Source organism: Streptomyces sp. NPDC050121 (genome assembly GCF_044460385.1).
Lineage (GTDB): Bacteria > Actinomycetota > Actinomycetes > Streptomycetales > Streptomycetaceae > Streptomyces > Streptomyces soliscabiei.
Window position 1 is genome coordinate 113986 of record NZ_JBITJV010000022.1, and the last position, 53745, is coordinate 167730.

The following is a 53745-nucleotide window of genomic DNA, read 5'->3' on the forward strand; positions in this document are numbered from 1 at the left end:
GCATGGTGGAGCGCGGCCGCACCGTCGTGTACGACGTCCTCGAAGAGGTCATCGCCGAGCACCCGGTGCTGCTGAACCGTGCGCCCACCCTGCACCGCCTCGGCATCCAGGCCTTCGAGCCGCAGCTGGTCGAGGGCAAGGCCATCCAGATCCACCCGCTCGTCTGCACCGCGTTCAACGCGGACTTCGACGGTGACCAGATGGCCGTCCACCTGCCGCTCTCCGCGGAGGCGCAGGCCGAGGCCCGCATCCTGATGCTGTCCTCGAACAACATCCTCAAGCCCGCCGACGGCCGTCCGGTGACGATGCCGACCCAGGACATGGTCCTCGGTCTGTTCTTCCTCACCACCGACGGCGAGCTGCGTGACACCAAGGGCGAGGGCCGGTCCTTCGGCTCCTCGGCCGAGGCGATCATGGCGTTCGACGCCGGTGAGCTCGCGCTGCAGTCGCCGGTCGACATCCGCTTCCCGGTGGGCACCATCCCGCCGCGTGGCTGGACGCCGCCGGTGCGTGAGGAGGGCGAGCCCGAGTGGCAGCAGGGGGACACCTTCCGCCTGCGCACCACCCTGGGCCGCGCGCTCTTCAACGAGCTGCTGCCCGAGGACTACCCGTTCGTCGACTACTCGGTGGGCAAGAAGCAGCTCTCCGAGATCGTCAACGACCTGGCCGAGCGCTACCCCAAGGTCATCGTGGCGGCGACGCTCGACAACCTGAAGGCGGCCGGCTTCTACTGGGCGACCCGTTCCGGTGTCACCGTGGCCATCTCCGACGTCGTCGTTCCCGAGGCGAAGAAGGAGATCGTCAAGGGCTACGAGGCGCAGGACGAGAAGGTCCAGAAGCAGTACGAGCGCGGTCTGATCACCAAGGAAGAGCGCACGCAGGAGCTCATCGCGATCTGGACCAAGGCGACCAACGAGGTCGCCGAGGCGATGAACGCGAACTTCCCCAAGACCAACCCCATCTTCATGATGGTTGACTCGGGTGCCCGAGGAAACATGATGCAGATGCGGCAGATCGCCGGTATGCGCGGTCTGGTGTCGAACGCGAAGAACGAGACCATCCCGCGTCCGATCAAGGCGTCCTTCCGTGAGGGCCTGTCCGTGCTGGAGTACTTCATCTCCACGCACGGTGCCCGTAAGGGTCTGGCGGACACCGCCCTGCGTACCGCCGACTCGGGTTACCTGACCCGTCGTCTGGTGGACGTCTCGCAGGACGTCATCATCCGCGAGGAGGACTGCGGCACCGAGCGCGGTCTGAAGCTGAAGATCGCGGTCCGCGGCGAGGACGGCGTCCTGCGCAAGACGGACGACGTCGAGACCAGCGTCTACGCCCGCATGCTCGCCGAGGACGTCGTCATCGACGGCAAGGTGATCGCGCCGGCCAACGTGGACCTGGGCGACGTGCTCATCGACCAGCTCGTGCGCCACGGCGTCGAGGAGGTCAAGACCCGCTCGATCCTGACCTGTGAGTCGCAGGTCGGCACGTGTGCCATGTGCTACGGCCGCTCGCTGGCCACCGGCAAGCTGGTCGACATCGGTGAGGCGGTCGGCATCATCGCCGCCCAGTCCATCGGTGAGCCCGGCACCCAGCTGACGATGCGTACCTTCCACACCGGTGGTGTGGCCGGTGACGACATCACCCAGGGTCTGCCGCGTGTCGTCGAGCTCTTCGAGGCCCGTACCCCGAAGGGTGTCGCCCCGATCTCCGAGGCCTCCGGCCGCGTGCGGATCGAGGAGACCGAGAAGACCAAGAAGATCGTCATCACGCCGGACGACGGCAGCGACGAGACGGCGTTCCCGATCTCGAAGCGCGCCCGTCTTCTGGTCAGCGAGGGCGAGCACGTCGAGGTGGGCCAGAAGCTCACCGTGGGTGCCACCAACCCGCACGACGTGCTGCGCATCCTGGGTCAGCGTGCCGTCCAGGTCCACCTGGTCGGCGAGGTCCAGAAGGTGTACAACTCGCAGGGTGTGTCGATCCACGACAAGCACATCGAGATCATCATCCGGCAGATGCTGCGCCGTGTGACGATCATCGAGTCCGGCGACGCCGAGCTGCTGCCCGGCGAGCTCGTCGAGCGCTCGAAGTTCGAGGTCGAGAACCGTCGTGTGGTCCAGGAGGGCGGTCACCCGGCCTCCGGTCGTCCGCAGCTCATGGGTATCACCAAGGCCTCGCTGGCCACGGAGTCCTGGCTGTCGGCGGCGTCCTTCCAGGAGACGACCAGGGTGCTGACGGACGCGGCGATCAACGCCAAGTCCGACTCCCTGATCGGCCTCAAGGAGAACGTCATCATCGGTAAGCTCATCCCGGCCGGTACGGGTCTGTCCCGCTACCGCAACATCCGGGTCGAGCCGACCGAGGAGGCCAAGGCCGCGATGTACTCGGCCGTCGGCTACGACGACATCGACTACTCGCCGTTCGGCACGGGCTCCGGCCAGGCCGTTCCGCTGGAGGACTACGACTACGGTCCGTACAACCAGTAAGCGGTGAGCGATCGCTGAGAAGGGCGCCCACTCCGTCTCGTACGGGGTGGGCGCCCTTCGGCGTTCCTACGGAATTTCCGGTTCCTGCGGCATGCGCGGTTGCTGCGGCGCCCGGCTGCTACGGGATGCCGAGCTCGAAGATCACGTAGTGCGCGTACCAGCCCGACGCGATGGACGCCGTCGCGAAGAACACCACCAGGCTCGGCCACTTCAGCCGGCTCAGGGCCGCCGCCGGGGCCAGCAGGAGGGGGAAGGCCGGGAGCAGGTAGCGGCCCGTGTTGCCGAACATCTGCTGGGTGCCCAGCACGGTGATCACGCTCGCCAGCGTGTACGCGACCAGCACCAGCGGCGGCTTCTTGCGCAGCATCAGCGCGATCAGGAAGGGCAGCGCCAGCACGAGCTGGACGGCCAGCAGGTCGGGGACCGTGAACGCGAACAGGTAGTCGTGGCGGCCGACGGCCGTGTTGCGCAGCACGTCGAGGGTGTAGGCGCCGAAGTCGAAGTAGTGCGCCCACCCCTCGCGCTGGAGCGTGAAGTACGCGGTGAGGTCGCCCATGCTGAGGCCGACCCAGGCGATGTAGGTGAGCAGGCCGAGCGGCGCGGCGATCATCGCGTACACGGGACCGGCGATCCCGTGCTCGCGCCTGCTGTCGCGCCGGGCGAGGGTCACGATCGCGGCCAGCCCGACGGCGCCGATGAGCGCGGCGGACGTCGGCCGGTTGAGCCCGGCGAGGAAGGCGAGGAGCCCGGCGGCCACCCAGCGGCCCTTCATCACGCAGTAGCAGCACCAGGCCGCTATGGCGACGAACACCGACTCCGAGTAGACCGCCCACTCCACGCCCGCGCCGGGCGCCACCGCCCACAGTCCGGCCGCGATGGTGCCCGCCCGCACCCCGGCGAGCGTCGAGACGACGGCGTAGATGCCGGCGGCGGCGAGGAAGGAGGCCAGGACCGACACGAGGATCCCGGAGCCGTAGAGGCCCAGTCCTGTGATCTCGGACACGCCTCGGATCAGGCCCGGGTAGAGCGGGAAGAAGGCGACCGAGTCCTGCTTGACCGTGAACAGGCCGCCCGGATCGAGCCGTTGGAGCGGCTTGGGGTCGTAGCCCTTCTCGGCGACCTGCAGGTACCACCAGCCGTCCCAGGTGGCGAGGACGTCCCACCAGTGGGCGCCGCCGCCGAAGCGCGGGTTCTTCTTCTGGTACTCGCCGGCCCACTCCAGGAGCCAGGCGAACACGGTCAGCCCGACGAGCTTCATGGTGCCGTAGAGGAGCAGCGGGGCGAGGTACGGTCGTACCCCGGCCGGCAGGGTGAGGCGGCGGAGCCTCGAGAGCCGCTCCTCTCGTCCGCCGGGCACAGCGGATCCCGTCGCCGTGTCCTTGGAAGCCGTGCTCATGGCTGGGGTCCCCCCTCGGCCGATCGTCGGACACCAGGGCGAGGCGGCAGAGCTGTCCGGTTGATCGTGAAGTCTGGTCATAAGAATGTGGTCATAAGATCGCGCAACAGAGTCGCACATGTGCGCCACGGGTTGGGGGAGGACGGGTGACCGAAGCGCGAACCGCCGAGGACACGGCGACTGTGTTGTCGGTCGTCATACCGATGTACAACGAGGAAGAGGTCCTTCCGGCGCTGGTCAGCCGGTTGCGACCGGTCCTTGCGGGTCTCGGTGTCCGCTACGAGGTCGTCGCGGTGGACGACGGCAGCGCCGACCGCACGGCCGAGCTGCTCGCCGCCTTCCGGCTGGGCTGGCCGGAACTGCGCATCATCGGCCTGCGCCGCAACTCCGGCCACCAGGCGGCCCTCACCGCCGGCCTCGACCGGGCGCTCGGCGCGTACGTCGTCAGCATCGACGCCGACCTCCAGGACCCGCCCGAGAAGATCGCCGACATGCTCGCGCTGGCCCGCGCCGAGAACCTCGACATCGTCTACGGCATCCGCGCGGACCGGGCCAGCGACACCGGGTTCAAGCGGTGGACGGCGGGCCTGTACTACCGTCTCGTGCGCCGGCTCGCGGGGGAGGACGTCCCGGCCCAGGCCGGTGACTTCAGGCTGCTGAGCAGGGCCGCGGTGGACGCCCTGAAGGCCCTGCCCGACCAGCAGCGGGTCTACCGGCTCCTGGTGCCCTGGCTGGGCTTCCCCAGCGGTGAGGTCACCTATGAGCGCGCGCCGCGGCCGGCGGGCGAGAGCAAGTACCCCCTGGGCCGGATGATCCGGCTGGCCGTCGACAGCGTCACCGGGTTCTCCGCGGCCCCCCTGCGCATCGCCACCTGGCTGGGCGGCTTCGCCTTCCTGGTCTGCCTCGCTCTGATGGGCTACACCCTGAGCGCCTACGCCCTGGGTCGCACGGTGCCCGGCTGGACGTCCCTGTTCATCGGCGTGATGTTCGTCGGCGCGGTCCAGCTGATCTGCGTGGGGCTGCTCGGCGAGTACGTCGGGCGCATCTACACGGCCGTACAGAACCGTCCGACGTACTTCGTCGGACGGGACACGGCGCAGGACGCCGCACAGGAGAGCGCTCCGCTACCACAGAGCCTGCGGCAGGGCTCGTAAACCTTCGGCGTGTCGGTAGCGGGGCCTTTGTTTTGACCGAAGTGAATGCGCTAGGTACGCTCAGACCTTGTGCCTGGGGTGTGCCCTGGCCCATGTGCGTGTCTTCAACCGCACAGGGGTCTGAGAAGTGGCCACCGCAATCTGCGTCTCTTTCTGCCTCGCGGCGGAAATCCGCGGGTTCGACACACCCGACCGCGTGGGTCGGCGAAGTTCCAGGTTAGCTGTACAAATCGGCACACAGAAACCGGAGAAGTAGTGCCTACGATCCAGCAGCTGGTCCGTAAGGGCCGGCAGGACAAGGTCGAGAAGAACAAGACGCCCGCACTCGAGGGTTCCCCTCAGCGCCGCGGCGTCTGCACGCGTGTGTTCACGACCACCCCGAAGAAGCCGAACTCGGCCCTGCGTAAGGTCGCGCGTGTGCGTCTGACCAGCGGGATCGAGGTCACCGCTTACATTCCGGGTGAGGGACACAACCTGCAGGAGCACTCCATCGTGCTCGTGCGCGGTGGCCGTGTGAAGGACCTGCCGGGTGTTCGCTACAAGATCATCCGCGGCTCCCTCGACACCCAGGGTGTCAAGAACCGCAAGCAGGCCCGCAGCCGCTACGGCGCCAAGAAGGAGAAGTAAGAAATGCCTCGTAAGGGCCCTGCCCCGAAGCGCCCGGTCATCATCGACCCGGTCTACGGTTCTCCTCTTGTCACGTCGCTCATCAACAAGGTGCTGCTGAACGGCAAGCGCTCCACCGCCGAGCGCATCGTCTACGGCGCCATGGAGGGCCTGCGCGAGAAGACCGGCAACGACCCGGTCATCACGCTGAAGCGCGCTCTCGAGAACATCAAGCCGACCATCGAGGTCAAGTCCCGCCGTGTCGGTGGCGCGACCTACCAGGTTCCGGTCGAGGTCAAGCCGGGTCGCGCGAGCACCCTGGCGCTGCGCTGGCTCGTGGGCTACTCCCGTGCCCGTCGCGAGAAGACCATGACCGAGCGCCTGCTCAACGAGCTTCTCGACGCGTCCAACGGCCTCGGCGCCGCTGTGAAGAAGCGCGAGGACACCCACAAGATGGCCGAGTCCAACAAGGCCTTCGCGCACTACCGCTGGTAGTCGCTACCCACATCGAGACCGAGAGAAGACTGAAGCCTTATGGCTACCACTTCACTTGACCTGGCCAAGGTCCGCAACATCGGGATCATGGCCCACATCGACGCGGGCAAGACGACCACCACCGAGCGGATCCTGTTCTACACCGGTGTGTCTTACAAGATCGGTGAGGTCCACGACGGCGCTGCCACCATGGACTGGATGGAGCAGGAGCAGGAGCGTGGCATCACGATCACCTCTGCTGCCACCACCTGTCACTGGCCGCTGGCCGACGTCGACCACACCATCAACATCATCGACACCCCGGGCCACGTCGACTTCACCGTCGAGGTGGAGCGTTCCCTGCGCGTGCTCGACGGTGCCGTGACGGTGTTCGACGGCGTCGCCGGCGTCGAGCCCCAGTCCGAGACGGTGTGGCGTCAGGCGGACCGCTACGGCGTCCCCCGCATCTGCTTCGTCAACAAGCTCGACCGGACCGGTGCCGAGTTCCACCGCTGCGTCGACATGATCTCTGACCGCCTCGGCGCTCAGCCGATCGTCATGCAGCTCCCGATCGGTGCCGAGGCCGACTTCAAGGGCGTCGTCGACCTGGTCACGATGAAGGCGTTCGTGTGGTCCGCCGAGGCCACCAAGGGCGAGATGTACGACATCGTCGACATCCCGGCCACGCACACCGAGGCTGCCGAGGAGTACCGCGGCAAGCTCATCGAGGCCGTCGCCGAGAACGACGAAGAGATCATGGAGCTGTACCTGGAGGGCGAGGAGCCTTCCGAGGAGCAGCTGTACGCCGCGATCCGTCGCATCACCATCGCGTCCGGCAAGTCCAAGGACACCACCGTCACCCCGGTGTTCTGCGGTACCGCGTTCAAGAACAAGGGCGTTCAGCCCCTGCTCGACGCGGTCGTGCGCTACCTCCCCTCCCCGCTCGACGTCGAGGCCATCGAGGGCCACGCCGTGAACGACCCGGAGGAGGTCGTCAAGCGCAAGCCGTCCGACGACGAGCCGCTGTCGGCGCTGGCGTTCAAGATCATGAGCGACCCGCACCTCGGCAAGCTCACCTTCGTCCGCGTGTACTCCGGCCGCCTGGAGTCCGGCACCGCCGTGCTGAACTCCGTCAAGGGCAAGAAGGAGCGCATCGGCAAGATCTACCGCATGCACGCGAACAAGCGTGAGGAGATCGCCGCGGTCGGCGCCGGCGACATCGTCGCCGTCATGGGTCTGAAGCAGACCACGACCGGTGAGACGCTGTGCGACGACAAGGCCCCCGTGATCCTGGAGTCCATGGACTTCCCGGCTCCGGTCATCCAGGTCGCCATCGAGCCCAAGTCGAAGGGCGACCAGGAGAAGCTGGGCATCGCGATCCAGCGCCTGGCCGAGGAGGACCCGTCGTTCCAGGTCCACTCGGACGAGGAGACCGGCCAGACCATCATCGGCGGCATGGGCGAACTGCACCTCGAGGTGCTGGTCGACCGTATGCGCCGTGAGTTCAAGGTCGAGGCCAACGTCGGCAAGCCGCAGGTCGCCTACCGCGAGACCATCCGCAAGGCGGTCGACCGGGTCGACTACACGCACAAGAAGCAGACTGGTGGTACCGGCCAGTTCGCCAAGGTGCAGATCGCGATCGAGCCGATCGAGGGCGGCGACGCCAGTTACGAGTTCGTGAACAAGGTGACCGGTGGTCGTATCCCGAAGGAGTACATCCCTTCGGTGGACGCCGGTGCGCAGGAGGCCATGCAGTTCGGCATCCTCGCCGGTTACGAGATGACCGGCGTGCGCGTCACCCTGCTCGACGGTGGCTACCACGAGGTGGACTCCTCCGAGCTCGCCTTCAAGATCGCCGGTTCGCAGGCCTTCAAGGAGGCCGCGCGCAAGGCCAGCCCCGTGCTGCTCGAGCCGATGATGGCCGTCGAGGTCACCACGCCCGAGGACTACATGGGCGAGGTCATCGGCGACATCAACTCCCGCCGTGGTCAGATCCAGGCCATGGAGGAGCGGGCCGGTGCCCGCGTCGTCAAGGGCCTGGTGCCCCTGTCGGAGATGTTCGGCTACGTCGGCGACCTCCGCAGCAAGACGTCGGGTCGCGCGAGCTACTCGATGCAGTTCGACTCCTACGCCGAGGTTCCCCGGAACGTCGCCGAGGAGATCATCGCGAAGGCCAAGGGCGAGTAACGCACCGCGTTCACACGCTTTAGGCTTGACTCCGGAGCCTCTGGGGCAACCACCCGCATTCGTCAAGGATCGTGGGTGTTTGCCCCGGGCCCGGGCTATGACAGCAAAGATCACCTGGCGCCGATGAAGTAAGGCGTACCAGAACCACTCCCAGGAGGACCCCAGTGGCGAAGGCGAAGTTCGAGCGGACTAAGCCGCACGTCAACATCGGCACCATCGGTCACATCGACCACGGTAAGACGACCCTCACGGCCGCCATTACCAAGGTGCTGCACGACGCGTACCCGGACCTGAACGAGGCTTCGGCCTTCGACCAGATCGACAAGGCTCCTGAGGAGCGCCAGCGCGGTATCACGATCTCCATCGCGCACGTCGAGTACCAGACCGAGACGCGTCACTACGCCCACGTCGACTGCCCCGGTCACGCGGACTACATCAAGAACATGATCACGGGTGCGGCGCAGATGGACGGCGCCATCCTCGTGGTCGCCGCCACCGACGGCCCGATGCCGCAGACCAAGGAGCACGTGCTCCTGGCCCGCCAGGTCGGCGTTCCGTACATCGTCGTCGCCCTGAACAAGGCCGACATGGTGGACGACGAGGAGATCCTGGAGCTCGTCGAGCTCGAGGTCCGTGAGCTCCTCTCCGAGTACGAGTTCCCGGGCGACGACCTGCCGGTCGTCAAGGTCTCGGCGCTCAAGGCGCTCGAGGGCGACGCCGAGTGGGGTCAGACGGTCCTCGACCTGATGGCCGCGGTCGACGAGTCGATCCCGACCCCCGAGCGTGACGTCGACAAGCCGTTCCTCATGCCCGTCGAGGACGTCTTCACGATCACCGGTCGCGGTACGGTCGTCACCGGCCGTATCGAGCGTGGTGTCCTGAAGGTCAACGAGACCGTCGACATCATCGGTATCAAGCAGGACAAGACCACCACCACGGTCACCGGTATCGAGATGTTCCGCAAGCTGCTCGACGAGGGCCAGGCCGGTGAGAACGTCGGTCTGCTGCTCCGCGGCATCAAGCGCGAGGACGTCGAGCGCGGCCAGGTCATCATCAAGCCGGGCTCGGTCACCCCGCACACCGAGTTCGAGGCCCAGGCCTACATCCTGTCGAAGGACGAGGGTGGCCGTCACACCCCCTTCTTCAACAACTACCGTCCGCAGTTCTACTTCCGTACGACGGACGTGACCGGCGTCGTGACCCTCCCCGAGGGCACCGAGATGGTCATGCCGGGTGACAACACCGAGATGAAGGTGGAGCTCATCCAGCCCGTCGCCATGGAAGAGGGCCTGAAGTTCGCCATCCGTGAGGGTGGCCGGACGGTCGGCGCCGGCCAGGTCACCAAGATCAACAAGTAAGTCTTGTTGTTCGACCTGGTAGCTCCAGCCTGAGCTGAGCACCTGAGAGGGCCCGTACGACTTTGGTCGTACGGGCCCTTTCGCATGAGCTGCGACAGGGAACGGGCCTGCCGGGCCTGCCGGGCCTGCTCAGGCGGGGTAGCGGGGGAGGCCCTCGGTGGAGATCGTCCACTCCGCGATGGTGACGTCCTCGCCGTAGACGAAGTCCTTGCGGGTGGCGTAGCGGGGGCCGTCGGGGGTGGGGTGGATGTCGGTGAGGACCGCGCCGGCGCCGGTGCGCGGGTCGAAGATCGCGTAGGCAGGGATGCCCATCAGGGGGTAGTCACGCGCCTTGCTCACCCAGTCGTTGTCCGGGTTGGAGCGGGAGACGACCTCGATGGCGGCGAGGAGGGTGCGGGGGTCGAAGGAGCCCTCTTCCCGCATGTCCGCCTCGGCGATCACCATGACGTCAGGCCGTCGCAGGATCCTTTCGGGCTCGCACTCGACATCGGGTTTGCCCGTGTGGGCGACGATCTCTTCCGGCATCGCCTTCTCAAGGCGCTTACGTAGATGGAGAGCAGTGAGCTCGTGCCGGCCGACGGGTGCCCTGAGATCGTGGACGATGCCTTCTTCGGTGACCTCGAACTTGCCGGGCAGGGTGTCGTCCATGGCCTGAACGAAATCGCGCATGGCCCGGTACCTGTGGGAGGCGCCCTGTTGCGTGTTGTCCGAGGCGATGGTCATGGTGCTCGGTTCGGCAACGACGGTGGCCTGGGGGGCGCAGAAGGCGCGGTCGCCAGGTGTCGAACACTGCTCATGGCTTCGTCCAGAACAGTGCTGAGTTCTTTGAGGGCTTCCCGCGCGATGACCGGATCCTCGTGCTCCAGATCGCTCTCCGCCTGGGCGTAGCGGGTGGAGAGGTCCGGGCGGCGAGCGATCTCGATCTCCTTGGCCCAGATCAGGACCCAGCTCTGTACCGGGCTGAGCGACTGCCACTCGACACCTTTGGCGAAGGCCTCGTCCTTCATGGCCTGCATCTCGTCCAGGCGACGTGGGGCAACGACGGCGAGAGCTGCGTGCAGGGCATCAGGAGTCAGCTCGGGACGGGGGATCAGCTCGTGCCCGTGGTCGGCCTGAGAACGGGACAGAACGGGTTCAGGGGGCGGTGGTGACACGGGAAGCGCGGCAGTCACGGCAGAGGAGTCCAGACGTGGGTGAGCGGAAGGGGCGGTCGCAGCCGTGGCAGGTCGGGAGCGGGCCTCGCGCGGGCGGTGGAGGCTCCGGCGCCCGGAAGGGAGGCGGGGGTGGGAGCTGGGCGGCGAGGCGGTGGGCGAGGAGGGCGGCCGGTCGGCGTAGCGGGTCCGCCGGCAGTTCGGCGGTGAGGGCTTGCACCACGGCTGCGGGGCCGACGTCCCGTTCTAGCCAGGTGGCGACTCCGGGGGCGAGGTGTTCCACGTCGGTGGCGGACAGCAGGAGGCGGGAGTCGTGGCGGCGGAGGCGAGCGAGGAGGTCCGTCGCCGTCTGGATGAGGGCGGGAGCGGGGTATGCGGGGCGCGGCACTGCGGGGAGGGCCTTGCGGGGGGCTGCCGCACGCTTGGCGGGGACGTGGTCGGCTGCCGGACGGCGTTCGTGGTGGCCGGGGCGGTTGCAGGAGATCGTGCGGGTGATGATCCGGCCGCCGGGGATGCGGGTGCGTTCGCGGCGGAGGTAGCCGTGGGTCTCCAGTTCGCGCAGGGCGGCGGCGATACGGGTCGCGCCCTCGGGGAAGCGGGCGGTGAGCGTCTTGATGTCGACGCGGACGCCCTTGGGCAGCGACTGGATGTGCACGGCGAGGCCGATCGCCAGCAGCGACAGCTCCTTGTGCTGGGCGAGGTGGTTGCCGATCACCGTGAAGCGGGTGGTGTGGCGGGCGTTTTCGTGGGTGAGTCCACCCGCGTGGGGGTGTTTTTTGCCCGGGATACGGGACTCGGCGCACGGCGGCGCGCTAGGGTTTTCGGTGTCCATCAGGAAGCTCCGAACTTCCTCGGTGGTCAGGCCCTCGCACTGGGATTGCAGTCCCGGCGGGGGCCGTCGCATGTCTGCGGCTGTGTGGTGGTGATGCTGCGCTGAGCGTAGGGCAGGCAACCCGTCCCGAATCCAGCCGAGTTGGGCATATTCACTCGCGGGAGTGAGTTTGCCGCTGCGGGCGGGAGGGGTGGGGCTTGGCGGGGTCATTTCCCCTCGGTGGTCCTTGGAAAGAGAACGCCCCTGACACCGAAGTGCAGGGAATCGGGTTCCGGTGCCGATGACACACGGATCTCCGCCCACACCGTTTTGCACGGCCGCCGTCCCTCGGTCACTCCCCAGCGGCCGGCGAGCGCGTCCACCAGCAGCAGCCCACGGCCCGATTCACCGTCGCCGCCGGCCGGCTGAAGGCACGGCATCCGGTCGCCGCGCGTGTCGGTGACCTCGATGCGGAGGGCGTCGCCGATGACGTAGAGGAGGAGCTGGAAGTCCCGGCCAGGGACGCGGCCATGGGTGACCGCGTTGGCCGCCAGCTCGGCCACGATGTGCGCCGCGGGGTCCAAGGGCAGCCCCCAGGAGCGCAGTTGTTCGGTGGCGAGAAGACGGGCGAGGCGGGCTCCGCGGGGCGTGGAGGACAGGCGCACGTCGAAGTGGCGGATGGGGGAGCCGAGTTGGGGGGTTTTCTGGATCACGTCACTCAGCGTGGCATCGGATGCGTACCGTAAACAGTGACAACGCGGTTGCGTAGGGTCACTGTCCACCTCTTGTCCGGCCGTGTCCGAGCTTGTCGAGGGCGGGCGGTGGCGTGACGGGACGACGGAGAGGTGCGGGATGTCGGTCGACGGGCAGGCGGTACAGGCGGTACGGCTCAAGGACGAGACGGACGAGCCGGGCTGGGAGGTGGACCCGGACGACGAGTGGGGAGTCGCGGTCGTCGCCACGGTGGGGCGGCAGCTGAGGCTGCGGCGCGAGGCGGTGGGGATGCGGGTCGCCGACTTCGCGGTGGCGGTGGGCTACGGCGAGGACATGGTCTACAAGATCGAGAGCGGGAAGCGGATCCCGAGGCCCGAATACCTGGACAGGGCGGACGAGATCCTGACGGCGGGCGGGCTGCTCTCGGCCATGAACGAGGACGTGAAGAGGGTCCAGTACCCGAAGAAGGTGCGCGAGATCGCGGAGCTGGAGGCGAAGGCGGTCGAGATCCAGCTCTACGATCCCCTGAACATCCACGGGCTGCTGCAGACGCCTGAGTACGGGCGGGCGCTGCTGCTGATGCGGCGGCCCGCATACACAGAGGCCGAGGTGGAGCGGTTCATCGCCGCCCGTGTGGGACGCAAGTCCGTCTTCGAGCGGGACCCCATGCCGGAGCTCAGCTTCGTGGTGGAGGAGTGGACCCTGCGACGTCCGCTCGGCGGGAGGGATGCGTTGCGCCGCCAGCTCGAACACCTGCTGGAGACAGGGAAGTTGCGGAATGTCGAGCTTCAGGTGATGCCCATGGATCGCGAGGAGCACGCTGGTCTGGCCGGTGGCATCGAGGTGCTGAAGTTCGGAGACGGCTCGGCTTTGGGGCGCTCGCCGGCAGTGGCCAACGGCCGGGCGGTATCCGACCTGAAGCAGCTCCGTATCCTTGAACTGCGGTATGGCATCATCCGAGCTCAGGCACTCACTCCGCGTGAGTCGTTGGCCTTCATCGAGCAACTGCTGGGGGAAACATGATCCGGGACCTGGTGTGGTTCAAGAGCAGCTACAGCAGCAGCTCCGAAGGCGACTCCTGCGTCGAAGTCGCCGCCGCCCCCGCCGCCGTCCACGTCCGTGACTCCAAGGTCACCGACGGCCCCACCTTCCACGTCGCCTCGGCCGCCTGGACGGAGTTCGTGGTGTATGCCTCAGCCCGAGGCCAGCAGTGCGCCGAGTAGCAGCAGGAGTGTCACTGGCAGGAGCGTGATGGCCAGGGCCGCTCCGGCCGTCAGGATGCGGAGCGTTCTGTAGGAGCGGCGGTGGGGGAGGGCCCAGGTCGTGGCGAACAGCGCGAGGGCCCAGTAGATCACCGCTCCGTACTGGCCCATGCCGTCGTGAGCCCGGATCACGCTGTACTCCAGCGCGAGGACCGGCAGGCCGAGCGCAGAGGCCACCAGGGGGACCCTCCACCAGGTCGGGTGATCGGCTCGGCGCTGAGGCGTGGCCTTCGACGTCGTCATGAGAACTACTTCAGCAGCGCCGCACGGCTAAGGCGTCGGGCGTCGTACTCATGTCGCTGACGTCGGCTACTCACATTGCCTGGGCGAGGCGCGTTGGACGGTTCGCTGAGGCTGCTGCTTAGCTGACAACGGCAGTGACGGTTGAACACGAGTGAGCGAGGTCGCCGGTGGAAACTCCCCGCCTGGAAGAGGTGCGGCTGACCTCTTTCAAGAGCTTCACCGGGCAGTGTCTGCCGCTCAACGACCTGACGGTGCTCATCGGCCGCAACGGCAGCGGCAAGTCGAACGCTTTGGACGGACTGATGGCGCTGTCCCGGCTGGCGGCGCTGGGGGAGTCGTTGCGGGACGCTCTGGACGGTCCGCGCAGCGGTGGCGAGGAGCCGGTCCGAGGCGGTGCGGAGGGGTGCGCGCCGCTGGGGGAGATGTCGTTCCGGCTCGGCTGCCGGGTCCGGTCCGGGCAGGCCGTCTACGACCTCGACGTGGAGATCGCGACCTTCCCCGAGGTGCGTGTGCTGCACGAGGAACTGACGGCGGTCGAGGGCGTGCGCTACGCGGGCCGGCGACTCGGGGCCGGCCGCCCCCTGCTGGTCAGCGATCCGGCGGACGTCCGGCGAGGCGACCTCAACGTGCGGTGCTTCAACGGGCGGCGTGGCATGGACCCGGGCGTGCCGTTCTCCTCGGACCGCCTTCTGACGGGCCAGGTGCCGCTGCGAGTCCCCGCCACCACCGAGGCGAACAAACTCGTCCACCAGGCCGCTCAGGACGTGCTCGGGGTCCTGCGGGAGGTCTTCCTGCTGGATCCGGTCCCGCACCTGATGAGGCAGTACGTGAACGCCCGCGACGGGGAGCTCAGGCGCAGCGGCGACAATCTGAGCGCCGCGGTCGTGGAGCTGATGAGGAAGGACCGGGCTGCCTTCACCCGCCTCACGCAGCTGGTGGCGGGCATGCCGGAGTACCCGGTGCGGGCGATCGGCAAGGTGGAGACACGGCTCGGAGACGTGCAGCTTCTCCTGAAGGAGGCGGGTTATCACGGAGCGGAGCACGACGTTCCGGCGAGGCTTCTCAGCGACGGCATGCTCCGTTTCCTCGCCTTCGGCACAGCGCTGCTCAGCGCTCCGGCCGCGGACGACGAGGCGAGCGCCGGTGCTCAGCGCCACCTGGTTATCGAGGAGATCGAGAACGGTCTCTACCCGACGCAGGCCGCCCGGGTGCTGCAGCTGATGAAGGAGGAGTCGCAGCACCGTCGTATCGACGTCCTCTTCACCACGCACAGCCCGGCCCTGCTGAACTCGCTCACCGCCGAGGACCACTCCGGGGTGGTGGTGTGCACCAGGGATCCGGAGTCGGGGGAGAGCCGACTGACACGGCTCACCGAACTGCCGGGTTACGTCGATCTCCTCGCCGCGGGAGATCTGGGGGATGCGGTGAGCAGAGGGCGACTGCCCGACGCGTTGCGCCCCCGGGACACGGGCGCGGGCACCGTCGAGGACTTCTTGAGGAGTCTGTGAGCGCGTGAGCAAGCGATCCGGTTCGGGGTTCCAGCTGCCCGTCGTCGACTTTCTGGACACGTCCGTCTTCGTCGAAATCCTTGACGTCCCCTACATGAACGACCACAGGTCGGACGTCCTTACCGAGATGGACGTCCGGCTGCGCGGCGGAGTCAGTTTCGTCCTGCCGACCGCCACGGTGATCGAGACCGGCAATCACGTCTTCCAGATCAAGGAGGGCCGGGCTCGCCGACGCTGCGCGGACGTGTTCATGAAAACCCTGCGCCGCACCGCCCGGGGCGAGGCCCCATGGCGTCTGCACGAACGCACCTGGGACGGCGCGTTCCTCGCTTCCCTGTGCGACGGCGGAAGCACCGGCATGGATCTGGGCGAGCACGCGGCGACAGGCCTGCTCGGCACTGGGGATCTCAGCATCGTCGCCGAGCGCGACCTGTACGCGTCCCGTGTCCAGGCGCGGGTGCGCATCTGGACCCTGGAGCAGACCATGGGCGCCTGGGCCGATCCGGTCTGACCGGATCCGCGTTTGACCTGCGTCACGTGCCGGGTATTGTCTCCGGCTCGATTGGCCAGGCCCCTGCCCCATATGGCAGACTGTCGGAGTTGCTCGGTCGAGTGTTGATGCTGCGCGCCTCCCGCCGGGGGGACCGGAAGCGAGTCCCACAGTACTCGTCGCCCTAACTGCCTGATGGCAGCGCTGGGGCGGACGTACGGGAATCTTTCGGGAAGTGTCAGTGCAGCGCCGACCAGGCACCCGGTGGGCCTTTCGTCCCCGGCTTGCGGTTCCGGAAGGGCCGTGCTTTCCCAGCAGGGATGTTCGAACAAGGGGCATCCGTGTGTGGCGAGAGTGCGACACACCCGACCGCGTGGGTCGGAGGATCGAGTAACGGAACACCCGGTTCCAGAGCGTTAGAAGAGACAGGACTACTGAGTAGCCATGGCGGGACAGAAGATCCGCATCCGGCTCAAGGCCTACGACCACGAGGTCATCGACAGCTCGGCGAAGAAGATCGTCGAGACGGTGACGCGTACTGGTGCGTCGGTCGCGGGCCCGGTGCCGCTGCCCACTGAGAAGAACGTGTACTGCGTCATCAAGTCGCCGCACAAGTACAAGGACTCGCGCGAGCACTTCGAGATGCGCACGCACAAGCGCCTGATCGACATTCTCGACCCGACCCCCAAGACCGTTGACTCTCTGATGCGACTCGACCTCCCGGCCGGTGTCGACATCGAGATCAAGCTCTGAGGGCTGGTGATCTGAGAATGGCTAAGCAGATCAAGGGCATCCTGGGCGAGAAGCTCGGCATGACGCAGGTGTGGGACGAGAACAACCGTGTTGTTCCGGTCACCGTCGTCAAGGCCGGCCCGAACGTCGTGACCCAGGTCCGCACGAACGACAGCGACGGCTACGAGTCGGTCCAGATCGCCTTCGGCGAGATCGACCCGCGCAAGGTGAACAAGCCCCTCAAGGGCCACTTCGCCAAGGCCGACGTCACGCCCCGTCGCCACCTCGTCGAGATCCGGACGGCCGATGCCGCCGAGTACACGCTCGGTCAGGAAATCACCGCCGAGGTCTTCGAGGCCGGCGTGAAGGTCGACGTGACCGGCAAGAGCAAGGGCAAGGGCTTTGCCGGTGTCATGAAGCGTCACAACTTCAAGGGCCTCGGCGCCGGACACGGCACCCAGCGCAAGCACCGCTCGCCCGGTTCCATCGGTGGCTGCGCCACCCCGGGCCGCGTGTTCAAGGGCCTCCGCATGGCGGGTCGCATGGGCAACGAGCGCGTCACCACCCAGAACCTGACCGTCCACGCCGTTGACGCGGAGAAGGGTCTGCTGCTCATCAAGGGCGCCGTCCCCGGTCCGAACGGCGGCCTCGTCCTGGTCCGCACCGCGGCCAAGGGGGCCTGAGGTAACCGATGAGCACTGTTGACATCCTTTCGCCTGCCGGCGAGAAGACCGGTAGCGTCGAGCTCCCCGCGGAGATCTTCGGCGTGGAGAAGGTCAGCATCCCGCTGATCCACCAGGTCGTCGTCGCGCAGAACGCTGCTGCCCGTCAGGGCACGCACAAGACCAAGACCCGCGGCGAGGTTCGTGGTGGCGGTAAGAAGCCTTACCGTCAGAAGGGCACCGGCCGTGCGCGCCAGGGCTCTACCCGCGCGCCCCAGTTCGCCGGTGGTGGCGTCGTGCACGGTCCCGTGCCGCGCGACTACTCGCAGCGGACCCCGAAGAAGATGAAGGCTGCCGCCCTGCGTCACGCCCTCACCGACCGGGCCCGCCACAACCGCATTCACGTCGTCACCGGCGTGATCGAGGGCGAGACCCCCTCCACCAAGGCCGCTCGCACGCTGTTCGGCAAGATCTCGGAGCGCAAGAACCTGCTCCTGGTCGTCGACCGCGCCGACGAGGCCGCGTGGCTGTCCGCCCGCAACCTGCCCCAGGTGCACATCCTGGAGCCGGGCCAGCTGAACACGTACGACGTGATCGTCTCGGACGACGTGGTCTTCACCCAGGCCGCTCTCGAGTCCTTCGTCGCCGGCCCGAAGGCCAACGACACCGAAGGGAGTGACGCCTGATGGCTACGCGTCACCCGAGCATTGCCGCCAAGGCTGCCAAGGCCGCCAAGGCCGCGCGCGTCGCCAAGGCGAAGCGCCACGCCACCGAGGGCAAGAACACCGTCGTCACCGCGCCCAGCAAGGCGTACACGGACCCCCGTGACGTGCTGCTGAAGCCGGTCGTGTCGGAGAAGAGCTACGCGCTCCTCGACGAGAACAAGTACACGTTCATCGTCGACCCGAACGCCAACAAGACCCAGATCAAGCAGGCCGTCCAGGCGGTCTTCTCGGTCAAGGTCACCGGGGTCAACACGATCAACCGCATCGGCAAGCGCAAGCGCACGAAGACCGGTTTCGGTCAGCGTGCCGCCACCAAGCGAGCGATCGTGACCCTTGCTGAGGGCGACCGTATCGACATCTTCGGCGGTCCGACCGCCTAAGGGCGGTCCGGATCGTCCGATATCGGACGAGGACTGAAAAATGGGAATCCGCAAGTACAAGCCGACTACGCCGGGCCGTCGTGGCTCCAGCGTCGCCGACTTCGTCGAGGTCACGCGGTCCACGCCGGAGAAGTCGCTGGTCCGCCCGCTGCACAGCAAGGGCGGCCGTAACAACGCCGGTCGTGTGACCGTTCGCCACCAGGGTGGCGGACACAAGCGCGCCTACCGTGTCATCGACTTCCGTCGTCACGACAAGGACGGCGTGCCGGCGAAGGTCGCGCACATCGAGTACGACCCCAACCGCACCGCGCGCATCGCGCTGCTGCACTACGCCGACGGCGAGAAGCGCTACATCCTCGCCCCGCGCAACCTGCAGCAGGGCGACCGCGTCGAGAACGGTCCCGGGGCCGACATCAAGCCGGGCAACAACCTGGCGCTCCGCAACATCCCGGTCGGTACCACGATCCACGCGATCGAGCTCCGTCCCGGTGGCGGTGCCAAGTTCGCCCGCTCCGCCGGCGCCTCCGTGCAGCTGCTCGCGAAGGAGGGCACGATGGCCCACCTTCGTATGCCGTCCGGTGAGATCCGCCTGGTCGACCAGCGCTGCCGCGCCACGGTCGGCGAGGTCGGCAACGCCGAGCAGAGCAACATCAACTGGGGCAAGGCCGGCCGCAAGCGCTGGCTGGGCGTCCGCCCGACCGTTCGCGGTGTGGCGATGAACCCGGTTGACCACCCCCACGGTGGTGGTGAGGGCAAGACCTCCGGTGGTCGCCACCCGGTCAGCCCCTGGGGTCAGAAGGAGGGTCGTACTCGTTCGCCGAAGAAGGCTTCGAACAAGTACATCGTCCGCCGCCGCAAGACGAACAAGAAGCGCTAGGAGCGGGTTTAGATGCCGCGCAGTCTCAAGAAGGGGCCCTTCGTCGACGGACACCTCGTAAAGAAGGTGGACGCCCAGAACGAAGCAGGTTCCAAGAACGTCATCAAGACCTGGTCCCGTCGCTCGATGATCATTCCCAGCATGCTGGGCCACACGATCGCGGTGCACAACGGCAAGACCCACATTCCGGTGTTTGTCACCGAGTCGATGGTCGGCCACAAGCTCGGCGAGTTCTCGCCGACGCGCACCTTCCGGGGTCACGTCAAGGACGACCGGAAGTCGAAGCGCCGCTAGTAGCGGGGTGGAATGACCATGACAGACACTGGAAGGACAACCATGGAAGCCAGGGCCCAGGCGCGGTACATCCGCGTCACGCCCATGAAGGCCCGCCGGGTGGTGGACCTTATCCGTGGCATGGACGCCACGGAGGCTCAGGCGGTCCTGCGTTTCGCCCCGCAGGCCGCGAGCGTGCCGGTCGGCAAGGTGCTGGACAGCGCCATCGCCAACGCCGCGCACAACTACGACCACACTGACGCCGACAGCCTCTTCATCTCCGAGGCCTACGTCGACGAGGGCCCGACCCTGAAGCGGTTCCGTCCGCGCGCCCAGGGCCGCGCCTACCGGATCCGCAAGCGGACCAGCCACATCACCGTGGTCGTCAGCAGCAAGGAAGGGACCCGGTAATGGGCCAGAAGGTTAACCCGCATGGGTTCCGGCTCGGCATCACCACGGACTTCAAGTCCCGTTGGTACGCCGACAAGTCGTACAAGGAATACGTCAAGGAAGACGTCGCCATCCGTCGGATGATGACGTCCGGCATGGAGCGCGCCGGCATCTCGAAGGTGGAGATCGAGCGCACCCGTGACCGTGTCCGCGTCGACATCCACACCGCGCGTCCGGGCATCGTCATCGGCCGCCGCGGCGCCGAGGCCGACCGTATCCGCGGCGACCTGGAGAAGCTGACCAAGAAGCAGGTCCAGCTGAACATCCTCGAGGTCAAGAACCCCGAGGTCGACGCTCAGCTGGTGGCCCAGGCCGTCGCCGAGCAGCTCTCCTCCCGCGTCTCCTTCCGTCGCGCCATGCGTAAGAGCATGCAGTCGGCGATGAAGGCGGGCGCCAAGGGCATCAAGATCCAGTGCGGTGGCCGCCTCGGCGGCGCCGAGATGTCCCGCTCGGAGTTCTACCGCGAGGGCCGTGTGCCCCTGCACACGCTCCGCGCGAACGTGGACTACGGCTTCTTCGAGGCCAAGACGACCTTCGGCCGCATCGGTGTGAAGGTCTGGATCTACAAGGGCGACGTCAAGAACATCGCCGAGGTCCGCGCCGAGAACGCCGCTGCCCGCGCCGGCAACCGCCCGGCCCGTGGTGGCGCTGACCGCCCGGCCCGTGGTGGCCGCGGTGGCGAGCGTGGCGGTCGCGGTCGCAAGCCGCAGCAGGCTCCCGCCGCCGAGGCCCCCAAGGCCGAGGCTCCGGCGGCTGCCGCTCCGGCTGAGAGCACCGGAACGGAGGCCTGACCGACATGCTGATCCCCCGTAGGGTCAAGCACCGCAAGCAGCACCACCCGAAGCGCCGTGGTCAGGCCAAGGGCGGTACGACGGTCTCGTTCGGCGAGTACGGCATTCAGGCCCTCACGCCGGCGTACGTGACCAACCGCCAGATCGAGGCGGCCCGTATCGCGATGACCCGCCACATCAAGCGTGGCGGCAAGGTCTGGATCAACATCTACCCGGACCGCCCGCTCACGAAGAAGCCTGCCGAGACCCGCATGGGTTCCGGTAAGGGTTCTCCCGAGTGGTGGATCGCGAACGTGCACCCGGGCCGGGTCATGTTCGAGCTGTCCTACCCCAACGAGAAGATCGCCCGTGAGGCCCTGACTCGCGCAGCCCACAAGCTGCCGATGAAGTGCCGGATCGTCAAGCGCGAGGCAGGTGAAGCGTGATGTCGGCCGGTACCAAGGCGTCCGAGCTGCGCGAACTGGGTGACGAGGAGCTTCTGGCGAAGCTTCGCGAAGCCAAGGAAGAGCTGTTCAACCTCCGCTTCCAGGCGGCGACGGGTCAGCTCGAGAACCACGGTCGGCTGAAGGCCGTCCGTAAGGACATCGCGCGGATCTACACCCTGATGCGTGAGCGCGAGCTGGGCATCGAGACGGTGGAGAGCGCCTGATGAGTGAGAACAACGTGACTGAGCAGACTGCAGAGGCCCGCGGCTTCCGCAAGACCCGTGAGGGTCTCGTCGTCAGCGACAAGATGGACAAGACCGTCGTCGTCGCTGTCGAGGACCGCGTCAAGCACGCGCTGTACGGCAAGGTCATCCGCCGTACGAACAAGCTCAAGGCGCACGACGAGCAGAACGCTGCGGGCGTCGGCGACCGTGTCCTCCTCGCGGAGACCCGGCCGCTGTCCGCGACGAAGCGCTGGCGCATCGTCGAGATCCTCGAGAAGGCCAAGTAATTCCTGCGGGGCAAACCCGGCAGGACAGTTCCGCCAGGCTCCAACGGGGCTGATTGATCAGCCCCGTTGGGGAACCGGCAGACAAACAGGAGATAGACGTGATCCAGCAGGAGTCGCGACTGCGTGTCGCCGACAACACTGGTGCGAAGGAAATCCTTTGCATCCGTGTGCTCGGTGGCTCCGGTCGCCGCTACGCGGGCATCGGTGACGTCATCGTCGCCACCGTCAAGGACGCGATCCCCGGTGGCAACGTGAAGAAGGGTGACGTCGTCAAGGCGGTCATCGTTCGCACCGTCAAGGAGCGCCGCCGTCCGGACGGCTCGTACATCCGCTTCGACGAGAACGCCGCCGTCATTCTGAAGAACGACGGCGACCCTCGCGGCACCCGCATCTTCGGCCCGGTCGGGCGTGAGCTGCGCGAGAAGAAGTTCATGAAGATCATCTCGCTGGCTCCGGAGGTGCTGTAAGCATGAAGATCAAGAAGGGCGACCTGGTCCAGGTCATCACCGGTAAGGACAAGGGCAAGCAGGGCAAGGTCATCGCGGCCTTCCCCCGTGAGGACCGCGTCCTGGTCGAGGGTGTCAACCGGGTCAAGAAGCACACGAAGGCCGGTCCGACCGCCAAGGGCTCGCAGGCCGGCGGCATCGTGACCACCGAGGCCCCGATCCACGTGTCCAACGTTCAGCTGGTCGTGGAGAAGGACGGCAACAAGGTCGTCACGCGCGTCGGTTACCGCTTCGACGACGAGGGCAACAAGATCCGCGTTGCCAAGCGGACGGGTGAGGACATCTGATGGCTACCACCACGACTCCGCGTCTGAAGACGAAGTACCGCGAGGAGATCGCGGGCAAGCTGCGTGAGGAGTTCTCCTACGAGAACGTCATGCAGATCCCCGGCCTCGTCAAGATCGTGGTCAACATGGGTGTGGGCGACGCCGCCCGCGACTCCAAGCTGATCGAGGGCGCCATCCGCGACCTCACCACGATCACCGGTCAGAAGCCGGCCGTCACCAAGGCCCGCAAGTCCATCGCGCAGTTCAAGCTGCGTGAGGGTCAGCCGATCGGTGCCCACGTCACGCTTCGTGGCGACCGCATGTGGGAGTTCCTGGACCGCACCCTGTCGCTCGCGCTCCCGCGCATCCGCGACTTCCGCGGCCTGTCCCCCAAGCAGTTCGACGGCCGTGGCAACTACACCTTCGGTCTCACGGAGCAGGTCATGTTCCACGAGATCGACCAGGACAAGATCGACCGCGTCCGGGGTATGGACATCACCGTGGTCACCACGGCGACCAACGACGCTGAGGGCCGCGCGCTCCTTCGTCACCTCGGCTTCCCCTTCAAGGAGGCGTGAGCGAGATGGCGAAGAAGGCTCTGATCGCGAAGGCTGCTCGTAAGCCCAAGTTCGCTGTGCGGGCTTACAACCGCTGCCAGCGCTGCGGTCGTCCGCACTCCGTGTACCGCAAGTTCGGCCTCTGCCGTGTGTGCCTTCGTGAGATGGCTCACCGCGGCGAGCTGCCGGGCGTGACCAAGAGCTCCTGGTAAACCCCCTAAACAGGGTTCCAGAGGCTCTCGGTAAGTAAAGGGCAGTGTCAGGTGCCCGTCCCTCCATGGCGTAGGCTGGGAGGGTTGGGCGCCTGACGCCCGTACGACTTACTACGCCGTAGGTCCACCGCGCCGCACCCGTCCCGTCTCGGATCGGGGAGAGGGATGGCGCACCAGGAAACCCCGGCGAGAGAGGCCACAGGCCAATTCATGACCATGACTGATCCGATCGCAGACATGCTTACGCGTCTGCGGAACGCGAACTCGGCGTACCACGACTCCGTGACGATGCCGGCATCGAAGATCAAGTCTCACATCGCGGAGATCCTCCAGCAGGAGGGCTTCATCACGGGTTGGAAGACCGAGGACGCCGAGGTCGGCAAGAACCTCGTTCTCGAGCTGAAGTTCGGCCCGAACCGTGAGCGCTCCATCGCGGGCATCAAGCGGATCTCCAAGCCCGGTCTCCGGGTTTACGCGAAGTCCACCTCCCTGCCCAAGGTGCTCGGTGGCCTCGGCGTGGCGATCATCTCCACGTCGCACGGTCTCCTCACCGACAAGCAGGCCGGCAAGAAGGGCGTAGGCGGAGAAGTTCTCGCCTACGTCTGGTAACGGAAGGGAACGGAGGAAACAGCTATGTCGCGCATTGGCAAGCTCCCCATCACGGTTCCCGCCGGCGTGGACGTCACCATCGACGGCCAGACGGTTTCGGTCAAGGGCCCCAAGGGCTCGCTGACCCACACCGTCGTTTCGCCGATCGAGATCGCCAAGGGTGAGGACGGCGTTCTGAACGTCACCCGCCCCAACGACGAGCGTCAGAGCAAGGCCCTGCACGGCCTGTCCCGCACGCTGGTGGCGAACATGATCACCGGCGTGACCGAGGGTTACGTGAAGAAGCTCGAGATCAGCGGTGTCGGTTACCGCGTGACCGCGAAGGGCTCGAACCTCGAGTTCGCGCTCGGCTACAGCCACCCCATCACCGTCGAGGCGCCCGAGGGCATCAGCTTCAAGGTCGAGAACCCGACGCGGTTCTCGGTCGAGGGCATCGACAAGCAGAAGGTCGGCGAGGTTGCGGCCAACATCCGCAAGCTGCGCAAGCCCGACCCGTACAAGGCCAAGGGTGTCAAGTACGAGGGCGAAGTCATCCGCCGCAAGGTCGGAAAGGCGGGTAAGTAACCCATGGCATACGGGCAGAAGATCCTGAAGGGCGACGCCTACAAGCGCGCCGCGATCAAGCGCCGTCACATCCGGATCCGCAAGCGGATCTCCGGTACGGCGGAGCGTCCCCGTCTGGTCGTTACCCGCTCCAACCGCCACATCGTGGCGCAGGTGATCGACGACCTCAAGGGCCACACCGTGGCCTCGGCGTCCACGCTGGACACCTCGATCCGCGGTGCCGAGGGCGACAAGTCCGCCCAGGCCAAGCAGGTCGGCGCCCTGGTCGCCGAGCGCGCCAAGGCCGCGGGTGTCGAGGCAGTCGTGTTCGACCGTGGTGGTAACCAGTACGCCGGGCGCATCGCCGCCCTGGCGGACGCCGCCCGCGAAGCCGGGCTCAAGTTCTGAGCCGCTTCCGTAGCTAGCGGAAAGAGAGAGGTAATCCAATGGCTGGACCCCAGCGCCGTGGAAGCGGTGCCGGTGGCGGCGAGCGGCGGGACCGGAAGGGCCGTGACGGCGGCGCTGCTGCCGCCGAGAAGACCGCGTACGTTGAGCGCGTCGTCGCGATCAACCGTGTCGCCAAGGTTGTGAAGGGTGGTCGTCGCTTCAGCTTCACCGCGCTGGTCGTGGTGGGCGACGGTGACGGCACCGTGGGTGTCGGTTACGGCAAGGCCAAGGAGGTGCCGGCCGCCATCGCCAAGGGTGTTGAGGAGGCCAAGAAGCACTTCTTCAAGGTCCCCCGTATCCAGGGCACCATCCCGCACCCGATCACGGGTGAGAAGGCGGCGGGCGTCGTCCTGCTCAAGCCGGCGTCCCCCGGTACCGGCGTTATCGCCGGTGGCCCGGTGCGTGCCGTGCTCGAGTGCGCCGGCGTGCACGACATCCTGTCGAAGTCACTCGGCTCGTCGAACGCGATCAACATCGTGCACGCGACCGTGGAGGCCCTGAAGGGCCTGCAGCGTCCCGAGGAAATCGCGGCCCGCCGCGGTCTGCCCCTCGAGGACGTCGCTCCCGCGGCTCTGCTTCGTGCGCGTGCCGGGGCTGGTGCTGCGTAATGGCTCAGCTCAGGATCACGCAGACGAAGTCGTACATCGGCAGCAAGCAGAACCACCGTGACACCCTGCGTTCGCTCGGGCTCAAGCGCCTGAACGACGTGGTCGTCAAGGAGGACCGCCCCGAGTTCCGCGGCATGGTGCACACCGTCCGCCACCTCGTGACGGTCGAGGAGGTCGACTGATCATGGCGGAGAACAACCCGCTCAAGATCCACAACCTCCGTCCCGCCCCGGGCGCCAAGACCGCCAAGACCCGTGTGGGTCGTGGTGAGGCGTCGAAGGGTAAGACGGCCGGTCGTGGTACCAAGGGCACGAAGGCCCGCTACCAGGTTCCGGAGCGCTTCGAGGGTGGGCAGATGCCCCTCCACATGCGTCTTCCGAAGCTGAAGGGCTTCAAGAACCCGTTCAAGACCGAGTTCCAGGTCGTGAACCTCGACAAGCTGGCCGCGCTGTACCCGGAGGGTGGCGAGGTCACCGTCGAGGGTCTCGTCGCCAAGGGTGCCGTTCGCAAGAACAGCCTCGTCAAGGTCCTCGGCCAGGGCGAGATCTCCGTCGCGCTGCAGGTTTCGGTTGACGCCGTCTCCGGCTCCGCCAAGGAGAAGATCACCGCCGCCGGCGGTACCGTCACCGAGCTCATCTGACCCAGTCAGGCGTCTCGATGACTTGAGCGATCCCGACCGGGGATACCCCACAAATGGGGTATCCCCGGTTGGTCGTTCCTAGGGTGGCGGTCTCGCCGGTAAGGTGACCAGCACTGCCCACTTTCACAAGGTGCTTCCCATGGGGCACCTTGAGCGGCAGTCGACCGTTACACATGTCGCTGTCGTTGTTCTTATTGGACCCTCAAGACCGTCACCCTTGACGCAGATGCGCGGGGGTCGCAGGAGGCACCGTGCTCACCGCGTTCGCCCGGGCGTTCAAGACGCCCGACCTGCGCAAGAAGCTCCTCTTCACGCTCGGGATCATCGTGATCTACCGGGTCGGCACGCACATTCCGATCCCCGGTGTCGACTACACGTCCGTTCAGCGGTGTGTGGACGAGGCGTCCGGCAACCAGGGCCTCTTCGGTCTGGTGAACATGTTCAGCGGCGGCGCGCTGCTGCAGATCACCATCTTCGCGCTGGGCATCATGCCGTACATCACGGCGAGCATCATCCTTCAGCTGCTGACCGTGGTCATCCCGCGCCTGGAAGCCCTGAAGAAGGAGGGCCAGGCCGGTACTGCGAAGATCACGCAGTACACCCGCTACCTCACCGTGGCGCTCGCCATCCTGCAGGGCACCGGCCTGGTGGCCACCGCCCGCAGCGGCGCCCTCTTCTCCGGCTGCACGGTCGCGTCGAGCATCGTCCCGGACCGCGCGATCTTCACCACCATCGTCATGGTCATCTGCATGACCGCCGGTACGGCCATGGTCATGTGGCTCGGTGAGCTCATCACCGACCGCGGCATCGGCAACGGCATGTCGATCCTGATGTTCATCTCGATCGCCGCGACGTTCCCGTCCGCGCTGTGGGCCATCAAGAAGCAGGGCACCCTGGCCGACGGCTGGATCGAGTTCGGCACCGTCATCCTGGTCGGCCTGGTCATGGTCGGTCTGGTGGTCTTCGTCGAGCAGGCCCAGCGCCGGATCCCCGTGCAGTACGCCAAGCGCATGATCGGCCGCCGCTCCTACGGCGGCACCTCGACGTACATCCCGCTCAAGGTGAACCAGGCCGGTGTGATCCCGGTCATCTTCGCCTCGTCGCTGCTCTACATCCCGGCCCTCGTCGCCCAGTTCTCCAGCGGTCAGTCCGGCTGGAAGACCTGGATCGAGACGAATCTGACCAAGGGCGACCACCCGATCTACATCAGCATGTACTTCTTGCTGATCGTTTTCTTCGCGTTCTTCTACGTGGCGATCTCCTTCAACCCCGAGGAAGTCGCCGACAACATGAAGAAGTATGGTGGCTTCATCCCGGGCATCCGGGCTGGCCGACCGACGGCTGAGTACCTGTCGTACGTGCTCAACCGGATCACCTGGCCGGGTTCGCTGTATCTGGGTCTGATCGCTCTTGTACCGACGATGGCGTTGGTTGGCTTCGGGGCAAGCCAGAACTTCCCGTTCGGTGGTACCAGCATCCTGATCATCGTGGGTGTCGGTCTCGAAACGGTGAAGCAGATCGAGAGCCAGCTCCAGCAGCGCAATTACGAAGGGTTCCTCCGCTGATGCGTATCGTCCTCGTCGGGCCGCCTGGCGCCGGAAAGGGAACGCAGGCCACTCGTCTGGCAGAGAAGCTGCGCGTTCCCCACATCTCCACGGGCGACCTGTTCCGCGCCAACATCAGCCGGCAGACGGAACTCGGGAAACTCGCGAAGTCCTACATGGACGCCGGCAACCTCGTCCCCGACGAGGTCACCATCGCCATGGCCAAGGACCGCATGGAGCAGCCGGACGCCGAGCGCGGCTTCCTGCTGGACGGTTTCCCGCGCAACGTCTCGCAGGCGGAGGCGCTGGACGAGCTCCTCACCACCGAGGGCATCAAGCTGGACGCGGTACTGGACCTGGAGGCCCCGGAGGAGGAGGTCGTCAAGCGGATCGCCGGCCGGCGCATCTGCCGCAACGACTCCTCGCACGTCTTCCACGTGTCGTACAAGAAGCCCGCGACGGACGGCGTCTGTGACGTCTGCGGTGGCGAGCTGTACCAGCGGGACGACGACTCCGAGGACACCGTCCGCACCCGGCTCGAGGTCTACCACACGCAGACCGAGCCGATCATCGACTACTACAAGGCGCAGGGCCTGGTCGTGACCATCGAGGCCATGGGCCCGGTGGACGAGGTCACCGGCCGTGCGCTGGCGGCGCTGAAGCGCGAGGGCGACGACCAGTAGTCGTCGGCCCTGATACGGCCGTGGAGTCCTCAAGGACGCCACGGCCGTAGTGTTGTGTACGTACATGACCGACCCACCTGAGTGACGGAGAGCGCAGGCCCCCCATGGTGCAGATCAAGAGCCCCGAGCAGATCGCCAAGATGCGAGCGGCGGGGCTGGTCGTCGCCGCCATCCACGCGGCGACGCGGGAAGCGGCGGTGCCCGGGGCGACGACGAAGGACCTGGACGAGGTGGCCCGCAAGGTCCTGGCGGAGAACGGCGCGAAGTCGAACTTCCTCGGGTACGGCGGTTTCCCGGCCACGATCTGCACGTCCGTGAACGACGTCGTCGTCCACGGCATCCCCTCCGACGAGGTCGTCCTCAAGGACGGCGACATCATCTCCATCGACTGCGGCGCGATCGTGGACGGCTGGCACGGCGACGCGGCCTACACGGCGTTCGTCGGCTCCGGGCACGCCCCGGAGCTCATCGAGCTGTCCCGGGTGACGGAGGAGTCGATGTGGGCCGGGATCGCGGCCATGAAGCAGGGCAGCCGGCTGGTGGACGTGTCGCGGGCCATCGAGACGTACATCCGTCGCCAGCCCAAGCCCGGCGGCGGCCGGTACGGGATCATCGAGGACTACGGCGGCCACGGCATCGGCACCGAGATGCACATGGACCCGCACCTGCTGAACTACGTCGACCGGCGGCGGGGCAAGGGGCCGAAGCTGGTGCCCGGGTTCTGCCTGGCGATCGAGCCGATGGTGTCGCTCGGGACCCCGCGGACCGAGGTGCTTCAGGACGACTGGACCGTCATCACGACGGACGGGACCTGGTCCTCGCACTGGGAGCACTCGGTGGCGTTGACGGAGGCGGGGCCGCTCGTGCTGACGTCTCCCGACGGGGGGAAGGCGAAGCTCGCCGAGCACGGGATTGTGGCCGCGCCGGATCCGCTGGCCTGAGGCTGCCCTCCGGGGCTACCCGTCCCGTCCCTGGGGGCTGCCGCCCCCAGACCCCCGCTTCGGCCCCCAGACGGGCTGAGGGGTGCCGGGAGTATCGCTTAAGGATCTCCGGTGTGGGGCAGACTTCTCGATTCGTGTTTCTGCAAGGGCTGACGTAGACTGACTCGTCGGCTCTCGTGCACCCGCATGTCCGCATGCGCCCTTGAGGGAAAAGCAGGGGAGTCGATCAAGGTAGTCGATTCGAAGGGCGAAGCGTGGCCAAGAAGCAAGGTGCCATCGAGATCGAGGGCACTGTCGTCGAGTCTCTTCCGAACGCCATGTTCAAGGTCGAGCTCCAGAACGGCCACCAGGTCCTGGCACACATCAGCGGCAAGATGCGTATGCACTACATCCGTATCCTCCCTGACGACCGGGTCGTGGTGGAGCTGTCTCCGTACGACCTGACGCGTGGCCGGATCGTCTACCGGTACAAGTAGATCTTGCCCATGCCCTCGGGCGCCGTTCTGGCGTTCGGGGCTGCCGGCAACTGACCCGGAGAACCTCACCCAATGAAGGTCAAGCCGAGCGTCAAGAAGATCTGCGACAAGTGCAGGGTGATCCGCCGTCACGGTCGGGTCATGGTCATTTGCGAGAACCCGCGCCACAAGCAGCGCCAGGGCTGATCGCTTAAAGATCACACCCTCTGCATCGATATCGCAGAGACTTCGCGCGACGCGAGCTGAATTGTTCATACGCAGAGCCCGGACGGGACCTCCCGTCTGACACCCCCGGTTCGGAGGCCGGGGACCCAGTCCGTACCAAATCTTCTGAGCGAAGAGGCCGGCGGCTGGGATTCGGTTCTGTGGAAGACCTCCGAGGATCAACTGGAGCCATTGAATGGCACGCGTTTCCGGTGTCGACATCCCGCGCGAAAAGCGTGTGGAGGTCGCCCTCACCTACGTGTTCGGCATCGGCCGGACCCTTTCCCAGGAGACGCTGGCAGCGACCGGCGTCGACCCGAACACCCGCGTTCGCGACCTCTCCGAGGAGCAGCTCGTCGCGATCCGCGAGTACGTGGACGCCAACATCAAGACCGAGGGTGACCTTCGTCGCGAGATCCAGGCCGACATCCGCCGCAAGGTGGAGATCGGCTGCTACCAGGGTCTCCGTCACCGTCGTGGTCTGCCCGTCCGCGGTCAGCGCACCAGCACGAACGCTCGTACCCGCAAGGGCCCGCGTCGCGCCATCGCCGGCAAGAAGAAGCCGGGCAAGAAGTAGTCCTCAGCGGACAACGCTTCATCAGCGGTCTTCGCTGTAGGACCGACCACCTCCCCGTAGGAGTTTGTAGATGCCCCCCAAGGGTCGTCAGGGCGCTGCCAAGAAGGTGCGCCGCAAGGAAAAGAAGAACGTCGCGCACGGCCAGGCGCACATCAAGAGCACGTTCAACAACACGATCGTGTCCATCACGGACCCGGCCGGAAACGTGATCTCCTGGGCCTCCGCCGGCCACGTCGGCTTCAAGGGCTCGCGCAAGTCCACGCCGTTCGCCGCGCAGATGGCCGCCGAGTCGGCTGCCCGTCGCGCGCAGGAGCACGGCATGCGCAAGGTCGACGTCTTCGTCAAGGGCCCGGGCGCCGGTCGTGAGACTGCCATCCGTTCCCTGCAGGCCACGGGCCTCGAGGTCGGCTCCATCCAGGACGTCACCCCGACCCCGCACAACGGCTGCCGTCCGCCCAAGCGTCGCCGCGTCTGACGCACGGCCGGTAGTTTCGGGTTTTTCGGGCGGTATGGCTCCTTAAAAAGGCCGTATCGCCCGTACCCTTGTCTCATCTCAGGGCGTCAAATAGCGGGCGCCCCTGACTGAAGGATCGCAACATGCTGATTGCTCAGCGTCCCTCGTTGACCGAAGAGGTCGTCGACGAGTTCCGCTCCCGGTTCGTGATCGAGCCGCTGGAGCCGGGCTTCGGCTACACCCTCGGCAACTCCCTCCGCCGTACGCTCCTGTCCTCGATCCCCGGTGCCGCTGTCACCAGCATCCGGATCGACGGCGTCCTGCACGAGTTCACCACCGTGCCGGGCGTCAAGGAGGACGTCACCGACCTGATCCTCAACATCAAGCAGCTGGTCGTGTCGTCCGAGCACGACGAGCCCGTGGTGATGTACCTGCGCAAGCAGGGTCCGGGTCTGGTCACCGCCGCCGACATCGCGCCCCCGGCCGGTGTCGAGGTGCACAACCCCGACCTCGTCCTCGCCACGCTCAACGGCAAGGGCAAGCTGGAGATGGAGCTGACCGTCGAGCGCGGTCGCGGTTACGTCTCCGCCGTGCAGAACAAGCAGGTCGGTCAGGAGATCGGGCGCATCCCGGTCGACTCGATCTACTCGCCGGTTCTCAAGGTCACGTACAAGGTCGAGGCCACGCGTGTCGAGCAGCGCACCGACTTCGACAAGCTGATCGTCGACGTCGAGACCAAGCAGGCCATGCGTCCGCGTGACGCCATGGCGTCCGCCGGTAAGACGCTGGTCGAGCTGTTCGGTCTCGCCCGTGAGCTGAACATCGACGCCGAGGGCATCGACATGGGTCCGTCCCCGACGGACGCCGCCCTCGCCGCTGATCTTGCGCTGCCGATCGAGGAGCTCGAGCTCACCGTTCGGTCGTACAACTGCCTCAAGCGTGAGGGCATCCACTCCGTGGGTGAGCTCGTCGCCCGCTCCGAGGCCGACCTCCTGGACATCCGCAACTTCGGTGCGAAGTCCATCGACGAGGTCAAGGCGAAGCTGGCCGGCATGGGCCTGGCCCTGAAGGACAGCCCGCCCGGATTCGACCCCACGGCCGCTGCCGACGCCTTCGGCGCCGACGACGACGCGGACGCGGGTTTCGTGGAGACCGAGCAGTACTGATCGGTCGTTGCCGGTGAGCATCCGCTCATCGGGTTCCTGACCTCGGTACCTGATACGGCCGGGGCAGACACACAGGAGAAGAACAATGCCGAAGCCCACCAAGGGTGCCCGTATGGGCGGCAGCGCCGCGCACGAGAAGCTGCTCCTCGCGAACCTCGCGAAGCAGCTGTTCGAGCACGGCCGCATCACCACCACCGAGGCGAAGGCGCGCAAGCTGCGCCCGTACGCCGAGCGTCTGGTCACCAAGGCGAAGAAGGGCGACCTTCACAACCGCCGTCAGGTGCTCCAGGTGATCACGGACAAGAGCATCGTGCACACGCTCTTCACCGAGATCGGCCCGCGCTACGAGAACCGTCCCGGTGGCTACACCCGCATCACCAAGATCGGTAACCGCCGTGGCGACAACGCGCCCATGGCCGTCATCGAGCTGGTCGAGGCGCTGACCGTGGCGCAGCAGGCGACCGGCGAGGCCGAGGCCGCCACCAAGCGTGCGGTCAAGGAGGCCGACGAGGCCAAGGCGGAGGAGACCACCGAGGCTCCGGCCGAGGAGGCCGCTGCCGAGCCCGCCGCGGAAGCGGCTGGTGAAAGCGCCAAGGACGCCTGAGGTTCTGCCTCGCAGTGAACGGGTCCGCCCTTTTGAGGGCGGGCCCGTTCCGCGTTCTCGGGAGGTTGCAGTGCTGAGAGGATCCAGGGGTGAGTGACGAAGTACAGCCCGGACATGTGCGGATGCGGCTCGACCTTTCCTATGACGGGACCGAGTTCTCCGGGTGGGCCAAGCAGGCCGGCGGCCGACGGACCGTGCAGGGAGAGATCGAGGACGCCCTGCGGACCGTGACGCGGTCCCGCGAGACGTACGAGCTGACCGTGGCCGGGCGCACCGATGCCGGGGTGCACGCCCGGGGGCAGGTCGCCCATGTCGATCTGCCGCGGGAGGTCTGGGTGGAGCACCACGAGAAGCTGCTCAAGCGGCTCGCCGGGCGGCTGCCGAGGGATGTGCGGGTGTGGGCCCTTCGGGAGGCCCCCAGCGGCTTCAACGCGCGGTTCTCGGCCGTCTGGCGGCGGTACGCGTACCGGGTCACCGACAACCCCGGGGGCGTCGACCCGCTGCTGCGGGGGCATGTGCTGTGGCACGACTGGCCGCTCGACGTCGACGCCATGAGCGAGGCCGCGCGGCGGCTGCTCGGCGAGCACGACTTCGCCGCCTACTGCAAGCGGCGGGAGGGTGCGACCACCATCCGCACCCTCCAGGAGCTCAGCCTCGTGCGCGGGGACGACGGGATCATCACCGCGACCGTCCGCGCCGACGCCTTCTGCCACAACATGGTGCGGTCGCTGATCGGGGCGCTGCTGTTCGTGGGGGACGGGCACCGGGGGCCGGAGTGGCCGGGGAAGGTGCTCGCCGCGGGCGTACGGGACTCGGCCGTGCATGTCGTACGGCCGCACGGGCTGACGCTGGAGGAGGTCGGCTACCCGGCCGACGAGCTGCTCGCCGCGCGCAACAAGGAGGCGCGGAACAAGCGGTCGCTGCCCGGTGCGGCCGGGTGCTGCTGAAGCTCGGTCTTGGCGTCGGCGCGGGCGGTCAGCCGTTGGCCGCCGCCGACGCCTGGGCCTCGCCGCGCTGGCGGATCCGCTGGAACGCGAACTCGGCGAGGTCGTCGCCCGTGGTGAAGGCGGCCGTGTCCTTCGTCGTCACGTCCTTGCCGTTGGTGAAGCCGGTGATCGTGAAGTAGGCGTACCGGCCATAGGAGTTGGTCGTCGAGCGGCAGACCGCGCCGTTGCAGAAGGCCTTGACGGCGCCGCCGGTGAGGGCCTTGACGATGCTCTTCGCGTCGGACTGGCTCTTGACCTTGAGGGCCTGCGCCTCGGTGTCGAAGACGGCCACGCCGACCGTCACCGCGAGACCGTCCTTGGTGTACGTCACGCGCATCATGCGGGTGCAGCCGTTGTCGGTGAGGACCTTGCCGAGGGTGCCGGCGGCGCCCGTGGCGCAGGTGGCGCTGTCCGCCTTGGGGCCCTTCTTGTACACGGCGGAGCCCATGGTGAGCTGTGTGCCGGGGAAGAGGAGGTCGGGTCCGTTGGGCGCGGTGTCCTTGGCCTTGCTGGCCACGAACTCCTTCGGGTCCAGCGGGGGCGGGGCGCTGGTCGGCGCGAAGGACGGGGTGGTGGACGCGCTCGGCAGGTCGCCGGTCGCCGGCGCCGAGGACGTCGGCTTGTTCGCCTCGTCCTTGCCGTTCGCCGACACCACGGCCATGGCCACGAAGGTGCCGATGGCGAGGGTGGCGAGCGCGCCGCCGCCTATGAAGAGCAGCCGACGGCGTTTGTTGCGCGTCTCGGACGCCTCGGCGAGCGCGGCCCAGTCCGGGGTCCGGCCGTCATCGCCGGTGGTCCACGGCTGCTGGGAGTTCGGTTTCCACGGATCCCACTGGGACTGAGGTCCCCCCTGCCCATAGCTCATGGGCCGCATCTTAGACGGGGAGCGGGGGGTCCTGTTCCGCCCGGACAAGCGCCGAAGCCCCCGGTTTCCCGAACGGGAGTACGGGAAAACGTGACATCTCCGGGTGGTTGGTGCGGCGTTTCTCCAGGCGGCCCTCGCGCGTGTGGCGCGGGCCACTCGGGCGGCGGTTTCCGTGGGTGGCCGGCCTCGTTTTGACCCGGCCCCCAGGACGCGGGTATTCTGCTTCTTCGTTGTGTATTGGCGCGCTCTTCTCACGGGACGGGCCCTTACACCGGTCCACCGGGCCGATGACCAGCGACCAGCACGCGGTTTGCGTCACCGCAGTGCGGTCTGGGCTGTCGTGATCGTCTTCGGTGACCTTGTCAGGACCATTCACTGAAGAAGCGAAGGCTACGAACCGTGCGTACGTACAGCCCCAAGCCCGGCGATGTGACGCGCCAGTGGCACGTCATCGACGCTCAGGACATCGTCCTGGGCCGTCTCGCCACCACTGCCGCGTCCCTCCTCCGGGGCAAGCACAAGCCGATCTACGCGCCCCACGTCGACACCGGTGACTTCGTCATCATCATCAACGCCGACAAGGTGCACCTCTCCGGCAACAAGCGGACCCAGAAGATGGCCTACCGCCACTCCGGGTACCCGGGCGGTCTGCGCTCCGTGCGCTACGACGACCTGCTGGCGAACAACCCGGAGAAGGCCGTCGAGAAGGCCGTCAAGGGCATGCTCCCCAAGAACACGCTCGGCCGTCAGATGCTCTCGAAGCTGAAGGTCTACAAGGGTGACGTGCACCCGCACGCGGCGCAGCAGCCCGTGCCGTTCGAGATCACCCAGGTCGCGCAGTAAGTCCGGCCACACCACCCCAAGCTGAAGAGAATCTGAGGAGAACCGTGGCCGAGACCACTGCCGAGCAGCCGCTCGAAGAGACCGAGCTCGTCGACATCGACAGCTACACCACCGAGTCCGAGGTCCCCGTCGAGGGTGAGTACACCTCGGAGTCCCTGGCCTCCCGCTTCGGCGAGCCCCAGCCGGCCGCCGGCCTGGGTCGTCGCAAGAACGCCATTGCCCGCGTCCGGATCGTTCCGGGCTCCGGCAAGTGGAAGATCAACGGTCGCACCCTCGAGGACTACTTCCCGAACAAGGTGCACCAGCAGGAAGTCAACGAGCCCTTCAAGGTGCTCGAGCTCGAAGGCCGCTACGACGTCATCGCCCGTATCTCGGGTGGCGGTGTCTCCGGTCAGGCCGGTGCGCTCCGTCTCGGTGTCGCCCGCGCGCTGAACGAGGCCGACGTCGACAACAACCGCGGCGCCCTGAAGAAGGCCGGCTTCCTCACGCGTGACGACCGTGCGGTCGAGCGCAAGAAGGCCGGTCTCAAGAAGGCCCGCAAGGCCCCGCAGTACAGCAAGCGTTAAGCTTCGCTGCCTGCTCGTACGTATGTGGAGCGAGCTCCGGCTCACTCGCTCGTACTCCGAACGCCCCGGCGGCACGCCATTGTGCCGCCGGGGCGTTCGTTTTATCGCAAGTCTGGGCGTATAACGGCACAAGGTGCTCAAAGGCTTGTGTGATCGGATGTTCAGGGCATCCAATGCCTGGATGCGGGAGCCGCTCAGGCATCGAACCCGACCGCACAGCCTTTGAAACCGACGCTTCCTCAGGAGGACAAGTGGGACGACTCTTCGGCACGGACGGCGTGCGCGGTGTCGCCAACGCGGATCTGACGGCGGAGATGGCCCTCGGCCTGTCCGTCGCCGCGGCGCACGTGCTGGCCGAGGCGGGCACCTTCCAGGGCCACCGGCCGGTGGCCGTGGTCGGACGGGACCCGCGTGCGTCCGGGGAGTTCCTGGAAGCCGCCGTGGTGGCGGGCCTCGCGAGCGCGGGTGTGGACGTGCTGAAGGTCGGCGTGCTGCCCACGCCCGCCGTCGCGTACCTCACCGGCGTGCTCGGCGCCGACCTCGGCGTGATGCTCTCCGCCAGCCACAACGCCATGCCCGACAACGGCGTCAAGTTCTTCGCCCGCGGCGGCCACAAGCTCGCCGACCAGCTCGAGGACCGCATCGAGTCCGTCTACGAGGAGCACCGCACCGGCGCGCCCTGGGACCGGCCGACCGGCGCCGGCGTCGGCCGCGTGCGCTCCTACGACGAGGGGTTCGACCGGTACGTCGCCCACCTCATCGCCGTCCTGCCGAACCGGCTCGACGGGCTGAAGATCGTCCTGGACGAGGCGCACGGCGCTGCCGCCCGGGTGTCGCCGGAGGCGTTCACGAGGGCCGGCGCGGAGATCGTGACCATCGGGGCCGAGCCGGACGGGCTCAACATCAACGACGGCTGCGGGTCCACGCACCTGGACAAGCTGAAGGCCGCGGTCATCGAGCACGGGGCCGACTTCGGCGTCGCGCACGACGGGGACGCCGACCGGTGCCTCGCCGTGGACCACACCGGCGAGGAGATCGACGGGGACCAGATCCTCGCCGTGCTGGCCCTGTCCATGCGGGAGCGGGGCGTGCTGCGCTCGGACACCGTCGTCGCCACCGTCATGTCCAACCTCGGCTTCAAGCTGGCCATGGAGCGCGAGGGGATCCGGCTGGTGCAGGCCGCCGTCGGCGACCGGTATGTGCTGGAGGAGATGAAGGAGCACGGGTACGCGCTCGGCGGTGAGCAGTCCGGGCACGTGATCATCCTCGACCACGCGACGACGGGCGACGGGACGCTGACGGGGCTCATGCTGGCGGCGCGGGTCGCCGAGAGCGGGCGGTCGCTGCGCGAGCTGGCCTCGGTGATGGAGCGGCTGCCCCAGGTGCTGATCAACGTGCCCGACGTCGACAGGTCGCGGGTCGCGGACTCGGCCGAGCTGGCGACTGCCGTCGGTGAGGCGGAGCGGGAACTCGGTGCCACCGGGCGGGTGTTGCTTCGGCCTTCCGGGACCGAGCCGTTGGTTCGGGTCATGGTCGAGGCGGCGGATATCGATCAGGCGCGGGCTGTTGCCGGGCGGCTGGCGGATGTTGTGAAGTCCGCGCTGGGTTAAGGGCCGCAGGGTCGGGTTCGGGGTGGGGGATCTGTGCGTTGCGGGCTGCGGGCTCGTCGCGCCCACGCGGCGGAGCCGCATATCGACAGAGCCCCGCGCCCCTAAGGGCAGCAGCCCCGCGCGTCTGAAGGCCAAGGTCCCCGCGACCCTAGGTGAGCAGCCCTACCGCTTACTCGAACGCTGGCGTGCCCAGAGTGCCTTCTGGACCAGCAATGTCAGGGTTCCCGCCAGGATGATGCCCAGGAGGTTCAGCAGGAGTTGTTCTGTTGAGCCCCAGGTTTGTTTCGTGTCGCCGTAGCTGAGGGCTACGGCGGCGTTGGCGGCGGCCGGGACCGTGGTGACCGAGATGGCCACGCCGACCAGGGCGCCGGACTTCGCCGAGGTCAGGGAGAGGGTGCCGGCGGCGCCCGCCAGGACGGCCACGATGAAGGAGAACGCGTCGGGGGCGTAGACGAAGCCGGTCTGGGGGCGGGCGCCGTCCAACTGTTCCTGGCTGAACTGGCCGAGAGCGTCCATCAGGAGACTGAAGCCCACCGTCGCCGCCATCGCCACCGCGAAGCCGACCAGCAGGGCGATCAGGGAGCGCAGGGCCAGGCGGGGAGCGCGCCGCACGATCGACGTGGAGACGCCGGCCAGCGGGCCGAACTCGGGGCCCACGGCCATCGCGCCCACGATCAGGATCGCGTTGTCGAGGACCACACCGCAGGCCGCGATCATCGTGGCGAGGGTGATGAAGGCGACGTAGGTGACGGAGAGCGTCGACTCCTCGTGGGTGGCGTCCGTGAGGTGCTCCCACAGGACGGCGTCGGCGCCCTCGCCGGGGGCCTCCGCCTCGGCCTTGTCGGCGCGCAGGGACAGCGACAGGTCGATGTTCTCCACGGCGATCGAGCCGGTCTTGTCCAGGCCCAACTCCTGGAGTCCGGTGAGGAGTTCGTCGCCCGCCTCGCGTGCCACGTCGCACATGACGACATCGCCGGCCGGGTTGCGGGCGGCGCCCGGCACGACGACGAGATGCGTGGTGCCGACGGTCTTCTCGATCAGGCGGACCACGTCGTCGGTACTGTCGGCCGGGGTGATCAGGCGCAGGTGCAGCATGGGGGCAGGGTAGCCGTCAGAGTTTGCGCAGGCTGAGGCGCTGGACCTTGTGGTCCTGGCCCTTGCGGACGACGAGGGTGGCGCGGCCGCGGGTGGGGGCGATGTTCTCCACCAGGTTGGGCTTGTTGATGGTGCGCCAGAGGGTGCGGGCGTAGTCGACGGCCTCCTCCTCCAAGACCTGGGTGTACTTCCTGAAGTAGGAGTCCGGGTTCTGGAAGGCGGTCTGACGCAGTTTCCGGAACCGGTTGAGGTACCAGCGCTCGATGTCCTCGGCGCTCGCGTCGACGTACACGCTGAAGTCGAAGTAGTCGGCGAGGCCGACGCGGGTGCGGCCGTCCTTGCCGGGCAGGGCGGGCTGCAGGACGTTCAGGCCTTCGACGATGAGGATGTCGGGGCGGCGGACGGTGAGCTTGCGGTCGGGCACGATGTCGTAGATCAGGTGGGAGTAGACGGGGGCCGTGACCTCGTCCTTGCCCGCCTTGATGTCGGCCACGAAGCGGGTCAGCGCGCGGCGGTCGTAGGACTCGGGGAAACCTTTCCGCGACATCAGGCCGCGGGCCTCCAGTTCCCGGGTGGGCAGCAGGAAGCCGTCCGTGGTCACCAGCTCCACGCGGGGGTGTTCCGGCCAGCGGGAGAGGAGGGCCTGGAGGAGGCGGGCGACCGTGGACTTCCCCACGGCCACGGAGCCCGCGACGCCTATGACGAACGGGGTGCCGGACTGGGAGCCCTGTTCGCCGAGGAAGGTGTTCAGGGCGCCGCGCAGACCGTCCGTCGCGCCCACGTAGAGGTTGAGGAGGCGGGAGAGCGGGAGGTAGATGTCGCGGACCTCGTCGAGGTCGATGACGTCACCGAGTCCGCGCAGTTTCTCGACCTCCTCGGCCGTCAGCGGCAGCGGTGTCTTCTCGCGCAGCGCGCTCCACTCGCTTCGGGTGAGGTCGACGTAGGGAGTCGCCTCCGGCCTGTGCCGGTGGGCGCTCCGGGGCATCGGGGAGACCGGAGAGATCACACTCCATTGTGAACGGAGTTTGAACGGGGCGGTGGGTGGGGTCGGTCACGCTCTGGCCGGCCCTGCCGTGCGGGGGCGTACAGCCGTGGGAATTTCCGAAATCGGGCACGTGGAGGCTCTTTCGGGGCGGGATTCGGTCGTAGGCTGCCGCGCATGTGCGGAATCGTGGGATACGTGGGGTCTCAGTCGGCGCTCGACGTCGTCATGGCCGGGCTGAAGCGGTTGGAGTACCGGGGGTACGACTCGGCGGGGGTCGCCGTGCCTGCCGACGGGGGGCTCGCCGCGGCCAGGAAGGCGGGCAAGCTCGTCAACTTGGAGAAGGAGCTGACGGAACGGCCGCTGCCGGCCGGGACGACGGGCATCGGGCACACGCGCTGGGCCACGCACGGCGGGCCCACCGACGCCAACGCCCATCCTCATCTCGACAACGCGGGACGCGTCGCCGTCGTGCACAACGGGATCATCGAGAACTTCGCGGTGCTGCGGGCCGAGCTGGCCGAGCGGGGGCACGAGCTGCTCTCCGAGACCGACACCGAGGTCGTGGCGCATCTGCTCGCCGAGGAGTTCTCCGTGACCTCCGACCTGGCGGAGGCGATGCGGCTGGTGTGCCGGCGGCTGGAGGGGGCGTTCACGTTGGTCGCGGTCCACGCGGACGAGCCCGGTGTGGTGGTGGGGGCGCGGCGGAACTCACCGCTGGTGGTGGGCGTTGGAGAGGGTGAGGCCTTTCTCGCCTCGGACGTCGCCGCGTTCATCGCCCACACGCGGTCGGCGATCGAGCTGGGTCAGGACCAGGTGGTGGAGCTGCGCCGGGACGGCGTGACGGTGACCGGGTTCGACGGCCGTCCGGCGGACGTGCGTGCCTACCACGTCGACTGGGACGCGTCGGCCGCGGAAAAGGGGGGTTATGACTACTTCATGCTCAAGGAGATCGCCGAGCAGCCCAAGGCTGTCGCCGATACCCTGCTGGGCCGCATCGACGCCTCGGGGGCGCTGACCCTCGACGAGGTGCGGATCCCGCCGTCGGAGCTGCGGGAGGTCGACAAGGTCGTCATCGTCGCGTGCGGTACGGCCTTCCACTCGGGCCTCATCGCCAAGTACGCCATCGAGCACTGGACGCGGATCCCGTGCGAGGTGGAGCTGGCCAGCGAGTTCCGGTACCGGGATCCGATCCTGGGCTCACGGTCGCTCGTCATCGCCATCTCCCAGTCCGGCGAGACGATGGACACGCTGATGGCGCTGCGGCATGCGCGCGAGCAGGGGTCCAAGGTGCTGGCCATCTGCAACACCAACGGCTCGACCATCCCGCGTGAGTCGGACGCGGTGCTCTACACGCACGCCGGGCCGGAGGTGGCGGTCGCCTCGACGAAGGCGTTCCTGACGCAGCTGGTCGCCTGCTATCTGGTCGCCCTGTACCTCGGCCAGGTGCGCGGCACCAAGTGGGGGGACGAGATCCAGTCCGTCATCCGGGACCTCGCGCGGATCTCCGGCGCGGTCGACCAGGTGCTGGAGACCATGGAGCCGGTGCGGGAGCTGGCGCGCTCGCTCGCCCACAAGGACACGGTGCTGTTCCTGGGGCGGCACGTGGGGTATCCCGTCGCCCTGGAGGGTGCGCTGAAGCTGAAGGAGCTGGCGTACATGCACGCCGAAGGGTTCGCCGCGGGGGAGCTGAAGCACGGGCCGATCGCTCTCATCGAGGAGGACCTGCCGGTGGTGGTGGTCGTGCCGTCGCCGCGCGGGCGGTCCGTCCTCCACGACAAGATCGTGTCCAACATCCAGGAGATCCGGGCGCGGGGTGCGCGGACCATCGTCATCGCGGAGGAGGGCGACGAGGCGGTCGTGCCGTACGCCGACCATCTGGTGTGGACTCCGGTGACGCCGACGCTGCTGCAACCGCTGGTGGCCACGGTCCCGTTGCAGGTGTTCGCGTGCGAGCTGGCGACGGCCCGGGGCAACGAGGTGGACCAACCGCGCAACCTGGCGAAGTCGGTGACGGTCGAGTAGGTCAGGAACGCGTCGAAGGCCTCGGCCGGGAAGGCCAGGGTTGCCCTGGCCGGGGCTTTCGTGACGCGCAGAGAGGTGGGGGTGGGGGTGGTGGCGATTTCGGCGCAGGCGTCGCTGTCGCCCTCCATCGGATGAGGAGGCCGCCGAAAGCGGGCGCGGTCCCGCGATCGTCCAGGCCTGCTCCTGTCGCTCGCACTGCGGGCCATGTCGATTCGGCAGTCTGGGCGCATACAAGCGGGCGTGAACGCGGAACGCCGCCTGAGGGCGAGGACCTCCCGGCCGGTCCCGCCTTGGACCACTCGTTCACCGTATTGGTCGCCCCGGTCCCGGCTGACCGTCACCGCTCCGCTCTGAGCTGGGCTTTCTGTAGATCACGGGCTGTCGGCGGCTCTCTCGGCCCGCGGTGGACAGCGGGACCGGAGTTGCAGACGGTCACGCCTCGTGGCGTCGTGAACACGGGGGCAGAAGCCCCCACCAGCTTGTTCACTCGCACACAAGGAAAGGCGCGGAATGCCATCTCTCAAGCGCTTCGGGTCCGCTGTCGTGTCGGCCGCGGTTCTGACCTCTCTGGCCGTTGCCATAGCCCCGGCAGCCACAGCGGACACGGGCCTGCCCATCCCTCAGCCCGTCGTCCAGGAATCGAAGAAGCTGACGTGCGCCGAACTGACCGTTCAGCTCTCCACGCAGTTGCAGGCCGCTCAGACAGCGCTCGCCCTTGCGACTCCGGACGTCGTTGCGGCCCAGACGGCCATCACCGCGGCCCAGGCCACGGTCGTACAGCTCCAGGCACAGGGGTGCCTCCCGGCGACGCCCTCGCCGACCTGCGCGGCTCTCGCCCTCCAACTGCAGCAGAACCTGCAGGCCCTGAACACCGCACTGACCACCTTCCCGATCAACCAGACCCAGGTCGCCCTGGCGTTGACCGCGGTGATCAGCACCAGCGCCCAACTGCAGGCCAACCACTGCACGGCCGCCTCGTGACCGCAGGCCGGTAGCTCACTGAGCAAGCCCGGCCTCACGGTCCCCCAGCGGTGTTGGGTTCGGCGGCTGCGCACCGCCGAACCCAACACTGTGTTCAGCGTTCCTCCTGGCGAAGAGGGTCAGGAGCGGCCGCGGCGCTTGCGGGCTCGGTACAGGGCCACCGTGGCCGCAGCCATCGGCAGGGCCAGGATCCAGACGCCGACGACCGCGTCCCACTCCGGGTCGGCGGCCCCCGACTCGTCGGCGGTGATCACCGCGCAGAGCAGGCCCCAGGTCGCCGCCAGCAGGCCCACGAGCCAGAGGGCGGCGGTCCAGGCCCAGGTGGAGCGGGCGGTGGCCGAGGACTGGGGTGCGGACGTCCGTTTGCGGGGCTGGGGGATGTGGTCGGGCTCACGGGCCGGCATCCGTACCATCGCCTGCGCGGGGACCGCCGCGTCCAGCGCCGCTATCCGGTCCGGGGTCACTCCCCGGTACAGGGTGGGTTCCACCGTGACCGAGAACCCGTCGTGGCCGGTGAGGGTACGAGCGCCGTCGGGGCGGGCGCCCATCGCCGAGCAGGCGTCGTAGCGGACGGTGATCGGGCCCCTCGGCGTCAGCAGGCTCACGCCCTCGGCGCCGATGACCAGGGTGACCTGCTCGTCCTCCAGGGACTGGTGGCGGGTGCCGGTGACCGAGGTCGTGGAGAACTGGGGGGCGAGGGTGAAGCCCGCCCAGTCGACGCCCCGGCCGGGGACCTGGAGCAGCGCGCCGTCCCAGGTCTCGCGGGCGACCTCGCGCAGGTCGTCCAGCGTCACCGCGTTCAGCTCCGCCCTGTGCTGCTCGGGGGTGAGGATGCGGTGCCCTAGCAGCAGGCTGAGCGCGTACGAGGGGAGGGCGGCGGCGCCGAGGTCGGGGGTGTCGTACATCTTGAGGAGCTTGGTGCGGGCCGAGTCGAGTTCCGTCTGCTCGATGCGGCCCGCGCGCAGGCGGGCGAGGGTGTCGACGAAGCCGCCGACGACCGCGTCCTGCTTCTGCGGGAGGGAGTCGGCGTAGGCGGTGAGGGTGGCGAAGTCGGCGTCGCGCGGGCTGTAGTCGGCCTCCGCGGAGTAGGAGTAGCCGCCCTCCTGGCGCAGGTCCTGGAAGAGGGCCCGGCCGAGGACGTCCGCGAAGACGCTGGCCGCGGTGGAGCGGCGCAGCACGGACGTGAGGACCACATGGCCGTCGTCGCCGCTGATGTACGCGGGGGTCGTGGGCAGTGCGCTGGTCGCGGCGGGGGCCGGGAAGCGTGCGCCCTCGGGGAGGGTGAGGTCGAGGCCCTCGGGGACGTGGTCGCTGGTGATCCACAGCACCGCGTTGTCCCGGGTGAAGCGGGTCTGCGCCCAGTGGCGTACCTGGTCGGGCGTCAGGCTCCAGGTGCCCAGCTCGTTGTAGCTGGTCAGGCCGTAGCCCTGCGCGCCGTAGCGCCACAGGGGCATCTGGTGCTGGGGGCCGCCGCCGCGGCCGGCCGCCTCCGTGCGGAGGATCTCCTTCTCCGTCTCCAGCCGCTCCATCGGCAGGTCGCGCAGCCCCGCGCACACGCTGTTGAGGTACTTGACGACCTCCTCCTCGCTGCCGGTGACGTGGAAGAGGGTGTACGCGTTCGCCGTCGCGCCGTTGTAGTGCAGGTCGGACAGGCCGAGGCGGTGCAGGGCGAGGTGCTCGACGAGATGGGTGAGGCCGGCGGTGGCCAGGGTCTCGTCGGCGCGGCCCACCCGGAAGAAGAGACCGGCGGTGATCTCGTTGCCGGAGGCCGGGGCGTAGAGGGTGGGGATGTGGTCGGTGGTGGTGTGGGAGATCAGGCCGTCGAGGGCGTGCAGTTCGGTGGTCATCGGTGGTCAGGCCCCCAGCGCGGACTTGCGGAACTTCAGGAACGCCGACTTCTTGTCGGGCAGGTACTGCCACGGGAACTCGGTCGCACGGTCGCCGAGGAAGGCGAAGTGCGGGGCCGCGTCCGCGAAGTGGCCGCCGACCGAGAAGGCGAACGCGAACGCGCTGTGCGCGCCGATCGAGTTCCAGTCGGGCCGGTGACCGGGGTGCAGTACGGAGACCCGGGCGGCGTTGCGCAGATCGTCGCGGACCGGCAGGCCCCGCATGTACGCGGTGCGCTCGCCGCTGTCCAGGTCGAGCCAGTGCTCGATGTGGGCGAGGGCGACCAGGGCGCCGGAGTTCGCGCCGTCGGGGGCGGCGGTCGCGCACTCGCGGGCGAAGCCGTGCGCCGCGTCCCAGGAGCCGCTCCACTTCGGGCACAGCTGCTGGAGCAGTTGCGTCTGGGCGCGGTAGTGGTGCGGGTGGTGGGCGGACAGCCGGTCGTAGCGGCGGCGGGCCTCCGCCTGGCCCAGTTGCAGGCCGCGCGCGGTCATCAGACGGGCGGTCCAGGCGGGGGCATACGCGGGCTGCTCGGCGCAGACCCCGATCAGGAGTTGCTCGGCCCGGCGCAGCCAGTCGTGGAACTGGGTGAACTGGTCCTGCGAGACGTGCTGGGCGCGGGCGCCGCTGCGGATGTCCCAGCCGATGTAGACGTACCGCTCGGCGAGGAGTGTGCGGGGCAGCGGGTCGCCGGGGAGGTCGGCGGCCGCCCGCTCCAGGAAGTTCTCCACGCCGGCGATGTCGGCGACGAGACTGGAGGCGGAGGCGAGCTGGTCGACCGACTCGAGCGCCGCGAAGCAGGCCCGAACGGCCTGCCAGTCCCCGGCCTGCGCGGCGGTGCGCAGCGGGATCAGCTCGGGTGTGTTGTCGTACGGGTCGAACGTCGGACCCGAAGAGCCCGCGCTCATGGGTGTGCTGGTCATTCCTCCGCGCCCCCTGGCGTTGCTGTCCGCGGCGCGCGGGCTGGCCCCCCAGGGCGCGCGGCGGTGAAAGTCTGGATCCGACTTGACGTGATCAAGTCGCCGCAGGCTAGCAGCCGCCTGTGACAGTCCGGCCGTAGGGTGCTCGGCATGAGCATCATCGGGGTCGGTATCGACGTGGCCGAGATCGAGCGGTTCGCGGCGTCGCTGGAACGGACGCCGGGGCTCGCCCAGCGGTTGTTCCTGGACAGCGAGCTGTTGCTGCCGAGCGGGGAGCGCAGGGGGGTCGCCTCGCTGGCGGCGCGGTTCGCGGCGAAGGAGGCGCTCGCCAAGGCGCTGGGGGCGCCGCCGGGGCTGTTGTGGACGGACGCGGAGGTGTTCGTCGAGGACAGCGGACGGCCGCGGCTGCGGGTGCGGGGGAGTGTCGCCGCGCGGGCGGCCGAACTGGGGGTGACGGGGTGGCATGTGTCGTTGAGTCATGATGCGGGCGTCGCTTCGGCGGTGGTGGTGGCCGAGGGGTGAGGCGACCGCGTGCGGCGGTGGGGGCGGGCGGGGCAGACTCGACGTATGCGTACTGCCTACTGCGTCGAGACCGTCCGTCGTGCCGAGCGGGAGCTGATGGCCCGGGTTCCTGAAGGGGCTCTGATGCAGCGGGCCGCCGCCGGGCTCGCCGCCTCCTGCGTGGACCTGCTCGGGCGGGTGTACGGGCGGCGGGTCGTGCTGCTGGTGGGCAGCGGGGACAACGGGGGTGACGCCCTGTACGCCGGGGCTCGGCTGGCCCGGCGGGGGGCGGGGGTGAGCGCGGTGCTGCTCGCGCCCGAGCGCACGCATGCCGGGGGGCTGGCGGCGCTGCGTCGGGCCGGTGGGCGCACGGCCCTGCCCGGCGGCGCCGAGGAGGTCCTGCGGCGGGCCGATCTCGTGCTGGACGGCATCGTCGGGATCGGCGGGAAGGGCGGACTGCGGCCGGACGCCGCCGCGCTGGCCACGGTCGTCGCCGACACGCGGGCCCTCGTCGTCGCCGTCGACCTGCCCAGCGGCGTCGACGCCGACACCGGCGAGGTGCACGGGAGCGCGATCCGCGCCGATCTGACCGTCACCTTCGGCACGCACAAGCCGGGGCTGCTCGTCGATCCCGCGCGGGAGTACGCCGGGTCGGTGCGGCTCGTCGACATCGGGCTGAGGGACGCGCTGCCCGCCGCGCCCGAGCTGGAGGCCCTGCAGCACGCGGACGTCGCGGCCCTGCTGCCGGTGCCGGGCGGGGAGAGCGACAAGTACCGGCGGGGGGTCGTGGGGATCGCCGCCGGGTCCGCCCGCTATCCGGGGGCCGCCGTGCTGGCCGTGGCGGGGGCGCTGCGGGGCGGGGCGGGGGCCGTGCGGTACGTGGGTCCGGCCGGGGACGCGGTCATCGCGCGGTTTCCCGAGACGCTCGTGTCCGACCGGGGGCCGAAGCAGGCCGGGCGGGTGCAGGCGTGGGTCGTCGGGCCGGGGGCCGGGGACGACGCGGGGACGGTGGCGGAGGTGCTGGCCGCGGAGGTGCCGGTGCTGATCGACGCGGACGGGCTGCGGCTGGCGGACGCGCGTGCGGTGCGGGGGCGTGGCGCGCCCACGTTGATGACGCCGCACGCCGGGGAGGCGGCCGCGTTGCTGGGCGTGGCGCGGGAGGAGGTGGAGGGGGCCCGGCTGGCCTCGGCGCGGGAGCTGGCGGCGCGGTACGGGGCGACCGTGCTGCTGAAGGGGGCGACGACGTTGGTCGCGCAGGCCGGGGGCGAGGGCGTGGTGCGGGTGAACGCCACGGGGACGGCCTGGCTGGCGACGGCCGGCAGCGGGGACGTCCTGTCGGGGCTCGCGGGGTCGTTGCTCGCGGCCGGGCTGACCCCACTGGACGCGGGCAGCGTCGGAGCCTACCTGCACGGCCTGGCCGGCCGCTTCGCGGCCCAGGGAGCACCGATCGGCGCGCACGACGTGGCCGGGGCGATTCAAGAGGCCTGGCGCGACGTACGGGCCTGAACGGGTCGTGCGGGGCTGGAGGGGTCGTGCGGGGCTGGAGGGGGTGGCGCCGGGTGGGGCCGGCACGCCGATGATCGGGATGAACACCACGCCAGTCGGTCTTCCTGCCGTTGTCCGTCACGTCTTCGCCTTCCACTTAAGACCCATCTCCCCTTGAGTCTCATCACATCTCCTGTACGTACTTCGACAGCGCGCGGTGCGCTGCTGGACGTGATGATGAAGGAGGATTCCGTGCATAAACCGGAACGGAAGTTTCACCGGGGAAACACGATCCTCGGATTCTCCTCAAACCCTCTTGACCTGGAGGAAGAGAGGGTGGGCGGACCTTCAAGGTTTGGCTGAGGCGGCAGAAACGAAATGCAAACCAGGTTTCGGAAATGAGCTCAGAACGGACGGGCTGGTTCGCCCGTGGATTTCCCTGCGGAACTCGGCCGCGATTACCGGCCGTCGGAGATTCTGGCTGATCGTTATCTGTGCGACGCACCTCCTTCCGGGTGGCTTGGGGGTGGCTTACGGGTGACCCGCCGCGCGCCACTGCCCGGACGCCGGAGCCCCGCGTTTGGCTGATCGCATGATCAGCACACGAACCGCCGCCGCCGTCCTTCTCGCCGTCGCGTCCCTCCTGTCCTGCCCGGGCGCCGCCCGCGCCGCCCCCGCGCCCCCCGACCTGTGGACCCAGCTCGTGCCCGGTGTGCCGCCGGGGTCGTATCAGCCCTGGCAGATCGCAACCCCCGATCAGCTGGTCGCCCCCAGGATGTACGAGTCGACCGCCGCCGAGGACGCCGTCGAGCCGCCGGACGCCGCCGCGGGGACGTACGCGCTGGTCGAGTACGTGCCGTTGGAGGAGGTCGCCGCGCGGACGGCGTGCACCAAGCGGACCGGGCCCTACCAGCGGGCGGTCGAGCGGTGGCTGAAACTGAAGGTGGACGGGAAGCAGTCCGCCGCCGACTGCAAGGCCGTCCGCGCGTTCCAGCAGGCGCAGAAGATCCAGCCCGCCATCGGGTTCGCGGGGCCCGTGACCTGGGCGCGGATGCAGCTGATCTCCGCCGGGAAGAACCCGAACGCCGGCAAGAAGTGCCCGGTGCGGACCTACCGGGTCGCCTGCGTCGACCTCGACCGGCAGGTGACCTGGGTGCAGAAGGGGGCGAAGGTCGTCTTCGGGCCGGTGTCCATGCGCAGCGGGCGGGCCGTCCATCCCACCCGCAAGGGCTGGCACACCGTCTACTGGCGGCACAAGAACCATGTGTCGACGCTCTACGGCACCCCCATGCCGTACGCCCAGTTCTTCGACGGCGGACAGGCCTTCCACGCCGTCTACGGCACCCTCCACACCGTCATCGGCTCCATGGGCTGCGTCAATCTCACCCTCGGTGACGCGCGCGCACTGTGGGGCGTGCTGAAGAACGGCGACAAGGTCTACGTCTGGGGGCACCGGCCCGGCACATGAGCCGGCGCCGCCCCGGCACCCTGCCGTACTCGGCCCGGTACTCGGGGGGCTGTCCGAGCGCTCTGAGACACTGGGCGCGATGAGTGAGACTGCCAAGCCGCCCGCCCACCCCGCGCGCGCCCGTGCCGAGATCGACCTGGCCGCGCTGCGGGCCAATGTGCGGACCCTGCGTGCCAAGGCGCCGGGAGCGGAGTTCATGGCCGTGGTGAAGGCCGACGGGTACGGGCACGGGGCCCTGCCGTGCGCCCGGGCCGCCGTCGAGGCCGGTGCCGCCTGGGTGGGCACCGCCACGCCCGAGGAGGCGCTGGCGCTGCGCGCGGACGGCGGGCTGCCGGCCGACGTCAGGATCATGTGCTGGCTGTGGACCCCGGGCGGACCCTGGCGGGAGGCCGTCGAGGCCGACCTCGACGTGTCCGTGAGCGGACTGTGGGCGCTGCGCGAGGTCGAGGAAGCGGCACGGGCCGCCGGGCGGGCCGCCCGGGTGCAGCTCAAGGCCGACACCGGGCTCGGGCGCAACGGCTGCCAGCCCGCCGACTGGCCCGAACTGGTCGGCGAGGCGCTGCGGGCCGAGGCGGAGGGGCTGCTCCGCGTCACGGGGCTGTGGTCGCACTTCGCCTGCGCCGACGAGCCCGGCCATCCCTCCATCGGCCTCCAGCTCGGCAGTTTCCGCCAGCTGGTGGCGTACGCCGAGGGGCAGGGCGTGCGGCCCGAGGTGCGGCACATCGCCAACTCGCCGGCCACGCTGACGCTCCCCGACACCCACTTCGACCTGGTCCGGCCGGGCATCGCGATGTACGGCGTCTCGCCCAGCCCCGAGCTGGGCTCCTCCGCCGACTTCGGACTGCGCCCCGTGATGACACTCGCCGCCTCGCTCGCCCTGGTGAAGCACGTCCCGGGCGGACACGGCGTGAGCTACGGCCATCACTACGTCACCCCCGGCGCCACCACCCTCGGGCTGGTGCCCCTCGGCTACGCGGACGGGGTGCCCCGGCATGCCTCGGGGACCGGGCCCGTGCTGGTCGGCGGCAAGTGGCGGACGGCCGCCGGACGCATCGCCATGGACCAGTTCGTCGTCGACCTCGGCGGCGACGAACCCGGGCCCGGCGCGGAGGCGCTCCTCTTCGGACCCGGCGATCGCGGCGAGCCCACGGCGCAGGACTGGGCGCAGGCGGCCGGAACCATCGGGTACGAGATCGTCACGCGCATCGGAGCGCGCGTTCCCCGCGTCTATGTGAATGAGTGACAAGACGGGTAACCCGCAGTCAGTGCACGGACATCGGCCTAGGAGGAGCGGTACGTGAGCGAGAGCAGCGCGGAGGCAGTGACGAGTGCCGCCTCGGCGGCCGTCGCCGCCGCCTCCGCCACGGGGGCGGGCGGCTGGCGCCGGGCGACCGGTATCGCCGGCGCCGCGATAGGCGTGATCGCCGCGGGCGCCGCGGCCGGTGTCGCCCTGGAACGGATGACCGTGGGCCGGGGCATGCGGGCCAAGGCCCGGCTCGCCCTCGACTCGGCGGGCCCCTACGGCGGACTGCGCGGCACCCCGGACAAGACGTACGCCGACGACGGCACCGAGCTGTACTACGAGGTCGACGACGTCGAGCCGCAGGGCGGACCGGCGGGCCGCCGGCGGCGGCTCTTCGGCCGCAAGGCGCCGCTGCCCGTCACGGTCGTCTTCAGCCACGGCTACTGCCTCAGCCAGGACTCCTGGCACTTCCAGCGGGCGGCCCTGCGCGGCGTCGTGCGGACCGTGCACTGGGACCAGCGCAGCCACGGCCGCTCGGGGCGCGGCAACGCCCAGGTCCGGGACGATGAGCCGCTCACCATCGACCAGCTGGGTCGGGACCTGAGGGCCGTCATCGACGCGGCCGTGCCCGAGGGGCCGATCGTGCTCGTCGGGCACTCGATGGGCGGGATGACGGTGATGGCGCTGGCCGCGCTGTACCCCGAGCTGATCCGTGACCGGGTCGTCGCCACCGCCTTCGTGGGAACGTCGTCCGGGCGGCTCGGCGAGGTCAACTTCGGGCTGCCGGTCGCCGGCGTGAACGCGGTGCGACGGGTGCTGCCGGGCGTGCTGAAGGCGCTCGGACAGCAGGCGGCCCTGGTGGAGAAGGGGCGGCGGGCCACCGCCGATCTCTTCGCCGGGATCATCAAGCGGTACTCGTTCGCCTCGCGGGACGTGGATCCGGCGGTCGCGCGGTTCGCGGAGCGGATGATCGAGGGCACGCCGATCGACGTGGTCGCCGAGTTCTACCCGGCCTTCACGGACCACGACAAGACCGAGGCGCTGGCCTGCTTCATCGACATGCCGGTGCTGGTGCTGGCCGGGATCGGGGACCTGGTCACGCCGAGCGAGCACAGCGAGGCGATCGCCGACCTGCTGCCGGACGCGGAACTGGTCCTGGTGCCGGACGCCGGGCACCTCGTGATGCTGGAGCACCCGGAAGTGGTCACCGACCGGCTCGCCGACCTGCTCACCCGCGCGGGCGCCGTCCCGGCGGGCGCTACCGTGAACGGCTATGGAAGCACCAGCAACACCGCACAACCCGGCTGAGCCCGACCCGGTCGGCAACGGCGTGGAGATGGTCGTCACCTCCCCTGAGCAGATGCGGGAGTTGGGTCGCCGTCTGGCCAAGCTGTTGCGGGCCGGTGATCTCGTGATGCTCAGCGGGGAACTCGGGGCGGGCAAGACGACGCTCGCCCGGGGGCTCGGCGAGGGCCTCGGGGTCCGGGGCGCCGTGACCTCCCCGACCTTCGTGATCGCCCGCGTGCACCCCTCCCTCTCGGCGGGGCCGCCGCTCGTCCACGTCGACGCGTATCGCCTGGGCGGCGGGCTCGACGAGATGGAGGACCTCGACCTGGACGTCTCGCTGTCCGACTCGGTGATCGTCGTGGAGTGGGGCGAGGGCAAGGTCGAGGAGCTGACCGACGACCGGCTCCAGGTCCGTATCCACCGGGCCGTCGGCGACACCACCGACGAGGTGCGGCACGTCACCGTCACCGGGCTGGGTGAGCGGTGGGCTTCGGCGGACCTGAGCGTCCTCACGGCGTGAACGTTCCGACAGGACGTCGGCAAAGTGTTGCGTTCGGCGTCTTGTGCGTGGTCACATGGTACCCAGTTCGAAGTTAGGCCTACCTAACTTCGCCCGCCCCCGAACCTCAGGAGGCGTCCATGTCGGCCACCGAGAAGAAGCAGCGCCAGCCGGTCGAGGTCGCCGCCGGTGTGTCCATGCGTGACCTGCTGGCCTCCTGTGCGGCGGCCGAGGCCGTCTCCACTCCGCCGCGACTGCCCGACCCGGCGACGGTCGTGGAACGGCCCGTGGAGCGCCCCAGGGCGGCGTGAGCGCGCGGCAGGGCCCTACCGGATCACGACGACCGGCTCGCCGATCGTCGCGAACTCCCACATCGCGTCGCCGTCCGCGGTGCTCTGCCGGATGCCGCCCGTGAGCATCGTCGGATCGGGCTCGGGCAGCGAGCCGTCCAGCGCCGCGCTGAAACCGATCGTCACGTCGTTCACCGTGGCGAAGCGCACCACGTGCTCGATGGGGATGCCGTCGGTGCCGGTGACGGCGCCCGCCCGGGAGGTGACGCGGTAGCTGCCCGGCCGCGGGTCCACACTGCCGGGGGCGACCTTGAACGTGCGGGTGACCTTGCCGTTCGCGCCGACCAGCCAGACCCGGTCGTCGTCCAGCGAGTACACGACCCGCTCACCCGTGCCGGAGCCGCCCGGGAGCGCCGCCGGGTGCTGCTTGTCCCGGGGCGCCTTCGGCGCCGGCGTCGCGGGGGCCTTGCTGCGCTGCGCTCCGGCGAGGTCGGCGGGCGCGCTCGCCGAGGCCCGGAAGGCGAGGAACCCGACCGTCGCCAGGGCCGCCACGGTGAGCCCGGCCACGAAAGTCGAGCTGCTGCTTGGCACCGACGACCACCTCGTCCGTTCTGTCTGCCCGACTACTGATATGTCCCGTAGGTCACGTTTCGTGGTGACGTTAGCAGTCCGTACGGGCCCCGTCGGCGCGGCGGTGTCGAGGGCGCGGGAGCCGTAGGCTGTTTGCGTGCTCTTGCTCGCTCTCGATACCGCCACCCCCGCCGTCACCGTCGCGCTGCACGACGGCACGGACGTCGTCGCCTCCTCGAGTCAGGTGGACGCCCGCCGGCACGGCGAGCTGCTGCTGCCGGCCGTCGACCGGCTGCTCGCCGGGGCCGGGCTCAGACTCGACGCCGTCACCGCGATCGTCGTCGGCGTCGGCCCCGGCCCCTACACCGGGCTGCGGGTCGGTCTGATGACCGCCGACACCTTCGGGCTCGCGCTCGGCGTCCCCGTGCACGGCCTGTGCACGCTCGACGGCCTCGCGTACGCCTCCGACCTCCAAGGACCCTTCGTGGTGGCGACCGACGCCCGCCGCAAGGAGGTCTACTGGGCGCGCTACGCCGACTCCCGGACCCGGGTCTCGGGCCCCGCTGTGGACCGGCCCGCCGACATCGCCGAGCAGGTGGCCGGGCTGCCGGCCGTCGGCGCGGGCGCGTTGCTGTACCCGGACACGTTCCCGAACGCGCACGAGCCCGAGCATGTGTCCGCCGCGGCGCTCGCGAGCCTGGCCGCTGAGAAACTGGCCGCCGGCGAGGAGCTCCCGGCGCCGCGCCCGCTGTATCTGCGCCGGCCGGACGCCCAGGTGCCGAAGAACTACAAGGTGGTCACCCCCAAGTGACCGAAGCCGTCAACCCGCCCGGCCACCCCGTGCTGCGTGAGATGCGCTGGTGGGACATCGAACCCGTGCTGGAACTGGAGAAGGACCTCTTCCCCGAGGACGCCTGGTCGCGGGGCATGTTCTGGTCCGACCTGGCC

66 protein-coding genes and 2 pseudogenes (2 of these 68 cut by a window edge) are annotated in these 53745 nt (G+C 68.6%); 55 read left to right on the forward strand and 13 right to left on the reverse strand.

Features of this window, described 5'->3' with window-relative positions:
• A protein-coding gene (locus tag ACIBTS_RS29680) for a DNA-directed RNA polymerase subunit beta' (RefSeq protein ID WP_399323417.1) crosses the window boundary here: on the forward strand, positions 1-2480 show its 3' portion. It extends 1420 nt beyond the left edge of the window; 2480 of the gene's 3900 nt are visible here — the last part of the coding sequence; the start codon falls outside the window, past its left edge; its stop codon occupies positions 2478-2480.
• A 118-nt stretch (positions 2481-2598) separates the two neighbouring features.
• Here ACIBTS_RS29680 and ACIBTS_RS29685 read toward each other — a convergent pair whose 3' ends face one another.
• Positions 2599-3876, reverse strand: a complete 1278-nt coding sequence (locus ACIBTS_RS29685; RefSeq protein ID WP_399323419.1) for a hypothetical protein — start codon at positions 3874-3876, stop codon at positions 2599-2601.
• 146 nt (positions 3877-4022) lie between these two features.
• On the opposite strand from ACIBTS_RS29685, the gene ACIBTS_RS29690 reads away from it, so the two are divergent.
• The 5 genes from ACIBTS_RS29690 (at position 4023) to tuf (ending at position 9655) form a co-directional block, all read left to right on the forward strand.
• The gene (locus ACIBTS_RS29690) at positions 4023-5030 is read left to right on the forward strand and encodes a glycosyltransferase family 2 protein (RefSeq protein WP_399323420.1); all 1008 of its coding nucleotides are present in this window, start codon (positions 4023-4025) and stop codon (positions 5028-5030) included.
• Between the two features lie 255 nt (positions 5031-5285).
• Positions 5286-5657, forward strand: coding sequence for a 30S ribosomal protein S12 (rpsL, locus tag ACIBTS_RS29695; RefSeq protein ID WP_003948652.1), 372 nt, complete (start codon positions 5286-5288; stop codon positions 5655-5657).
• Positions 5658-5660: 3 nt separating this feature from the next.
• Positions 5661-6131 (forward strand): 30S ribosomal protein S7, encoded by a 471-nt coding sequence (gene rpsG, locus ACIBTS_RS29700; RefSeq protein ID WP_030788318.1) that lies wholly within the window; start codon positions 5661-5663, stop codon positions 6129-6131.
• A 39-nt stretch (positions 6132-6170) separates the two neighbouring features.
• Positions 6171-8297, forward strand: coding sequence for an elongation factor G (fusA, locus tag ACIBTS_RS29705; protein ID WP_319673706.1), 2127 nt, complete (start codon positions 6171-6173; stop codon positions 8295-8297).
• Between the two features lie 164 nt (positions 8298-8461).
• Positions 8462-9655 (forward strand): elongation factor Tu, encoded by a 1194-nt coding sequence (gene tuf, locus ACIBTS_RS29710; protein ID WP_079660423.1) that lies wholly within the window; start codon positions 8462-8464, stop codon positions 9653-9655.
• 129 nt (positions 9656-9784) lie between these two features.
• Here tuf and ACIBTS_RS29715 read toward each other — a convergent pair whose 3' ends face one another.
• The 4 genes and pseudogenes from ACIBTS_RS29715 to ACIBTS_RS29730 all read right to left on the reverse strand — a co-directional run bounded on the left by ACIBTS_RS29715 (position 9785) and on the right by ACIBTS_RS29730 (position 12330).
• Positions 9785-10378 (reverse strand): Uma2 family endonuclease, encoded by a 594-nt coding sequence (locus tag ACIBTS_RS29715; protein ID WP_399323423.1) that lies wholly within the window; start codon positions 10376-10378, stop codon positions 9785-9787.
• A 59-nt stretch (positions 10379-10437) separates the two neighbouring features.
• Positions 10438-10749: pseudogene (locus ACIBTS_RS29720) on the reverse strand (hypothetical protein); the annotation flags it as partial.
• A gap of 40 nt (positions 10750-10789) precedes the next feature.
• On the reverse strand, positions 10790-11638 hold the full coding sequence (locus tag ACIBTS_RS29725; protein ID WP_399323424.1) for a helix-turn-helix domain-containing protein: 849 nt from the start codon (positions 11636-11638) through the stop codon (positions 10790-10792).
• A 206-nt stretch (positions 11639-11844) separates the two neighbouring features.
• Complete coding sequence (locus tag ACIBTS_RS29730) at positions 11845-12330, reverse strand: ATP-binding protein (protein ID WP_399323426.1); 486 nt, start codon at positions 12328-12330, stop codon at positions 11845-11847.
• A gap of 139 nt (positions 12331-12469) precedes the next feature.
• Here ACIBTS_RS29730 and ACIBTS_RS29735 point away from each other — a divergent pair, with 139 nt between their 5' ends.
• The gene (locus ACIBTS_RS29735) at positions 12470-13354 is read left to right on the forward strand and encodes a helix-turn-helix domain-containing protein (protein ID WP_399323480.1); all 885 of its coding nucleotides are present in this window, start codon (positions 12470-12472) and stop codon (positions 13352-13354) included.
• Positions 13351-13554, forward strand: coding sequence for a DUF397 domain-containing protein (locus ACIBTS_RS29740; RefSeq protein WP_399323428.1), 204 nt, complete (start codon positions 13351-13353; stop codon positions 13552-13554). Before ACIBTS_RS29735 ends, ACIBTS_RS29740 begins: the two co-directional genes overlap by 4 nt.
• On the opposite strand, the gene ACIBTS_RS29745 is transcribed toward ACIBTS_RS29740, so the two are convergent.
• Positions 13525-13836, reverse strand: coding sequence for a hypothetical protein (locus ACIBTS_RS29745; RefSeq protein WP_399323430.1), 312 nt, complete (start codon positions 13834-13836; stop codon positions 13525-13527). The two genes, ACIBTS_RS29740 and ACIBTS_RS29745, sit on opposite strands and share 30 nt — an antisense overlap.
• A gap of 167 nt (positions 13837-14003) precedes the next feature.
• Here ACIBTS_RS29745 and ACIBTS_RS29750 point away from each other — a divergent pair, with 167 nt between their 5' ends.
• The 33 genes from ACIBTS_RS29750 (at position 14004) to truA (ending at position 33644) form a co-directional block, all read left to right on the forward strand.
• Positions 14004-15344 (forward strand): AAA family ATPase, encoded by a 1341-nt coding sequence (locus ACIBTS_RS29750; RefSeq protein WP_399323431.1) that lies wholly within the window; start codon positions 14004-14006, stop codon positions 15342-15344.
• A gap of 4 nt (positions 15345-15348) precedes the next feature.
• A complete protein-coding gene (locus ACIBTS_RS29755) occupies positions 15349-15855 on the forward strand; it encodes a hypothetical protein (RefSeq protein ID WP_399323433.1) in 507 nt (168 codons plus the stop codon).
• Positions 15856-16278: 423 nt separating this feature from the next.
• On the forward strand, positions 16279-16587 hold the full coding sequence (gene rpsJ / locus ACIBTS_RS29760; RefSeq protein ID WP_003948644.1) for a 30S ribosomal protein S10: 309 nt from the start codon (positions 16279-16281) through the stop codon (positions 16585-16587).
• A gap of 17 nt (positions 16588-16604) precedes the next feature.
• Positions 16605-17249, forward strand: coding sequence for a 50S ribosomal protein L3 (rplC, locus tag ACIBTS_RS29765; RefSeq protein WP_069770402.1), 645 nt, complete (start codon positions 16605-16607; stop codon positions 17247-17249).
• Between the two features lie 8 nt (positions 17250-17257).
• A complete protein-coding gene (gene rplD, locus ACIBTS_RS29770; RefSeq protein ID WP_079660415.1) occupies positions 17258-17914 on the forward strand; it encodes a 50S ribosomal protein L4 in 657 nt (218 codons plus the stop codon).
• Positions 17914-18333: a 50S ribosomal protein L23 gene (gene rplW, locus ACIBTS_RS29775; protein WP_079660414.1), complete on the forward strand. Its 420-nt coding sequence runs from the start codon at positions 17914-17916 to the stop codon at positions 18331-18333. The genes rplD and rplW overlap by 1 nt, the downstream gene beginning before the upstream one ends.
• Before the next feature lie 40 nt (positions 18334-18373).
• Positions 18374-19210: a 50S ribosomal protein L2 gene (rplB, locus tag ACIBTS_RS29780; RefSeq protein WP_007384068.1), complete on the forward strand. Its 837-nt coding sequence runs from the start codon at positions 18374-18376 to the stop codon at positions 19208-19210.
• A 12-nt stretch (positions 19211-19222) separates the two neighbouring features.
• Positions 19223-19504, forward strand: a complete 282-nt coding sequence (gene rpsS, locus ACIBTS_RS29785; protein WP_018528354.1) for a 30S ribosomal protein S19 — start codon at positions 19223-19225, stop codon at positions 19502-19504.
• 42 nt (positions 19505-19546) lie between these two features.
• Complete coding sequence (gene rplV, locus ACIBTS_RS29790; protein WP_003974262.1) at positions 19547-19894, forward strand: 50S ribosomal protein L22; 348 nt, start codon at positions 19547-19549, stop codon at positions 19892-19894.
• Complete coding sequence (rpsC, locus tag ACIBTS_RS29795) at positions 19894-20724, forward strand: 30S ribosomal protein S3 (protein ID WP_079660413.1); 831 nt, start codon at positions 19894-19896, stop codon at positions 20722-20724. Before rplV ends, rpsC begins: the two co-directional genes overlap by 1 nt.
• A gap of 5 nt (positions 20725-20729) precedes the next feature.
• Positions 20730-21149: a 50S ribosomal protein L16 gene (rplP, locus tag ACIBTS_RS29800; protein ID WP_006140905.1), complete on the forward strand. Its 420-nt coding sequence runs from the start codon at positions 20730-20732 to the stop codon at positions 21147-21149.
• Complete coding sequence (rpmC, locus tag ACIBTS_RS29805; protein ID WP_003998824.1) at positions 21149-21373, forward strand: 50S ribosomal protein L29; 225 nt, start codon at positions 21149-21151, stop codon at positions 21371-21373. Before rplP ends, rpmC begins: the two co-directional genes overlap by 1 nt.
• Positions 21373-21660 (forward strand): 30S ribosomal protein S17, encoded by a 288-nt coding sequence (rpsQ, locus tag ACIBTS_RS29810; protein WP_079660412.1) that lies wholly within the window; start codon positions 21373-21375, stop codon positions 21658-21660. The genes rpmC and rpsQ overlap by 1 nt, the downstream gene beginning before the upstream one ends.
• A 98-nt stretch (positions 21661-21758) precedes the next feature.
• Complete coding sequence (gene rplN, locus ACIBTS_RS29815; RefSeq protein ID WP_003998823.1) at positions 21759-22127, forward strand: 50S ribosomal protein L14; 369 nt, start codon at positions 21759-21761, stop codon at positions 22125-22127.
• 2 nt (positions 22128-22129) lie between these two features.
• A complete protein-coding gene (gene rplX, locus ACIBTS_RS29820) occupies positions 22130-22453 on the forward strand; it encodes a 50S ribosomal protein L24 (protein ID WP_030039760.1) in 324 nt (107 codons plus the stop codon).
• Complete coding sequence (gene rplE, locus ACIBTS_RS29825) at positions 22453-23010, forward strand: 50S ribosomal protein L5 (RefSeq protein ID WP_030788262.1); 558 nt, start codon at positions 22453-22455, stop codon at positions 23008-23010. The genes rplX and rplE overlap by 1 nt, the downstream gene beginning before the upstream one ends.
• A gap of 5 nt (positions 23011-23015) precedes the next feature.
• Positions 23016-23201 (forward strand): type Z 30S ribosomal protein S14, encoded by a 186-nt coding sequence (locus tag ACIBTS_RS29830; RefSeq protein WP_030890724.1) that lies wholly within the window; start codon positions 23016-23018, stop codon positions 23199-23201.
• Positions 23202-23411: 210 nt separating this feature from the next.
• Positions 23412-23810, forward strand: a complete 399-nt coding sequence (gene rpsH / locus ACIBTS_RS29835; RefSeq protein ID WP_055592171.1) for a 30S ribosomal protein S8 — start codon at positions 23412-23414, stop codon at positions 23808-23810.
• Between the two features lie 24 nt (positions 23811-23834).
• The gene (gene rplF, locus ACIBTS_RS29840) at positions 23835-24374 is read left to right on the forward strand and encodes a 50S ribosomal protein L6 (protein ID WP_319672942.1); all 540 of its coding nucleotides are present in this window, start codon (positions 23835-23837) and stop codon (positions 24372-24374) included.
• 3 nt (positions 24375-24377) lie between these two features.
• Positions 24378-24761 (forward strand): 50S ribosomal protein L18, encoded by a 384-nt coding sequence (gene rplR, locus ACIBTS_RS29845; RefSeq protein WP_079660410.1) that lies wholly within the window; start codon positions 24378-24380, stop codon positions 24759-24761.
• Between the two features lie 38 nt (positions 24762-24799).
• Positions 24800-25408: a 30S ribosomal protein S5 gene (gene rpsE, locus ACIBTS_RS29850; RefSeq protein ID WP_010354225.1), complete on the forward strand. Its 609-nt coding sequence runs from the start codon at positions 24800-24802 to the stop codon at positions 25406-25408.
• Positions 25408-25590, forward strand: a complete 183-nt coding sequence (gene rpmD, locus ACIBTS_RS29855; protein WP_060901490.1) for a 50S ribosomal protein L30 — start codon at positions 25408-25410, stop codon at positions 25588-25590. The genes rpsE and rpmD overlap by 1 nt, the downstream gene beginning before the upstream one ends.
• A gap of 2 nt (positions 25591-25592) precedes the next feature.
• Positions 25593-26048 carry a 50S ribosomal protein L15 gene (gene rplO, locus ACIBTS_RS29860; RefSeq protein ID WP_079660409.1) on the forward strand — a complete coding sequence of 152 codons (456 nt, stop codon included), beginning with the start codon at positions 25593-25595 and terminating at the stop codon, positions 26046-26048.
• A gap of 251 nt (positions 26049-26299) precedes the next feature.
• The gene (gene secY / locus ACIBTS_RS29865; RefSeq protein WP_319672943.1) at positions 26300-27613 is read left to right on the forward strand and encodes a preprotein translocase subunit SecY; all 1314 of its coding nucleotides are present in this window, start codon (positions 26300-26302) and stop codon (positions 27611-27613) included.
• On the forward strand, positions 27613-28275 hold the full coding sequence (locus tag ACIBTS_RS29870) for an adenylate kinase (protein WP_079660407.1): 663 nt from the start codon (positions 27613-27615) through the stop codon (positions 28273-28275). Before secY ends, ACIBTS_RS29870 begins: the two co-directional genes overlap by 1 nt.
• Before the next feature lie 104 nt (positions 28276-28379).
• On the forward strand, positions 28380-29216 hold the full coding sequence (gene map / locus ACIBTS_RS29875) for a type I methionyl aminopeptidase (RefSeq protein WP_319672945.1): 837 nt from the start codon (positions 28380-28382) through the stop codon (positions 29214-29216).
• Positions 29217-29470: 254 nt separating this feature from the next.
• Positions 29471-29692 carry a translation initiation factor IF-1 gene (gene infA, locus ACIBTS_RS29880; protein WP_003948620.1) on the forward strand — a complete coding sequence of 74 codons (222 nt, stop codon included), beginning with the start codon at positions 29471-29473 and terminating at the stop codon, positions 29690-29692.
• Positions 29693-29764: 72 nt separating this feature from the next.
• Positions 29765-29878 carry a 50S ribosomal protein L36 gene (gene rpmJ / locus ACIBTS_RS29885; protein WP_003998809.1) on the forward strand — a complete coding sequence of 38 codons (114 nt, stop codon included), beginning with the start codon at positions 29765-29767 and terminating at the stop codon, positions 29876-29878.
• 214 nt (positions 29879-30092) lie between these two features.
• Positions 30093-30473 carry a 30S ribosomal protein S13 gene (rpsM, locus tag ACIBTS_RS29890; RefSeq protein ID WP_020132619.1) on the forward strand — a complete coding sequence of 127 codons (381 nt, stop codon included), beginning with the start codon at positions 30093-30095 and terminating at the stop codon, positions 30471-30473.
• 70 nt (positions 30474-30543) lie between these two features.
• The gene (gene rpsK, locus ACIBTS_RS29895) at positions 30544-30948 is read left to right on the forward strand and encodes a 30S ribosomal protein S11 (protein WP_010354218.1); all 405 of its coding nucleotides are present in this window, start codon (positions 30544-30546) and stop codon (positions 30946-30948) included.
• A 122-nt stretch (positions 30949-31070) separates the two neighbouring features.
• On the forward strand, positions 31071-32093 hold the full coding sequence (locus ACIBTS_RS29900; protein ID WP_003966937.1) for a DNA-directed RNA polymerase subunit alpha: 1023 nt from the start codon (positions 31071-31073) through the stop codon (positions 32091-32093).
• An 85-nt stretch (positions 32094-32178) separates the two neighbouring features.
• Complete coding sequence (rplQ, locus tag ACIBTS_RS29905; RefSeq protein ID WP_319672946.1) at positions 32179-32697, forward strand: 50S ribosomal protein L17; 519 nt, start codon at positions 32179-32181, stop codon at positions 32695-32697.
• Positions 32698-32786: 89 nt separating this feature from the next.
• Positions 32787-33644 carry a tRNA pseudouridine(38-40) synthase TruA gene (gene truA, locus ACIBTS_RS29910; RefSeq protein WP_319672947.1) on the forward strand — a complete coding sequence of 286 codons (858 nt, stop codon included), beginning with the start codon at positions 32787-32789 and terminating at the stop codon, positions 33642-33644.
• 28 nt (positions 33645-33672) lie between these two features.
• Here the strand turns inward: truA and ACIBTS_RS29915 are convergent, their stop codons facing one another.
• On the reverse strand, positions 33673-34548 hold the full coding sequence (locus ACIBTS_RS29915; protein ID WP_319672948.1) for a hypothetical protein: 876 nt from the start codon (positions 34546-34548) through the stop codon (positions 33673-33675).
• A 399-nt stretch (positions 34549-34947) separates the two neighbouring features.
• Between ACIBTS_RS29915 and rplM the strand changes: the two genes are divergently transcribed.
• The 3 genes from rplM to glmM all read left to right on the forward strand — a co-directional run bounded on the left by rplM (position 34948) and on the right by glmM (position 37567).
• Positions 34948-35391: a 50S ribosomal protein L13 gene (gene rplM / locus ACIBTS_RS29920; protein WP_020132189.1), complete on the forward strand. Its 444-nt coding sequence runs from the start codon at positions 34948-34950 to the stop codon at positions 35389-35391.
• A 44-nt stretch (positions 35392-35435) separates the two neighbouring features.
• The gene (gene rpsI, locus ACIBTS_RS29925) at positions 35436-35957 is read left to right on the forward strand and encodes a 30S ribosomal protein S9 (RefSeq protein ID WP_079660402.1); all 522 of its coding nucleotides are present in this window, start codon (positions 35436-35438) and stop codon (positions 35955-35957) included.
• Positions 35958-36208: 251 nt separating this feature from the next.
• Positions 36209-37567, forward strand: a complete 1359-nt coding sequence (glmM, locus tag ACIBTS_RS29930) for a phosphoglucosamine mutase (RefSeq protein WP_319672949.1) — start codon at positions 36209-36211, stop codon at positions 37565-37567.
• A 162-nt stretch (positions 37568-37729) separates the two neighbouring features.
• Here glmM and ACIBTS_RS29935 read toward each other — a convergent pair whose 3' ends face one another.
• Positions 37730-38662: a DUF389 domain-containing protein gene (locus ACIBTS_RS29935; RefSeq protein WP_399323440.1), complete on the reverse strand. Its 933-nt coding sequence runs from the start codon at positions 38660-38662 to the stop codon at positions 37730-37732.
• A 16-nt stretch (positions 38663-38678) separates the two neighbouring features.
• On the reverse strand, positions 38679-39647 hold the full coding sequence (gene coaA, locus ACIBTS_RS29940) for a type I pantothenate kinase (protein ID WP_399323442.1): 969 nt from the start codon (positions 39645-39647) through the stop codon (positions 38679-38681).
• A 174-nt stretch (positions 39648-39821) separates the two neighbouring features.
• Here coaA and glmS point away from each other — a divergent pair, with 174 nt between their 5' ends.
• Entirely contained in the window at positions 39822-41669 is a 1848-nt protein-coding gene (gene glmS / locus ACIBTS_RS29945; RefSeq protein ID WP_399323444.1) for a glutamine--fructose-6-phosphate transaminase (isomerizing), read from the forward strand.
• Positions 41670-41680: 11 nt separating this feature from the next.
• Here the strand turns inward: glmS and ACIBTS_RS29950 are convergent.
• A pseudogene (locus tag ACIBTS_RS29950) lies at positions 41681-41899 on the reverse strand (hypothetical protein); the annotation flags it as partial.
• 280 nt (positions 41900-42179) lie between these two features.
• On the opposite strand from ACIBTS_RS29950, the gene ACIBTS_RS29955 reads away from it, so the two are divergent.
• Entirely contained in the window at positions 42180-42650 is a 471-nt protein-coding gene (locus ACIBTS_RS29955; protein WP_399323446.1) for a hypothetical protein, read from the forward strand.
• 119 nt (positions 42651-42769) lie between these two features.
• Here the strand turns inward: ACIBTS_RS29955 and ACIBTS_RS29960 are convergent, their stop codons facing one another.
• Complete coding sequence (locus ACIBTS_RS29960; protein WP_399323447.1) at positions 42770-44497, reverse strand: M16 family metallopeptidase; 1728 nt, start codon at positions 44495-44497, stop codon at positions 42770-42772.
• Between the two features lie 6 nt (positions 44498-44503).
• Entirely contained in the window at positions 44504-45457 is a 954-nt protein-coding gene (locus ACIBTS_RS29965) for a hypothetical protein (protein WP_319672954.1), read from the reverse strand.
• 147 nt (positions 45458-45604) lie between these two features.
• Here ACIBTS_RS29965 and ACIBTS_RS29970 point away from each other — a divergent pair, with 147 nt between their 5' ends.
• From ACIBTS_RS29970 to ACIBTS_RS30000, 7 genes are all read left to right on the forward strand, one after another.
• A complete protein-coding gene (locus tag ACIBTS_RS29970) occupies positions 45605-45976 on the forward strand; it encodes a holo-ACP synthase (protein ID WP_319334058.1) in 372 nt (123 codons plus the stop codon).
• Positions 45977-46021: 45 nt separating this feature from the next.
• On the forward strand, positions 46022-47461 hold the full coding sequence (locus ACIBTS_RS29975; RefSeq protein ID WP_399323450.1) for an NAD(P)H-hydrate dehydratase: 1440 nt from the start codon (positions 46022-46024) through the stop codon (positions 47459-47461).
• A 571-nt stretch (positions 47462-48032) separates the two neighbouring features.
• Positions 48033-48908 carry a L,D-transpeptidase family protein gene (locus ACIBTS_RS29980; protein WP_399323451.1) on the forward strand — a complete coding sequence of 292 codons (876 nt, stop codon included), beginning with the start codon at positions 48033-48035 and terminating at the stop codon, positions 48906-48908.
• 79 nt (positions 48909-48987) lie between these two features.
• Positions 48988-50151, forward strand: coding sequence for an alanine racemase (gene alr, locus ACIBTS_RS29985; protein ID WP_399323453.1), 1164 nt, complete (start codon positions 48988-48990; stop codon positions 50149-50151).
• A 54-nt stretch (positions 50152-50205) separates the two neighbouring features.
• Complete coding sequence (locus ACIBTS_RS29990) at positions 50206-51459, forward strand: alpha/beta fold hydrolase (RefSeq protein ID WP_399323455.1); 1254 nt, start codon at positions 50206-50208, stop codon at positions 51457-51459.
• A complete protein-coding gene (gene tsaE / locus ACIBTS_RS29995; protein ID WP_319676841.1) occupies positions 51425-51958 on the forward strand; it encodes a tRNA (adenosine(37)-N6)-threonylcarbamoyltransferase complex ATPase subunit type 1 TsaE in 534 nt (177 codons plus the stop codon). The genes ACIBTS_RS29990 and tsaE overlap by 35 nt, the downstream gene beginning before the upstream one ends.
• 119 nt (positions 51959-52077) lie before the next feature.
• Positions 52078-52248, forward strand: coding sequence for a hypothetical protein (locus tag ACIBTS_RS30000; protein ID WP_399323457.1), 171 nt, complete (start codon positions 52078-52080; stop codon positions 52246-52248).
• Between the two features lie 15 nt (positions 52249-52263).
• On the opposite strand, the gene ACIBTS_RS30005 is transcribed toward ACIBTS_RS30000, so the two are convergent.
• On the reverse strand, positions 52264-52818 hold the full coding sequence (locus ACIBTS_RS30005) for a L,D-transpeptidase (protein ID WP_319676843.1): 555 nt from the start codon (positions 52816-52818) through the stop codon (positions 52264-52266).
• 136 nt (positions 52819-52954) lie between these two features.
• Here ACIBTS_RS30005 and tsaB point away from each other — a divergent pair, with 136 nt between their 5' ends.
• The gene (tsaB, locus tag ACIBTS_RS30010) at positions 52955-53608 is read left to right on the forward strand and encodes a tRNA (adenosine(37)-N6)-threonylcarbamoyltransferase complex dimerization subunit type 1 TsaB (RefSeq protein ID WP_319676844.1); all 654 of its coding nucleotides are present in this window, start codon (positions 52955-52957) and stop codon (positions 53606-53608) included.
• Positions 53609-53649: 41 nt separating this feature from the next.
• Positions 53650-53745 carry the 5' portion of a ribosomal protein S18-alanine N-acetyltransferase gene (gene rimI, locus ACIBTS_RS30015; RefSeq protein ID WP_079664841.1) on the forward strand. The gene runs 399 nt beyond the window's last position, so only the first 96 of its 495 coding nucleotides appear in the window; its start codon is at positions 53650-53652; the stop codon falls past the right edge of the window.

Bases quoted from the DNA above. Each gene is read 5' to 3' on its own strand.
- ACIBTS_RS29685 (WP_399323419.1), bottom strand. From the start codon at position 3,876: ATGAGCACGGCTTCCAAGGACACGGCGACGGGATCCGCTGTGCCCGGC.
- rpsG (WP_030788318.1), top strand. From the start codon at position 5,661: ATGCCTCGTAAGGGCCCTGCCCCGAAGCGCCCGGTCATCATCGACCCG.
- fusA (WP_319673706.1), top strand. From the start codon at position 6,171: ATGGCTACCACTTCACTTGACCTGGCCAAGGTCCGCAACATCGGGATC.
- ACIBTS_RS29715 (WP_399323423.1), bottom strand. From the start codon at position 10,378: ATGACCATCGCCTCGGACAACACGCAACAGGGCGCCTCCCACAGGTAC.
- ACIBTS_RS29725 (WP_399323424.1), bottom strand. From the start codon at position 11,638: ATGGACACCGAAAACCCTAGCGCGCCGCCGTGCGCCGAGTCCCGTATC.
- ACIBTS_RS29735 (WP_399323480.1), top strand. From the start codon at position 12,470: ATGTCGGTCGACGGGCAGGCGGTACAGGCGGTACGGCTCAAGGACGAG.
- ACIBTS_RS29740 (WP_399323428.1), top strand. From the start codon at position 13,351: ATGATCCGGGACCTGGTGTGGTTCAAGAGCAGCTACAGCAGCAGCTCC.
- ACIBTS_RS29745 (WP_399323430.1), bottom strand. From the start codon at position 13,836: ATGACGACGTCGAAGGCCACGCCTCAGCGCCGAGCCGATCACCCGACC.
- rpsJ (WP_003948644.1), top strand. From the start codon at position 16,279: ATGGCGGGACAGAAGATCCGCATCCGGCTCAAGGCCTACGACCACGAG.
- rplC (WP_069770402.1), top strand. From the start codon at position 16,605: ATGGCTAAGCAGATCAAGGGCATCCTGGGCGAGAAGCTCGGCATGACG.
- rplD (WP_079660415.1), top strand. From the start codon at position 17,258: ATGAGCACTGTTGACATCCTTTCGCCTGCCGGCGAGAAGACCGGTAGC.
- rplW (WP_079660414.1), top strand. From the start codon at position 17,914: ATGGCTACGCGTCACCCGAGCATTGCCGCCAAGGCTGCCAAGGCCGCC.
- rplB (WP_007384068.1), top strand. From the start codon at position 18,374: ATGGGAATCCGCAAGTACAAGCCGACTACGCCGGGCCGTCGTGGCTCC.
- rpsS (WP_018528354.1), top strand. From the start codon at position 19,223: ATGCCGCGCAGTCTCAAGAAGGGGCCCTTCGTCGACGGACACCTCGTA.
- rplV (WP_003974262.1), top strand. From the start codon at position 19,547: ATGGAAGCCAGGGCCCAGGCGCGGTACATCCGCGTCACGCCCATGAAG.
- rpsC (WP_079660413.1), top strand. From the start codon at position 19,894: ATGGGCCAGAAGGTTAACCCGCATGGGTTCCGGCTCGGCATCACCACG.
- rplP (WP_006140905.1), top strand. From the start codon at position 20,730: ATGCTGATCCCCCGTAGGGTCAAGCACCGCAAGCAGCACCACCCGAAG.
- rpmC (WP_003998824.1), top strand. From the start codon at position 21,149: ATGTCGGCCGGTACCAAGGCGTCCGAGCTGCGCGAACTGGGTGACGAG.
- rpsQ (WP_079660412.1), top strand. From the start codon at position 21,373: ATGAGTGAGAACAACGTGACTGAGCAGACTGCAGAGGCCCGCGGCTTC.
- rplX (WP_030039760.1), top strand. From the start codon at position 22,130: ATGAAGATCAAGAAGGGCGACCTGGTCCAGGTCATCACCGGTAAGGAC.
- rplE (WP_030788262.1), top strand. From the start codon at position 22,453: ATGGCTACCACCACGACTCCGCGTCTGAAGACGAAGTACCGCGAGGAG.
- ACIBTS_RS29830 (WP_030890724.1), top strand. From the start codon at position 23,016: ATGGCGAAGAAGGCTCTGATCGCGAAGGCTGCTCGTAAGCCCAAGTTC.
- rpsH (WP_055592171.1), top strand. From the start codon at position 23,412: ATGACCATGACTGATCCGATCGCAGACATGCTTACGCGTCTGCGGAAC.
- rplF (WP_319672942.1), top strand. From the start codon at position 23,835: ATGTCGCGCATTGGCAAGCTCCCCATCACGGTTCCCGCCGGCGTGGAC.
- rplR (WP_079660410.1), top strand. From the start codon at position 24,378: ATGGCATACGGGCAGAAGATCCTGAAGGGCGACGCCTACAAGCGCGCC.
- rpsE (WP_010354225.1), top strand. From the start codon at position 24,800: ATGGCTGGACCCCAGCGCCGTGGAAGCGGTGCCGGTGGCGGCGAGCGG.
- rpmD (WP_060901490.1), top strand. From the start codon at position 25,408: ATGGCTCAGCTCAGGATCACGCAGACGAAGTCGTACATCGGCAGCAAG.
- rplO (WP_079660409.1), top strand. From the start codon at position 25,593: ATGGCGGAGAACAACCCGCTCAAGATCCACAACCTCCGTCCCGCCCCG.
- ACIBTS_RS29870 (WP_079660407.1), top strand. From the start codon at position 27,613: ATGCGTATCGTCCTCGTCGGGCCGCCTGGCGCCGGAAAGGGAACGCAG.
- map (WP_319672945.1), top strand. From the start codon at position 28,380: ATGGTGCAGATCAAGAGCCCCGAGCAGATCGCCAAGATGCGAGCGGCG.
- rpmJ (WP_003998809.1), top strand. From the start codon at position 29,765: ATGAAGGTCAAGCCGAGCGTCAAGAAGATCTGCGACAAGTGCAGGGTG.
- rpsM (WP_020132619.1), top strand. From the start codon at position 30,093: ATGGCACGCGTTTCCGGTGTCGACATCCCGCGCGAAAAGCGTGTGGAG.
- rpsK (WP_010354218.1), top strand. From the start codon at position 30,544: ATGCCCCCCAAGGGTCGTCAGGGCGCTGCCAAGAAGGTGCGCCGCAAG.
- ACIBTS_RS29900 (WP_003966937.1), top strand. From the start codon at position 31,071: ATGCTGATTGCTCAGCGTCCCTCGTTGACCGAAGAGGTCGTCGACGAG.
- rplQ (WP_319672946.1), top strand. From the start codon at position 32,179: ATGCCGAAGCCCACCAAGGGTGCCCGTATGGGCGGCAGCGCCGCGCAC.
- ACIBTS_RS29915 (WP_319672948.1), bottom strand. From the start codon at position 34,548: ATGAGCTATGGGCAGGGGGGACCTCAGTCCCAGTGGGATCCGTGGAAA.
- ACIBTS_RS29935 (WP_399323440.1), bottom strand. From the start codon at position 38,662: ATGCTGCACCTGCGCCTGATCACCCCGGCCGACAGTACCGACGACGTG.
- coaA (WP_399323442.1), bottom strand. From the start codon at position 39,647: ATGCCCCGGAGCGCCCACCGGCACAGGCCGGAGGCGACTCCCTACGTC.
- glmS (WP_399323444.1), top strand. From the start codon at position 39,822: ATGTGCGGAATCGTGGGATACGTGGGGTCTCAGTCGGCGCTCGACGTC.
- ACIBTS_RS29955 (WP_399323446.1), top strand. From the start codon at position 42,180: ATGCCATCTCTCAAGCGCTTCGGGTCCGCTGTCGTGTCGGCCGCGGTT.
- ACIBTS_RS29960 (WP_399323447.1), bottom strand. From the start codon at position 44,497: ATGACCACCGAACTGCACGCCCTCGACGGCCTGATCTCCCACACCACC.
- ACIBTS_RS29965 (WP_319672954.1), bottom strand. From the start codon at position 45,457: ATGACCAGCACACCCATGAGCGCGGGCTCTTCGGGTCCGACGTTCGAC.
- ACIBTS_RS29970 (WP_319334058.1), top strand. From the start codon at position 45,605: ATGAGCATCATCGGGGTCGGTATCGACGTGGCCGAGATCGAGCGGTTC.
- ACIBTS_RS29975 (WP_399323450.1), top strand. From the start codon at position 46,022: ATGCGTACTGCCTACTGCGTCGAGACCGTCCGTCGTGCCGAGCGGGAG.
- ACIBTS_RS29980 (WP_399323451.1), top strand. From the start codon at position 48,033: ATGATCAGCACACGAACCGCCGCCGCCGTCCTTCTCGCCGTCGCGTCC.
- alr (WP_399323453.1), top strand. From the start codon at position 48,988: ATGAGTGAGACTGCCAAGCCGCCCGCCCACCCCGCGCGCGCCCGTGCC.
- tsaE (WP_319676841.1), top strand. From the start codon at position 51,425: ATGGAAGCACCAGCAACACCGCACAACCCGGCTGAGCCCGACCCGGTC.
- ACIBTS_RS30000 (WP_399323457.1), top strand. From the start codon at position 52,078: ATGTCGGCCACCGAGAAGAAGCAGCGCCAGCCGGTCGAGGTCGCCGCC.